General features: G+C 36.9%; 54 protein-coding genes (1 of these 54 running past the window's edge). All 54 read right to left on the reverse strand.

Annotated features, from left to right (window positions below):
• Positions 1-362 precede the first annotated feature (362 nt).
• A complete protein-coding gene (hflX, locus tag ABD814_RS01630) occupies positions 363-1,583 on the reverse strand; it encodes a GTPase HflX (protein WP_344909711.1) in 1,221 nt (406 codons plus the stop codon).
• Between the two features lie 38 nt (positions 1,584-1,621).
• Positions 1,622-2,521: an AAA family ATPase gene (locus ABD814_RS01635; RefSeq protein WP_425549040.1), complete on the reverse strand. Its 900-nt coding sequence runs from the start codon at positions 2,519-2,521 to the stop codon at positions 1,622-1,624.
• 154 nt (positions 2,522-2,675) lie between these two features.
• Complete coding sequence (hfq, locus tag ABD814_RS01640) at positions 2,676-2,900, reverse strand: RNA chaperone Hfq (protein WP_344909713.1); 225 nt, start codon at positions 2,898-2,900, stop codon at positions 2,676-2,678.
• Positions 2,901-2,931: 31 nt separating this feature from the next.
• Complete coding sequence (gene miaA, locus ABD814_RS01645; protein WP_344909715.1) at positions 2,932-3,888, reverse strand: tRNA (adenosine(37)-N6)-dimethylallyltransferase MiaA; 957 nt, start codon at positions 3,886-3,888, stop codon at positions 2,932-2,934.
• On the reverse strand, positions 3,889-5,721 hold the full coding sequence (gene mutL, locus ABD814_RS01650; protein WP_344909716.1) for a DNA mismatch repair endonuclease MutL: 1,833 nt from the start codon (positions 5,719-5,721) through the stop codon (positions 3,889-3,891).
• 3 nt (positions 5,722-5,724) lie between these two features.
• On the reverse strand, positions 5,725-8,295 hold the full coding sequence (gene mutS / locus ABD814_RS01655; RefSeq protein ID WP_344909717.1) for a DNA mismatch repair protein MutS: 2,571 nt from the start codon (positions 8,293-8,295) through the stop codon (positions 5,725-5,727).
• Between the two features lie 114 nt (positions 8,296-8,409).
• Positions 8,410-8,967, reverse strand: a complete 558-nt coding sequence (gene cotE, locus ABD814_RS01660) for an outer spore coat protein CotE (protein ID WP_344909719.1) — start codon at positions 8,965-8,967, stop codon at positions 8,410-8,412.
• Between the two features lie 263 nt (positions 8,968-9,230).
• Positions 9,231-9,593 (reverse strand): YlbF/YmcA family competence regulator, encoded by a 363-nt coding sequence (locus tag ABD814_RS01665; protein ID WP_344909720.1) that lies wholly within the window; start codon positions 9,591-9,593, stop codon positions 9,231-9,233.
• A 102-nt stretch (positions 9,594-9,695) separates the two neighbouring features.
• Complete coding sequence (locus ABD814_RS01670; protein ID WP_344909721.1) at positions 9,696-10,616, reverse strand: dipeptidase; 921 nt, start codon at positions 10,614-10,616, stop codon at positions 9,696-9,698.
• Positions 10,617-10,699: 83 nt separating this feature from the next.
• Positions 10,700-10,960, reverse strand: coding sequence for a stage V sporulation protein S (locus ABD814_RS01675; protein WP_344909723.1), 261 nt, complete (start codon positions 10,958-10,960; stop codon positions 10,700-10,702).
• Between the two features lie 142 nt (positions 10,961-11,102).
• Entirely contained in the window at positions 11,103-11,900 is a 798-nt protein-coding gene (locus tag ABD814_RS01680; protein ID WP_344909724.1) for a TIGR00282 family metallophosphoesterase, read from the reverse strand.
• 151 nt (positions 11,901-12,051) lie between these two features.
• Complete coding sequence (gene rny, locus ABD814_RS01685; protein WP_344909725.1) at positions 12,052-13,623, reverse strand: ribonuclease Y; 1,572 nt, start codon at positions 13,621-13,623, stop codon at positions 12,052-12,054.
• Positions 13,624-13,869: 246 nt separating this feature from the next.
• On the reverse strand, positions 13,870-14,907 hold the full coding sequence (gene recA, locus ABD814_RS01690; protein WP_344909727.1) for a recombinase RecA: 1,038 nt from the start codon (positions 14,905-14,907) through the stop codon (positions 13,870-13,872).
• A 157-nt stretch (positions 14,908-15,064) separates the two neighbouring features.
• On the reverse strand, positions 15,065-16,306 hold the full coding sequence (locus ABD814_RS01695; RefSeq protein ID WP_344909728.1) for a competence/damage-inducible protein A: 1,242 nt from the start codon (positions 16,304-16,306) through the stop codon (positions 15,065-15,067).
• Positions 16,306-16,884: a CDP-diacylglycerol--glycerol-3-phosphate 3-phosphatidyltransferase gene (gene pgsA, locus ABD814_RS01700; protein WP_344909729.1), complete on the reverse strand. Its 579-nt coding sequence runs from the start codon at positions 16,882-16,884 to the stop codon at positions 16,306-16,308. Before pgsA ends, ABD814_RS01695 begins: the two co-directional genes overlap by 1 nt.
• Positions 16,885-16,966: 82 nt before the next feature.
• Positions 16,967-17,839 carry a helix-turn-helix domain-containing protein gene (locus tag ABD814_RS01705; protein WP_344909731.1) on the reverse strand — a complete coding sequence of 291 codons (873 nt, stop codon included), beginning with the start codon at positions 17,837-17,839 and terminating at the stop codon, positions 16,967-16,969.
• A gap of 198 nt (positions 17,840-18,037) precedes the next feature.
• A complete protein-coding gene (gene yfmH, locus ABD814_RS01710; protein ID WP_344909733.1) occupies positions 18,038-19,321 on the reverse strand; it encodes an EF-P 5-aminopentanol modification-associated protein YfmH in 1,284 nt (427 codons plus the stop codon).
• Positions 19,314-20,600, reverse strand: a complete 1,287-nt coding sequence (yfmF, locus tag ABD814_RS01715; protein WP_344909734.1) for an EF-P 5-aminopentanol modification-associated protein YfmF — start codon at positions 20,598-20,600, stop codon at positions 19,314-19,316. Before yfmF ends, yfmH begins: the two co-directional genes overlap by 8 nt.
• 193 nt (positions 20,601-20,793) lie before the next feature.
• Entirely contained in the window at positions 20,794-21,513 is a 720-nt protein-coding gene (locus tag ABD814_RS01720) for a GntR family transcriptional regulator (protein ID WP_344909736.1), read from the reverse strand.
• Between the two features lie 117 nt (positions 21,514-21,630).
• Positions 21,631-23,886, reverse strand: a complete 2,256-nt coding sequence (locus tag ABD814_RS01725) for an FtsK/SpoIIIE family DNA translocase (RefSeq protein ID WP_344909737.1) — start codon at positions 23,884-23,886, stop codon at positions 21,631-21,633.
• A 154-nt stretch (positions 23,887-24,040) separates the two neighbouring features.
• Complete coding sequence (gene dapA, locus ABD814_RS01730) at positions 24,041-24,904, reverse strand: 4-hydroxy-tetrahydrodipicolinate synthase (RefSeq protein ID WP_344909739.1); 864 nt, start codon at positions 24,902-24,904, stop codon at positions 24,041-24,043.
• A 30-nt stretch (positions 24,905-24,934) separates the two neighbouring features.
• Entirely contained in the window at positions 24,935-26,149 is a 1,215-nt protein-coding gene (dapG, locus tag ABD814_RS01735) for an aspartate kinase (protein WP_344909740.1), read from the reverse strand.
• Between the two features lie 15 nt (positions 26,150-26,164).
• Positions 26,165-27,208, reverse strand: a complete 1,044-nt coding sequence (locus ABD814_RS01740) for an aspartate-semialdehyde dehydrogenase (RefSeq protein ID WP_344909741.1) — start codon at positions 27,206-27,208, stop codon at positions 26,165-26,167.
• A 101-nt stretch (positions 27,209-27,309) separates the two neighbouring features.
• Entirely contained in the window at positions 27,310-27,891 is a 582-nt protein-coding gene (locus ABD814_RS01745) for a dipicolinate synthase subunit B (RefSeq protein WP_344909743.1), read from the reverse strand.
• 21 nt (positions 27,892-27,912) lie between these two features.
• Positions 27,913-28,794, reverse strand: a complete 882-nt coding sequence (dpsA, locus tag ABD814_RS01750; protein WP_344909744.1) for a dipicolinate synthase subunit DpsA — start codon at positions 28,792-28,794, stop codon at positions 27,913-27,915.
• A gap of 197 nt (positions 28,795-28,991) precedes the next feature.
• Positions 28,992-29,234: a YlmC/YmxH family sporulation protein gene (locus tag ABD814_RS01755; protein WP_344909745.1), complete on the reverse strand. Its 243-nt coding sequence runs from the start codon at positions 29,232-29,234 to the stop codon at positions 28,992-28,994.
• An 81-nt stretch (positions 29,235-29,315) separates the two neighbouring features.
• Positions 29,316-31,433, reverse strand: coding sequence for a polyribonucleotide nucleotidyltransferase (pnp, locus tag ABD814_RS01760; protein ID WP_344909747.1), 2,118 nt, complete (start codon positions 31,431-31,433; stop codon positions 29,316-29,318).
• A gap of 280 nt (positions 31,434-31,713) precedes the next feature.
• Positions 31,714-31,983 (reverse strand): 30S ribosomal protein S15, encoded by a 270-nt coding sequence (gene rpsO / locus ABD814_RS01765; protein WP_344909748.1) that lies wholly within the window; start codon positions 31,981-31,983, stop codon positions 31,714-31,716.
• Positions 31,984-32,120: 137 nt separating this feature from the next.
• On the reverse strand, positions 32,121-33,053 hold the full coding sequence (gene ribF / locus ABD814_RS01770) for a riboflavin biosynthesis protein RibF (RefSeq protein WP_344909749.1): 933 nt from the start codon (positions 33,051-33,053) through the stop codon (positions 32,121-32,123).
• 569 nt (positions 33,054-33,622) lie between these two features.
• The gene (gene truB, locus ABD814_RS01775; protein ID WP_344909751.1) at positions 33,623-34,531 is read right to left on the reverse strand and encodes a tRNA pseudouridine(55) synthase TruB; all 909 of its coding nucleotides are present in this window, start codon (positions 34,529-34,531) and stop codon (positions 33,623-33,625) included.
• 89 nt (positions 34,532-34,620) lie between these two features.
• Positions 34,621-34,971 (reverse strand): 30S ribosome-binding factor RbfA, encoded by a 351-nt coding sequence (gene rbfA, locus ABD814_RS01780; RefSeq protein WP_344909752.1) that lies wholly within the window; start codon positions 34,969-34,971, stop codon positions 34,621-34,623.
• Positions 34,972-35,010: 39 nt separating this feature from the next.
• Complete coding sequence (locus ABD814_RS01785; protein ID WP_344909754.1) at positions 35,011-35,292, reverse strand: DUF503 domain-containing protein; 282 nt, start codon at positions 35,290-35,292, stop codon at positions 35,011-35,013.
• Entirely contained in the window at positions 35,289-37,358 is a 2,070-nt protein-coding gene (gene infB, locus ABD814_RS01790) for a translation initiation factor IF-2 (RefSeq protein ID WP_344909755.1), read from the reverse strand. Before infB ends, ABD814_RS01785 begins: the two co-directional genes overlap by 4 nt.
• Positions 37,359-37,378: 20 nt before the next feature.
• On the reverse strand, positions 37,379-37,684 hold the full coding sequence (locus tag ABD814_RS01795) for a YlxQ family RNA-binding protein (protein WP_344909757.1): 306 nt from the start codon (positions 37,682-37,684) through the stop codon (positions 37,379-37,381).
• A complete protein-coding gene (gene rnpM / locus ABD814_RS01800; protein WP_344909758.1) occupies positions 37,677-37,958 on the reverse strand; it encodes an RNase P modulator RnpM in 282 nt (93 codons plus the stop codon). The genes ABD814_RS01795 and rnpM overlap by 8 nt, the downstream gene beginning before the upstream one ends.
• Positions 37,959-37,972: 14 nt before the next feature.
• Complete coding sequence (gene nusA / locus ABD814_RS01805; protein WP_344909759.1) at positions 37,973-39,088, reverse strand: transcription termination factor NusA; 1,116 nt, start codon at positions 39,086-39,088, stop codon at positions 37,973-37,975.
• Between the two features lie 14 nt (positions 39,089-39,102).
• Positions 39,103-39,579, reverse strand: a complete 477-nt coding sequence (gene rimP / locus ABD814_RS01810; protein WP_344909761.1) for a ribosome maturation factor RimP — start codon at positions 39,577-39,579, stop codon at positions 39,103-39,105.
• A 325-nt stretch (positions 39,580-39,904) separates the two neighbouring features.
• Entirely contained in the window at positions 39,905-44,197 is a 4,293-nt protein-coding gene (locus tag ABD814_RS01815; RefSeq protein ID WP_344909762.1) for a PolC-type DNA polymerase III, read from the reverse strand.
• A 337-nt stretch (positions 44,198-44,534) separates the two neighbouring features.
• Positions 44,535-46,232: a proline--tRNA ligase gene (locus ABD814_RS01820; RefSeq protein WP_344909763.1), complete on the reverse strand. Its 1,698-nt coding sequence runs from the start codon at positions 46,230-46,232 to the stop codon at positions 44,535-44,537.
• A 29-nt stretch (positions 46,233-46,261) separates the two neighbouring features.
• Positions 46,262-47,518: an RIP metalloprotease RseP gene (gene rseP / locus ABD814_RS01825; protein ID WP_344909765.1), complete on the reverse strand. Its 1,257-nt coding sequence runs from the start codon at positions 47,516-47,518 to the stop codon at positions 46,262-46,264.
• A gap of 19 nt (positions 47,519-47,537) precedes the next feature.
• Positions 47,538-48,329, reverse strand: a complete 792-nt coding sequence (locus tag ABD814_RS01830) for a phosphatidate cytidylyltransferase (RefSeq protein WP_344909766.1) — start codon at positions 48,327-48,329, stop codon at positions 47,538-47,540.
• Between the two features lie 20 nt (positions 48,330-48,349).
• Entirely contained in the window at positions 48,350-49,117 is a 768-nt protein-coding gene (gene uppS / locus ABD814_RS01835) for an undecaprenyl pyrophosphate synthase (RefSeq protein ID WP_344909767.1), read from the reverse strand.
• Positions 49,118-49,369: 252 nt separating this feature from the next.
• Positions 49,370-49,927 carry a ribosome recycling factor gene (frr, locus tag ABD814_RS01840; RefSeq protein WP_344909769.1) on the reverse strand — a complete coding sequence of 186 codons (558 nt, stop codon included), beginning with the start codon at positions 49,925-49,927 and terminating at the stop codon, positions 49,370-49,372.
• A gap of 2 nt (positions 49,928-49,929) precedes the next feature.
• The gene (pyrH, locus tag ABD814_RS01845) at positions 49,930-50,652 is read right to left on the reverse strand and encodes a UMP kinase (RefSeq protein ID WP_344909770.1); all 723 of its coding nucleotides are present in this window, start codon (positions 50,650-50,652) and stop codon (positions 49,930-49,932) included.
• Between the two features lie 139 nt (positions 50,653-50,791).
• Positions 50,792-51,676, reverse strand: coding sequence for a translation elongation factor Ts (gene tsf / locus ABD814_RS01850; RefSeq protein WP_344909772.1), 885 nt, complete (start codon positions 51,674-51,676; stop codon positions 50,792-50,794).
• Between the two features lie 84 nt (positions 51,677-51,760).
• On the reverse strand, positions 51,761-52,540 hold the full coding sequence (gene rpsB, locus ABD814_RS01855) for a 30S ribosomal protein S2 (RefSeq protein ID WP_344909773.1): 780 nt from the start codon (positions 52,538-52,540) through the stop codon (positions 51,761-51,763).
• Between the two features lie 162 nt (positions 52,541-52,702).
• Positions 52,703-53,173 (reverse strand): DUF6115 domain-containing protein, encoded by a 471-nt coding sequence (locus tag ABD814_RS01860; RefSeq protein ID WP_344909775.1) that lies wholly within the window; start codon positions 53,171-53,173, stop codon positions 52,703-52,705.
• Positions 53,174-53,185: 12 nt separating this feature from the next.
• Positions 53,186-53,497 (reverse strand): hypothetical protein, encoded by a 312-nt coding sequence (locus ABD814_RS01865; protein WP_344909776.1) that lies wholly within the window; start codon positions 53,495-53,497, stop codon positions 53,186-53,188.
• 20 nt (positions 53,498-53,517) lie between these two features.
• Entirely contained in the window at positions 53,518-54,888 is a 1,371-nt protein-coding gene (locus ABD814_RS01870) for a flagellar assembly protein A (protein WP_344909778.1), read from the reverse strand.
• Positions 54,889-54,958: 70 nt separating this feature from the next.
• Positions 54,959-55,717: a FliA/WhiG family RNA polymerase sigma factor gene (locus tag ABD814_RS01875; protein WP_344909779.1), complete on the reverse strand. Its 759-nt coding sequence runs from the start codon at positions 55,715-55,717 to the stop codon at positions 54,959-54,961.
• 71 nt (positions 55,718-55,788) lie between these two features.
• Positions 55,789-56,289, reverse strand: a complete 501-nt coding sequence (locus ABD814_RS01880; protein WP_344909781.1) for a chemotaxis protein CheD — start codon at positions 56,287-56,289, stop codon at positions 55,789-55,791.
• Positions 56,286-56,921, reverse strand: coding sequence for a chemotaxis protein CheC (locus ABD814_RS01885; RefSeq protein WP_344909783.1), 636 nt, complete (start codon positions 56,919-56,921; stop codon positions 56,286-56,288). The genes ABD814_RS01880 and ABD814_RS01885 overlap by 4 nt, the downstream gene beginning before the upstream one ends.
• Entirely contained in the window at positions 56,921-57,406 is a 486-nt protein-coding gene (locus ABD814_RS01890; RefSeq protein ID WP_344909784.1) for a chemotaxis protein CheW, read from the reverse strand. Before ABD814_RS01890 ends, ABD814_RS01885 begins: the two co-directional genes overlap by 1 nt.
• Positions 57,407-57,422: 16 nt before the next feature.
• A protein-coding gene (locus tag ABD814_RS01895; RefSeq protein ID WP_344909786.1) for a chemotaxis protein CheW crosses the window boundary here: on the reverse strand, positions 57,423-57,671 show its end. 1,758 nt of this gene lie beyond the right edge of the window; the window shows 249 of its 2,007 coding nt (coding positions 1,759-2,007); the start codon falls outside the window, past its right edge; it ends in the stop codon at positions 57,423-57,425.

Raw genomic sequence — 57,671 nt, forward strand, 5'->3', positions numbered from 1 at the left:
GGCATTCACTTTTGGCAATTTAATGGGCAAATCACCTATAAAAAATCAAGTTATGAATAATGCAGGATTTATTATTTTTGTTTGGAGTCTTTCACTCTAATTTTTGATAAGAAAGGTCGTCATCTGAAGACACTTCGCGTTCCGCGGGGATGGCCTCAGCTAACTTTTGTAGCAAAAATCGCTACAAAAGTGGATCTTCGGCTCATCCTCTTCCCGCTGGAGTCTTCGTGTCTTCAGATGACTATACGCTATTTCCGTTTAACTTTTAAGTGAGTGCGTACATATAAATGAAAGTCATTTAGTTAAGCATTACTACTTACTTTGCGGTAAACCATAAATAGAATAGTTCAGGTTTTATATTGTTAACGCATTAAAGGGTGGTCCTCAGGTAAATAACCTTCTACCTGGTAGGCTTGCTCATCTTCTAGAAAAACCTCTTTAACAATAATTGAAGATTGTTTATATTGTTGCAGTAATTTACCTTGATCTGCTGGAATCGTCACTTTGTATCGTGACCAGATTTTTTTGATCAATTTTTCAGTTTCATCAAGGATCTTTTTACGATCCGCTTCTATAAAAGCACTAATAACAATTGATGGTTTTAACATCGGAAGAAAATCATCTGTCAATTGATCATTTTTATTGTAGATTGTCAGCATTGGAATATGATCAGCATCTAGTTCTTTCAGTAGATCAAGTACCGTTTCTTGTTGTTGATCGTGGTCTGGATGTGATGCATCAACAACATGGTAAATTAAATCTGCTTCTGCCACTTCCTCCAGTGTCGATCTAAAAGCAGCAATTAATTCAGTCGGTAAATCTTGCATAAAGCCAACTGTGTCTGTAATGATTGGCATCAAGCCTGATGGTAATTTTAATTTTCGTGACATTGGATCAAGTGTGGCAAATAACTGATCCTCTTCAAAACTATCGCTATCTGTCAGGCGATTAAATAATGTTGATTTGCCTGCGTTTGTGTAACCAACTATTGCAATATTAAAGCTATGATTTAAGCGCCGTCTTTTACGGTACTGCTCACGTTGATTAACAACTGTTTTTAAGCGGCGTTTCACTTCATCAATTCGACGATTAATATGCCGACGATCTGATTCTAGCTTTGTTTCACCAGGTCCACGTGTCCCAATACCACCTGCTAATCGAGATAAAGCAAGTCCCTGACCGTGTAATCTTGGTAATAAATATTGATATTGAGCAAGCTCAACTTGTAACTTCCCTTCATTTGAAGTTGCTCTACTTGCAAAAATATCTAAAATCAATTGACTACGATCAATGACTGAGACGCCTGTTTCGTTTTGGAGATTCCGCATTTGTGATGCAGATAATTCATCATTTGCAATAATTAAATCGATCTCCTCACTTTCAACAAGCGCTAAAATTTCTTCAAGCTTTCCTTTTCCTAAGTAGGTTGCAGGGTGTGGCTGATTGCGTTTCTGAGTAATCACTTCAATCACATCACCACGAGCTGTTTTAGTCAGTGATTTAATTTCTTCAGTGGAATAATAAAACTGAGTATCGTCAACCGTCTGTCTTTGAACGGCTATGATTAAAATGTTTTCTGTCATGTTGCTCCCTCGTTTCTTATCGGTCGAACCATTTCTTGTTAGGTTAGAATATCATCTGCTGTTAATAATACAAGAATATCACCATCATAAACTTGTTGTTTGACTAGTCGAATGGATTGATTTCTGATGATTTTTTCCACTAAATTTCTCACAAATCGACCATTGCTAAAATTCACGTTTGATTCTAGGTCAATTTTCTTTTTAATTAAATGAAACAACTTAAATTCAGCTTCTTTTGTCAAAATATAATCACGTTTCGCCACCATCTGCTTAGCGATCGCTAATAATTGATCAGCATCATAGTCTTTAAATTCAATGATAAACGGAAATCGTGAGCGAAGACCTGGATTTGTCTTGAGAAAGTAATCCATTTGTTTCGGATAGCCGGCAAGAATTAGCACAAATGATTGTTGATGATTATCCATATGTGTCACCAACATGTCGATTGCTTCTTTACCAAAGTCCTTTGTACCACCACGAGCGAGAGAATAGGCTTCATCAATGAATAGCACACCACCTTGAGCGCGTTTGATTAAGTCTCTTGTTTTATGGGCTGTTTGACCAATATATTCACCAACTAAGTCGGCCCGATCAACTTCAATCACTTTTTGTTCTGCTAAAACACCTAACTCGACAAACCATTTCGCTAATAGGCGGGCGACAGTTGTTTTGCCAGTTCCGGGATTTCCTTTAAAAAGCATGTGTAACGTTTGTGGTTCAACTTTTAAATTTGCTGATTGGCGACGTTTATTTATTTCAATCAAAGCATAAATCTCAACCATTTGATCATAAATAAAATCTAAGCCAACTAACCCTGTCAATTTTTTCTCGATCTGTTCAAATGGATTAGGTATAACGACTTTGTCTAGTTGTACCCGTTTCTGATCATGTTTCTGATCATGTAAAATGATATTGATCTGATTGACTCTTGGTGTCATTTTATCGATCACTCTCCTTCACGTTATAAGTATACGCAAGTTGGAGAGAATTTTGCCCATCAATTTTGCATCACTAAAGACAAAACAGGTGTAGAATTTTATATCTTCCTACACCTGTCTTGCTATCAAACTATTAACCCCCAATTAAAACCAATCATTCTGTTTCAAGTGTAATATTTTTTGCCGGGGAGAATGTTGAGATTGCATGTTTGAAAATAAGTTGTTGCTTTCCATCACTTTCAACTAATACGGTGAAGTTGTCAAAACCTTTAATGACACCTCTTAATTGGAAGCCATTTGTTAAAATGACAGTCACCTGAATATAGTCTTTTCTTAATGCGTTTAAGTACTGATCTTGAATATTAACTGATTGAGCCATTGTATTTCCTCCTCTTTTCTATCTCTATATATTAATAGTTCTCTATATCTTCAAAAATTCCTGCTAAATTTGCAGAAATTTTTTGAAAAACATGATTTTTCTTTTCAGGAGTGATTGCATACCATTTTACATTCAATTGATTTCTAAACCAAGTATACTGTCTTTTCGCATAGCGACGAGAATTGCGCTTCAACAATTCAACTGCACGCGCTAAATCATATTCACCTTCAAAGTATGGAACGAATTCTTTGTAGCCAATCGCTTGCATCGATTGGGCATCTTTTAATCCATTATCATAAAAATATTTCACTTCGTCAATTAAACCTTTTTTAATCATTAAATCCACTCGTTGATCAATTCGTTGATAAAGGAGCGATCGCTCCATTTCTAATCCGATGATGACTGCATCATAGATTGGCGTTTTTGATTGAGATTTTTGTAATTCTTTCATTGTTTGTCCAGTTCGATCATAAACCTCTAATGCCCGAATGACACGACGAACATTGTTGGGATGAATTGTTTCTGCTTGAGCTGGATCAACTGTTTGTAGCCGTTGATAAACCGCTTCAATCCCCTTTACCTCAATTTCTTTTTCAATTTTCTCTTGATAAGTTAGATCACGCTTTTGGTCAGAAAATTGATAATCATATAAGATCGCATTAATATAAAGCCCTGTTCCACCGACAATAATTGGTAGTTTGCCACGTTGTTGGATCGCATCAATGTGTTCCTGAACTTGAGCTTGAAAGTTAGCGACTGAAAATGATTCGCTCGGTTCGACAATATCGATCATATGGTGGGGAATATTTTCTTTTTCGTCATCCGCTACTTTTGCTGTGCCAATGTCCATCCCCTGATAAATTTGCATTGAATCCCCACTGATCACTTCTCCATTATACTGTTTAGCTAGCGTGATACCAAGTGCTGTTTTCCCCACAGCTGTTGGACCAACAATGACGAGTATTTGATTATTTTTCTTTGCGCTCATTTACATCACCCGCTTAAACAGTTTCTCCATTTCATAAGTTGAAAAGTGAATAATAATTGGTCGACCGTGTGGACATGTGAACGGATCTGTTGTCGTTCGCAATTCCGCTAATAATTCAAACATCTCGTCATAATTAAGATGATGATTTGCTTTAATTGATCGTTTACAGGCCATCAAAATCGCCGCTTCTTCACGAAGTTTACTTAAATTTATTTTACCATCTCGAATAATTTGCTCGACCATATCTCGAATCGTCTCTTCTTCTAATCCTGTTGGAAACCAAGTTGGATGTGAACGAACTAAATAAGTCGATTGACCGAAATGTTCAAAAAACAAGCCTACATCCTCTAAATCTGCTTGATACTGTTCAAGCATTAATGCCTCTTGCTTAGAAAAATCAAATTGTAGTGGGATCAATAATTGCTGCCGGTCACGCTCAACTTGACCGATTTTATCTCGGAAAAATTCATACTTAATTCTTTCTTGTGCTGCATGTTGATCGATCATGTAAAGTCCCTGTTCATTCTCAGCAACAATATATGTGCCGTGGTGCTGACCAATTGGATACATCACAGGAATCCGCTCTGTCTGCTCAACTTGAGCCAGTTCGACTGCTTGATTGTTATCAACCGAATCTAATTGATCAAGTTCATATGTTTGTTTTTCTTCATATGCTTCAATTGCTGTTTTAGGTTGAGTTTGTTTTTGTTCAAACCCACTTGGCTGTTGATTCTCGATTGTCATATTTGTTGGATCAACGAGCGGTGTCTTTTTTGTGTGTTCAAACTGAAAGCTTTCTTGTTCAGTCTCTGCTTGTTTTGCTTTTTTTACAAGTGCATCGGGTATCAGTGTTTCTCGGCGAAATCGCTCTTGAATCATTGTTTCAATGGCTTGATAAAGTTCTTTTTCTTTACTAAAACGAACTTCTAACTTAGCTGGATGGACGTTAACATCAACTAAAATTGGATCCATTGCAATTTGTAGGACAACAATTGGACTTCTACCAATCGGCAATAGTGTATGGTAACCTTTTAAAATCGCATGATTAAGTGGAATGTTGCGAATAAAGCGCCCATTAATAATCGTTGAGATAAATGATCGATTCGATCTTGTCACTTCAGGTTTCGAGATATAACCTGTGATGTGATAATCTAACGTTTTATGATCAATTTTTAGCATTTTTTTTGCAACAGAGACACCATAAATCTGGGCAATAATTTGAATTAAATCGCCACGCCCATTTGATTGAAACAAGCGTTTTTCATTATGATAAAGCTCAAATTTGATCTTAGGGTGAGAAAGACTTAACCGGTTAATCACGTCTGTTATATGTCCTAATTCAGTATGGATCGTTTTCATATGCTTCAAACGTGCTGGCGTATTATAAAATAAATGCTCGACCGTAATTTCCGTTCCCTGTCTCGCGTCTGAGCGATCACGGGTAACGATTTGACCACCGTCTAAGCTTAGTAATGTACCCGCTTCAGCTCCAGTTGATGTTTTTATCGTTAATTGACTAACTGCTGCAATCGATGCAAGTGCTTCCCCTCTAAACCCTAACGTCCGCACGTGAAAGAGATCATTTTCCGAACGAATTTTACTCGTTGCATGACGTAAAAAAGCTCGTTCAACATCAGCCGAGTCCATTCCAAAGCCATTGTCGGTAATCTTAATTTTGCGGAGACCAGCTTCTTCTACTTCAACTTTAATCACCGTACTGCCGGCATCAATACTATTTTCAACCAGTTCTTTAATAACCGATGCAGGTCGTTCGACAACTTCACCTGCTGCTATTTTATTAGCTAAAACATCAGGCATCGTTTGGATTTTCACGGTCTAGTCCTCCTCTTTTAGCAGTTGCTGAAGCTGATAAAGTTGATTCATCGCTTCAATTGGTGTTAATTCCATAATATTAATCGCTTTAAGCTGTTGCTCAAGTTGACTCGGCTCTTTATCTTTTGCCTGTTCAGCTGGTTCATTGATGAAAAAACTTAACTGATCGGATTGATCACTCACTTGTTCAGGAGTTTTTGTTTGTTCTAATTGCTCTAAAATGACATTTGCCCGCTCAATGAGTGAGGCTGGAAGCTCAGCCAATTTAGCTACATGAATCCCATAACTCTTATCAGCAGGTCCACTTCTAATTTGATGTAAAAAGACGACTCGCCCATCAAATTCCTCAGCTCGAACATGGATATTCTTTAGTCTCGTTAAATGATCAGCTAAACTCGTCAGTTCATGATAGTGAGTCGAAAAGAGTGTTTTTGCCCCTAAGTAATCATGAACGTACTCCATAATGGCTTGAGCAAGCGCCATCCCATCATACGTGCTTGTCCCACGTCCAATCTCATCAAGTAAAATTAAACTATTTTCCGTTGCATACGTTAACGCATGCTTCGCTTCTAGCATTTCAACCATAAATGTACTTTGGCCACCGACTAAATCATCTGATGCACCAATTCGGGTGAAAATTTGATCAAAGATCGGTAATTTTGCTTGTTCCGCTGGGACAAAGCAACCAATTTGAGCCATGATCACAGTTAATGCCACTTGCCTCATATACGTACTCTTACCTGACATATTCGGTCCGGTAATCAATAAAATTTGGGTGTCTTGATCTAAATACACATCGTTTGGCACATATGTTGCGTCACTCATTACCTTTTCAACGACTGGATGACGACCTTTGACAATCTCTAACTCACCTGTCGTCGTTAAGTCTGGGCGACTGTAGCCTTGTTGCTCACTAATCGTAGCAAAACTTTGGAAGACATCCAGTTGGCCAATTTCAGTTGCCAATTGTTGTAAGCGTGGAATATAGTCGAGTACTTGTTCACGTATTTTTAGGAATAACTGGTACTCAAGTTCAACACTTTTTTCTTCAGCTGATAAAATCAAGTTTTCTTTTTCTTTTAATTCTGGTGTAATGTAGCGTTCTGCATTCGATAATGTTTGTTTTCGTTCGTATTTTCCTTCTGGTAGCAAATGCAGGTTCGCTTTTGTCACTTCAATATAATAGCCAAAAATTCGATTATAACCAATTTTTAATGATTTAATCCCTGTTGCTTGTCTTTCCTGGCTTTCTAACTCGGCAATCCATTGTTTCCCGTTCCTTGATGCATCACGGTACTGGTCAAGTTCATCATTAAATCCATCACGAATCATGTTACCTTCTTTAATCGTCATCGGTGGTTCATCGGTTAAGCTTTTTCCAAGGAACTCTTTTAAATCGGTTAATGGATCTAAAGCTTCGCCGAGCTTAATGATTTCTGCTTCAGTGAATGTTGCTAAAATCTCTTTTACATGTGGTACTTTATCCAATGAAAGTTTTAACTGAATTAAATCACGTGCATTGACATTACCAAATGCAACGCGACCACATAAACGCTCAAGATCATAGATAGACTTTAACTGGTCACGTAGTTCTTCGCGCTTAATATAGTCTGCCATTAGTCCTTCAACAAACTGATAACGTTTCTCTAACACTGAACGATTTAACAATGGACGCTCTAAAAACTTTTTCAGTTGACGTGCACCCATCGCAGTAACCGTTTGATCAAGCACCCATAATAAGCTACCTTGTTTCGACTTTTTAATAATCGTTTCTGTAAGTTCGAGATTTCGTTTTGAATACATATCTAGACCGAGGTATTGATTTAATTCAATCAATTGTAATGGTTTGATATGATCTAGTGCTCGTTTTTGCGTCGTTTCTAAATAGCTAATTAGCTGACTAAAACCAGTGATCAAATGCTCGTTATCAATTTCAGCAACTAAATGGCGATACGTTTCTGTTAATGATGATTTTTCACTATATGAAATGGTTACATTTAATCGCTCAATTAAACTTTGCTTTTCTGCTTCTAGTAAACCCGTCGTTATAATCACTTCTTTGACTGGTCGGTTGTACAACTCATTTAACACTTGTTCCCAGCCTGTCGTGACGAGTGCTCCACTCGTTTCACCTGTCGATAAATCAATATAAATCAGCGAGTATGTATCATCATCAAAATCTGCTAAACTTGCTAAATAATTATTTTCTTTTTCATCTAACATGACACCGTCCATAACTGTTCCTGGTGTGATCAGTTGGACAACTTCACGTTTGACAACTCCGACAGCATCTTTCGGATCTTCAACCTGTTCACAAATTGCAACCTTATAGCCTTTGTCAACTAAATTTTTGATATAGTTTGTCGCTGAATGGTGCGGGACCCCACACATTGGAATCCGGTCATCCCCACTACCGTTCCGGCTCGTTAATGTAATCTCTAATTCTTGTGCTGCTTTGATCGCATCATCAAAAAAGAGCTCATAAAAATCTCCTAATCTAAAAAATAAAAAACTATCCTGGTGCTGGGCTTTTATTTTTAAATATTGCTCAATCATTGGTGTGTATTTACTCATCGGCGCTAGCTCCTTAAATCAACTCTAATATTCCCATTATAACATATCGATCGGATCAGATTAAAATCATACCTAAAAAAATAAAGCGCACAGATGATCTGTACGCTTGCTTATTTATTCTTCTACTGATGGGTCTAGATTAATCAGTTCTTCATCTGTTAATTCTGCAATCCAATCATCTTCATCATTGTCGTTACCAGTTGTTGCTGTTGGATCGACACGAACGGAAACTTTTGTATCACCGATTACTTCAACTAAAAATTCACGCTCAACTTCTGTCTTAATTTTTTGTGTTGATTTGTCAATCGTGCACGATGTTGACTTCGGTTGTTGGAGTACTTTTGCGTAAACATCAACTTTATTACCCACTGTTTGCTTATCTTTAGCTGATAAGTCAATCAGATCAGTATAGTTCACGCGTTCAGTGACAACCTCTGTTTTAGTATGATCATTAAACGAATACCAAACGTTAATATCATAGCTGCCGTTTACTTCGACTTTATCATCACCTTTTCGTTTCGCGTTATATAAATGATTAATGACCCAGCAACCTAATATACTCGATGGTTGATGTGATGGATTGACAACATGAGAATCCTCGTTAAACTTACGACCTTTACCAATTACCGCTTTCGTGATAATTTCACGGTAGTCTTGATCCAAAAATGACATATTTACTAACCTCCATTCTTAATACTGTAGCTTATGCAAATTCACTAGGCGAAGTGACACGCACCACCTAATCCATCCTATGCACTAGCCTAAGATGTGCTACTGAAAAGAGGTTAACAAATTAAATAACCAGGATTAATCATACATCAGGATAGTCACCTGAAAAGACTTGTTGCTGAAAGCGTCGACCTATAGTCGAGATCACGTGAGTTCCTCCATTGCTATTGTTCGTATTTTATCCTTATTTAAGTCATTGTTTGTATTCATTCGATTGAATTAAATTTTTCGTTCACTTTGTCATTAATGTTTGCTGTAATCCTTTGTAATAAATCATTGACAACAACTTGAGCAGACTTAAATTCGTCAACAATCGGGAGTGCATCAATTTCCGCTTGGATTGCATCAATTTGATCATCAATTTGCTTAACAGCATTGACTTTTCCATAAGCCTGTAAGTTAACCGCTTGTTTTTGAAGCTTTTTAATCTGTTCAATTAAATCTTTCACTTTTTGATTATCATTCAGACGGGCTTCCAACGCTTTAAAACGCTCAACTTCTTCTAATTCGTCTAACCGTGTTGTGATTTCTTCTACTTTATTTAAAACTTCCTCTTTTGAATAAGCCATGATTGATTACACCCCTACAATCTATGTAATGTGAATACTGTTTAAATGTTTCTTGATCCTGTTTAACATGATAACAAGCATTTTTGTTTAAAAAATATGAGTTTAATTGATTCTTGGAAATTTTCTTATGAAATTCTCACTAGAGATTTTATTGACAATCCTTCTACTATAATGGTCAAACAACTCTTTTTTAAAGCGATGATAGCCAGTGACATTTTCTAATCCAGAAATCGTATTTGTAATTCCATCAAAATCAGAGCCAAAGCAGAGCTGATCTTCTGCCCCTAGTTCAATAAAATGATCAATGTGCTCGAATAAATCATCAATCGAAACGAAATCTGAACTTTTTGTGAATTCAGGAACAAAAGTGACACCGATCAAACCATCACGCTTAATAATCGCTTTAATTTGCTGATCAGTTAAATTACGTCGGTGCTGGCAAATACGATACGCATTGCTGTGTGAAGCAATCACATGATCAGCTTGATCAATCACATCATCAAAACCTCGGACGGATAAGTGGGAGACATCTGTCCAAATCTGTTCCGCATTTAATAACTGAATAACCTCTTCGCCAAATCGTGAAACACCTTTTCCTTCAATACTCATCACGCTATCACTGACAGCATTATTATTATTCCACGTCAAACCAACAATACGAACACCCTCATCAATTAAGCGAACCAAGTTATTTAAATCTGTTCCAATTGGATGACAGCCTTCTAATGTTAGAATTGCTCCTAATTGATGAGGTTGTAAGTTTTCTAGCTCCAGCTTTGATTGAATCTGAATGATATCCGGATTAGGCAAAACAATTTTTTCATAAAAAAGATCAATCATTTTTAGTGCAACATCGAATTGTTGATTTAATGGGGTCGTATCGGGGACAAAAATCGCAAAGGCTTGCACTTTTATTGGGCTTGCACGCCATTTTTCCAAATCAAACTGTAGTGCATCACTTTGATTCACATTATAGTCATGCCGCCACAATTGATAAAGCAAGTCACAGTGGGCATCGATCACAGCGTTTCCCTCCATTTTGCTTGACTTTTCGATCATTAACGTAAATCAGTGTGGGGAAATTTCCACCACACTGACAAATGTTTTCATCTCGGTTCAACAATCAGTTTAATTGCTGTTCGTTCTTCGTTATCAATCTTAATATCTGTAAAAGCAGGAATACAAACTAAATCGACACCACTTGGCGCTACAAATCCTCGGGCAATCGCAACAGCTTTGACTGACTGATTCAACGCACCTGCTCCAATCGCTTGTATTTCTGCTTTCCCTCGTTCTCGTAATACATTTGCTAAAGCACCTGCTACTGAATTCGGGTTTGATTTTGATGATACTTTTAATATATCCACCTTTGCTACCTCCCCTAAGTTTCTTAAGTTCCTACCACTTTTACTATATTCTTATGATTTTTTGATATGCTAACTACAATTCATTTCATCATAAAAAATCATGATCAGGGAGGCTTGCAAAGAAATCTTTCACGAAAAAGTCTTATTCAAAAAATGGTTGGTCATCGGTAATTAAAATGCGTTCAATTTTTGTTGCTTGTCCAGATCTCTGATCAATGTCAATCACAACACCACTCAACTGCGCTTTACCTTTTTTAGTTGCTTCAAAGCGAACAGGTAATTGTGTTAAAAAGCGTTTAATCACGGCATCTCTTTCCGTTCCAATAATCCCATCATACGGTCCTGTCATACCAACATCGGTAATATAGGCGGTTCCATTATCGAGAATTCGATTATCTGCTGTTTGCACGTGTGTATGTGTTCCAACAAGCGCACTGATTTTTCCGTCTAAATACCAAGCAAGTGCTAGTTTTTCACTCGTTGCTTCTGCATGAAAATCGATGAAAATGATTGGGGTGCGTTTACGTACTTCAGCAATTAATTGATCAGCGTAACGAAATGGGTCATCAATTGCCGGTAAAAACGTTCGGCCTTGTAAGTTGATAATTGCAACTTCAGTGCCATTAACATTAACAAATCCGTAACCTTTACCTGGTGTACCTTCAGGGTAATTGGCAGGTCGAATCATTTTGTCAGCATCATCAATAAAATCGAAAATTTCTTTTTTATCAAAAGTATGGTTACCCATTGTTAAAAAATCTGCTCCGTAACTTAAAAGTTGTTTATAAATTTTCTCGGTAATTCCTTTCCCTGCAGCGGCATTTTCACCGTTGACAATCGTTAGCTGAGGCTGATACTTTTGTTTTAATTTTGGTAAGTATGTTTCGATCTGCTCTCTGCCTAAAGAACCGACCACATCACCAATAAATAAAATACGCATAATTTTACTCCTTCAATTGGTTAATTTAATATGTATAGCTATCCGATAAGTTTAACTAAGATTAAGTTTTGCATATCGAATCAAACTTGTCAAAAGTAAACAGGGTGCCGTTAACATGCAACGGACACCCTGTTTTCATTTGAAGTTTTAGTTATTTTGCATACTCTACTGCGCGAGTCTCTCGAATAACAGTTACTTTAATATGACCAGGGAAATTTAATTCATCTTCTATTCGTTTACGAATCTCTCGTGAAATACGAACAGCTTCTAAATCATCAATCTCATCTGGTTTAACCATGATTCGGACTTCACGACCAGCTTGAATCGCAAATGATTTTTCTACACCGTCATAGGATTCAGAAATTTCTTCTAACTTTTCAAGTCGTTTAATGTAATTCTCTAACGTTTCACTTCTTGCACCTGGTCTTGCAGCGGATAAAGCATCAGCAGCAGCCACTAGTACAGCAATAATAGAAGTTGGTTCCTCATCACCGTGGTGTGAGGCGATTGCGTTAATGACAACATCTTTCTCTTTGTATTTAATCGCAAGCTCTTTACCAATTTCAACGTGACTTCCTTCGACTTCATGATCGATTGCTTTACCGATGTCATGAAGCAGTCCGGCGCGTTTTGCTAATGTCACATCTTCTCCTAATTCTGCAGCTAATATGCCCGACAAATGAGCCACTTCAATTGAGTGATTCAATACGTTTTGGCCATAGCTTGTACGATATTTCAGACGACCTAATATCTTAATTAGATCAGGATGTAAGCCGTGTACACCTACTTCAAAGGTTGTTTCTTCTCCGACTTCTCGAATAAAGTCATCAACCTCACGTCTTGATTTTTCAACCATTTCTTCAATTCGTGCTGGGTGAATTCGACCATCTTGAACTAATTTTTCTAAAGCGATTCTTGCAATTTCGCGTCTGACAGGGTCAAAACCTGATAATATAACAGCTTCAGGTGTATCATCAATAATTAAATCTATTCCTGTTAATGTTTCTAAAGTACGAATATTTCGGCCTTCTCGACCAATAATTCGACCTTTCATTTCATCATTAGGTAGATTAACAACAGATACAGTCGTTTCAGCAACATGATCTGCTGCACAACGTTGCATTGCATATGATAGAATATCCTTTGCTCTCTTATCAGCTTCTTCTTTCGTGCGATTCTCGGCCTCTTTAATAATTAGTGCTGATTCATGATTCACTTCTTTTTGAACACGTTCTAGAATGATTTGCTTTGCTTGATCCGATGTATAACCAGAAATGCGCTCCAGTTCAGCTTGTTGTTCAACCAACAAAGCTTCTACTTTGCCTTCCATTTCTTCAATTTGTTGTTGTTTTTCTGCTATAGCTAGTTCCTTCTTTTCTTGCATTCGCTCACGTTTGTCCAACGTTTCGTCTTTTCGATCAAGGTTTTCTTCTTTCTGCAGAAGTCTATTTTCTTGTTTCTGTTGCTCTGCACGACGTTCACGGAGTTCTTCTTCAGCTTGTTGACGAAGTTTATGATTTTCATCTTTCGCTTCTAATAAAGCTTCTTTCTTTGCTACTTCAGCATTTCGATGCCCCTCTTGAACAATCTGTTTTGCTAACTCTTCTGCGCTAGAAATCTTTTTCTCTGCAATTGATTTACGAATCAGATAGCCAACAACAATACCGACGATAAGGATAGCTAAACTGGAGATGATGATAATGATTAAATCCACATAATCCATGGTTTCACCTCCTCTTGCTATTCATTTTTTAACTTTTTAAGTCGGCATGTACTTTGTATTACTTATTTGAAATGCGTCATTAAGTTTTTAGTATAATTAAAAAATTATACAATGTTAATTTTACTGGTGCAATTAGGCAATGTCAAGAAAACAAAAGAAAGTAATTTATTTCGACAAAATTCGCGTAATGAAAATAAAAAAAACGGTCAAAATTATCTAGATAACTTTGACCAATTTATTAGCAACTTATTCTTCTGGAACTAATTCATCCATTACTTTTGGTTCTTCACTATTTTCACCATCTAAGTTATAGTGTGCTCGAACAGCATGATTAATTTCTTCAATCATTTCAGGATGCTCTCGTAAAAATTCTTTCGAGTTTTCACGGCCTTGGCCAAGACGTTCTTCTTTATATGAATACCATGCACCACTTTTTTGAACAATATCTAAGTCAGAAGCAATATCTAGTAACTCACCTTCTTGTGAAATTCCTTCACCGTACATAATATCAACTTCAGCTTGCTTAAATGGCGGAGCGACCTTATTTTTAACAACCTTAATTCGCGTTCGGTTCCCGACCATTTCATTCCCCTGCTTAATCGTTTCTGCACGGCGCACTTCTAAACGAACAGAAGCATAAAATTTCAATGCACGTCCACCTGGTGTTGTTTCAGGGTTACCAAACATGACCCCAATTTTTTCACGAACTTGATTAATAAAAATGGCAGTTGTTTTTGATTTATTAATCGCACCTGAAAGCTTTCGTAGCGCTTGAGACATCAGTCTTGCTTGGAGTCCCATATGAGAGTCGCCCATTTCTCCTTCAATCTCTGCTTTTGGTACTAACGCTGCAACAGAGTCAACAACAACAATGTCAACCGCACCACTTCGGACTAATGCTTCAGCAATTTCTAACGCCTGTTCACCAGTATCCGGCTGAGATAATAATAGTTCGTCTGTATTCACGCCTAAATTTTTAGCGTAAATTGGATCTAAAGCATGCTCAGCATCAATAAAGGCCGCTGTACCCCCTGTTTTTTGAACTTCCGCAATTGCATGTAAAGAAACGGTTGTTTTACCTGATGATTCAGGTCCGTAAATTTCAATCACACGGCCTCTTGGATAACCCCCAATTCCTAATGCAATATCGAGTGCTAATGACCCACTGGATACAGTAGCTAGCTTCTGCTCAGCCCGATCACCAAGCTTCATAATTGAACCCTTTCCGAACTGTCTTTCTATTGATTTCAAAGCCTGATCAAGGGCTTGTTTACGCTCACTCATCCGAATTCCTCCTCAAATTTAAACTACTCTTATCATAACCTCTTTTGTAAAAATACACAAGCAAAAAGCGAATAAACGTTCTTATTTTTTCAACTAAAAACAGCTGTGTTTTTGATGAAAATGATAGATATTTTACAAAACAGTCGTAATAATAAGCTTATTTTAAATATTTATAAATCATTTCTAGTCCTTTTTTTACAGAAAGTGCACGAATGCTATTTCTCGGTTTAGAAAAATGAAACTTTTCGATCAGATAATCTTTGTCTGAGTGATACAAACAAACAAAAACGGTTCCAACAGGTTGTCCTTCTAACGGATCAGGACCAGCTACCCCAGTAAAGCTAATCCCATAGGTCGAATTAAAAACCCCTTGAGCGCGTTTAGCCATCTCGTATGCCGTTTGTTTGCTAACCATACCATATTGGTCGATTGTCGATCGATTAACGCCTAAAGCGCTTATCTTCGCATCCTCTGTGTAACTAATCAAACTGCCATTAAAAATACGACTAGATCCTGGAATCGACACAATCTGATCAGCGAATTTACCACCTGTTAAACTTTCAGCGCCTGCGATCGTTTGATTTTTCTCTTTCAATCGATCAATGACAACTTCAGTTAACGTCTGTTCATCTGAGCCATAGATATAAGAACCGATCAGTGCGTGTAATTCTTTTTCTTTTGCTTCAATTAATCGGTTTGCTTCAGCTTTTGAATTCGCCAGTGCTGTAAGTCGTAAGGCGACTTCGCCATCAGCAGCTAATGGAGCGATCGTTGGATTGCTTTGTTGCTCAATTAAATTTTTCACCTTTGTTTCGAGTTGCGCTTCTCCAATGCCAATACAGCGAAGCATTTTTGAGACAATCACTTCTTTGAGTTGATAGTTTTTCTCTAAAAAAGGAAGTACGGATTCAGTCATCATATACTTCATCTCACTAGGCACACCAGGCATTAAAATAAGTAATGATGATTGATATTCTACCATCATACCAGGCGCTGTCCCGATTGGATTCGGGATGATCTTGGCACCAGCAATCACTTGTGCTTGTTTATAATTATTTTTAGACATGACTCGATTTGATTGCTTAAAATATTGTTTTAATTGAGTTAGCATCTCATCATTTTCGATCAGTTCCCGTTCGACGAGTTCTGCAACGATCTCGCGGGTAAGATCATCATCAGTCGGTCCAAGACCACCTGTAATAAAAATTAAGTCTGAGCGATCAAGCGCTTGAGATAAAGTTGATTTTATTCTCGCTTTATTGTCACCAACAACTTGGTGAAAATAAACGCCAATCCCCTTAGTCGCAAGTTTTTCTGAAATCCATTGGCCATTCGTATTTGTAATTTGTCCAAGTAACAACTCAGTACCAACTGCAATAATTTCAGCTTTAATTGCCATTAATTAGACTCCTTCATAACATGCCAGTTTTTAATAAAATAGTCGACACCAGAAATAACCGTTAAAATAAGTGCGATGTACAACGTGATCAGCCCAATTGGCCAGCCCAAATATGAGAAAGGGAAATTATGCAATAAGATAAAACTGATTGATAACAGTTGAAAGGTTGTTTTCCATTTTCCCATTGAGCTTGCCGCTAATACGATACCTTCTCCAGCTGCAACTAATCGAAGCCCAGTAACTGCAAATTCTCGAGATAAAATAACGATCACTAACCATGCTGGGGCTAATCCTAATTCAATTAATAAAACATAAGCTGCCGTAACTAATAGTTTATCAGCCATTGGGTCTAAAAATTTGCCGAGGTTCGTGATTAAATTATGCTTACGGGCATAATAGCCATCTAGCCAATCCGTTCCTGAAGCAATGATAAAAATTAAAGCAGCCACAAAATGAACAATTGGTAGTGTCGTTGTGCCAATTGACCAACTTCCCCAATCAAGTGGGAGTGATAATAATAAAATAAAGATTGGAATTAATAAAATCCGTGATAAAGTGATTCGATTTGGAATGTTCATTGTAAAAAGCGTCCTTTCGTTAATTAACAAAATAATGATTAAACCCCACCCATCACAAGATGAGCGGGGTCATTGTAACAACTTATTCAAGCTCTTCGTTAATATATAACCATAAAACTTGTACCGCAGTGGGTGATATTTCTGTCGATAACTCGACTTCTTTATCATTAATTGTAATCGTAATATCACCGGGATTACCAAACCTCAAATAAACAAAATCTTCATCGCTCACATCGAATGAAACAGGTGAGCCACTTGACTGTAATGTCTCATAATATAAACGATTTCCCTGGTCATCTTCAATTTCCAACCAATTACTACCAGATGACTCGATCACTAGCTCAATCGATTCATCAGTTGTACTGAATTGATAATAGGAAACTGCATTTTCGTATGAAACAAGTGACAGCTCCGGCTCTTCGGTAACATCTTCCTCAGTCTCATCTGGTTCATCAGCCTCATCTTGACCTGGATCATCTTGATCAATATCATTTGATGGGATTGAAACTTCGTCTCCAATTGATTGGTCAGTTTGAACTTCATCGCCGACATCCGGCGATGGACCGTCTGGATTCTGTAATGTTCGCCAAATAAAGAAGACAACACCAAATAGTAAAATAAAGACGATAATGGTTGGGAGTACTCTTGTAAATGGTGATGATTTTGATGATGTTGATTTTCTTCTAGAGCGTGATAGCTGTGTATAATCAACATCTTCGTCAACAGTTGGTATTTCATGGTGATGTTCATCTAAAAGCGCTTTAAAATCTAATCCAACTACATTTGCATATTCTTTAATAAACACCCGTGCATAAAAATTCCCTGGAATCATCGAAAAATTGTTGTCTTCGATTGCATTCAAGTGCCTGATTTGGATTTTCGTCAGTCTGGATACTTCTTCTATGCTATATCCTTTTTCCAGGCGAGCATCTTTTAATTTTTCACCAATTTGCATCTATAACACCATCCGTTTAACTTAATTACTTTTGACCTGCACGTTAACTACACTATTTCTATAATAAATGATTTTCGCAATTTATAAAAGAGTTAATCTCAATTTTAGCGAATTATTATTACTTTTACTTAAAATTACCTTCACTCAACATTAAATAAGACGGATTCAAACAATAAAAAGTTACAAAGTGTCTAGATATTATGATTTTGGTTTTACTTGAAAGACAGCGACATTATCAGCTTTGATCCATTGATTTAAAAATTGATTAACCTCTTCTAGCGTAAGTGCTTCTAATGTTGGGATTAACTCATAAAAATCAAAATCAAGCATTTGATAATGCGTCACTTGACTCGCAATATCCGAGACTCTGTTCATACTTCTCAATAATTGACCAATTGTTTTTCTTTTCATTCGTTCAAAATCGGCTTCTGCCAATTGATAATCTTTAAATGTCGCAAGTTGCTCCTTGATTTTTTCCGCTAGTTGATCAGGTTGACGTGTATTACCACCAATAATTGAGTAGCAAAATTCTTTTTGTCGTTCAGTTTCGAAACCTAAACCACCATCAATCAAATCAAGATCATAAAGTTCTTGGTAATACGTTCCCGATCTCGAGTAAAAATAATCTAACAACATGTCGGCGATCAATTCATCTTTAATAAATTGTAATCGATCCGTTGCGGGTTGTTCTTTGATCCCAACCATACACTTTGGAACAGCAACCGGCATCTCAATCGCATCATAGTCTTTGTATACTTGCTCAGGCTCTGTCGGGAAGTGACGCTCGATTGTTGACTGTTGGTCAAAGTTTTTCTCTGCTTGATTTGCTTCAATCATGGCAAACATTTCATTTGGATCAAAATTCCCCACAAGTGTTAACACCATATTTGATGGGTGATAAAACGTATGATAACACGTATATAAATCTTCTTTTGTAATCTGCTGGATTGACTCAACTGTTCCTGCGATGTCAATTCGAACAGGATGATGCTCATACATCGCAGCAAGAACCCCAAAAAAAGCACGCCAATCTGGTTGATCATCATACATTTGAATTTCTTGAGCGATGATTCCTTTTTCCTTTTCAACCGTTTGATCTGAGAAGTATGGTTCCTGAACAAAATCTAATAATATTTTTGTATTATCAATAATATCAGTAGTTGACGAGAATAAATAAGCCGTTTTTGTAAATGATGTATATGCATTTGATGATGCACCGTTTTTGGTGAAATACTGAAAAACATCATAGTCTTCTTTTTCAAATAGTTTATGCTCAAGGAAATGGGCGATTCCATCAGGAACTGTGATCGACTCTGTATTATTAATCGGTACAAACGACTGATCAATCGAACCGTATTGTGTCGTAAAAATTCCATACGTTTGAGCCATTTCTACTTTAGGAATCAGAATGACCTGTAATCCATTAGGCAAAACTTCTCGGTATACCGTTTCGTTTAATTGACTATATTCCGTTTTATTCATTACTTTGACCTCCAGTTGCAGTTAAGAAGTAAATCGTATCGAGTTCTAATTTATTAGCAACTTGAACAATTGATTCTTTAGTTACTTGGTCAATTGCCTCAATGAACTCCGCGACAGATCGGTTTGATTGACCGACTCTTTGATTGTAAATCACTTCGATCATCCCAAATGGATCATCGAGGGTCTCTTTATATTGGTTGATAATCTGCCGTTTTGCTTCATCAATCTGTTCATCTGAAAAATCCCCCACCTGCATTGCTTTCACTTGATCAAGAATGATTGTTTTTGCTTTTTCAAAGTCTGCTGGCGCAATTCCACTATAAATAAATAGCAGTCCTTTATGACTCTCAAATTGTGATGAAGCATAATAAGCTAAACTGTTTTTTTCACGGACATTAACAAAGAGTTTGGAGCTTGGGAAACCACCAAATATTCCATTAAAAACTTGAAGTGCGGGGTAATCTGGGTCTTGATAACGGATATGCGTCCGGTAGCCTAGATGTAGTTTTCCTTGTTGGATCGACTGTTCTTCAATGATTTGTTTAGCTTCCTGTACATCGCGATCTTCAGTAATGATCTGTTCTTTTTGATGATTATTTTCTTGACGATCAAACAAATTACCAACTAACTGCTCAACATCAACTGATTCAAAATCACCCATCACATAAAGATCAAGCGTGTCATCTGACAGTATTTCTTGATAATATTTCGCTAAGTTCTCTGCTGTAATTGACTCAATATCTTCTGGATAACCATGAATATGAATTTGATACGGCTCGTCTTTACACATTTCATCGACTAAGCGAATATTAGCGTAGTGAAGTTTATCATCTGCAATTGATGCAATTTTTTGTTTTAAGGTCTGCTTCTCTTTCGTAACAATCTTAGGATCAAACTGATTATCCACTTGTTTCGGTTTAAATAATGTATCACTAAAGAAACTGAGACCACGCTTTAAGATGTTCTCATCTGTTGATAAATACGTTTGATTAGCGAGGGTCATCCGCGCTGTTAAAATGTGTTGCTCACCTTTTTTTGTACCATCGATTGAAAAGGTTGCCCCATACAAGTTGTCTAAAGCGCGACGAAATTCATTTGCTGTTGGATACTGTGCTGTTCCTTGTTGCAAGACAAACGGTAATAGTGCGCGTTTAGTGATTGTATCGCGTGACAATACCGACCTAAATTTCGCAGTAAAGTGAATCGTTTTAAATTTTTTATGATCAACTATATGTAACGTATAGCCTTGTTTTTCAACTGTTCTAACGTTTAAATCCATCTAATAAAACCTCCTAATAAAGTATCGAGAATCAAATTTTGAATGATACGAATTATCCTTTATTGTATCCAGAATCTATCCCTTCATTATAGTTTACCTCATTATCAGCAAGGTAACAATTACCACAATTCATTTCAATCAAATATAATCTTTTCAAAGTAAAAAACCGCCTGTTTAGGCGGTTTTTAAGAGTTTACATTCTTTTTCTAACGACGTGAAATTGAAATGCATCACTTCTGAAATAATTCTCAGAATATAAAATTGGCTCATCATCTTTTGTATAATGCATTTGTCTAAGCAATAATAACGATTGATCAGGGCCACAATTTAAAATAGCTGATATTGTATCATGATAACCAATCGGCTCAACATAAGCATGCGCATATTCAATCGTTTTACCTGTATAAGAATGAATTAAATTAAAGATAGAGTCCTGTTGATGAATATGACCAATTGGAACAATTTCATTATCAACTTTATCAATACAATAAACAACCGGTTCTCCGTCAGCTGTTCTAACTCGCTCAACACGAGCAATTAATCTTAGATCTGCATAGTTAAAATTGTTAAAATCACTTTTTGTCGGCTCAACAATCTCCGCTGCAACAAATTGTGTACCAGGAACTTTACCAGCTTTTTTAATCATTTCTGAAACACTACCCAATTCTTCAATACCAGAAGAATAGATTGGCTTTGGATTAACAAATACGCCAACACCTAATCGTCTTGTCACAAGACGTTCTTCAACAAGCTGATCGACAATTGATCGCATCATTTCTTGTGAAACCTGATATATCTTAGCAAATTCATAAAGAGGCTGTATTTTTTCATTCGCTAAATAGACACCACGTTCGATGTCATGTCGAACTTGATTCAAAGCTTCCTTAAATTCACTATTATCATCTATCCCCATTGACAATCCCCCAGTAAGTATTCGTAAATCTGATTACTAAACAATATAACATTTAATCATTAATAAATAAACAACATTTACGACAAAGTTCTGATTCCTTCGATAAATTATCCAAATCTATTGTTCTGGATACTCTGTAATAAGTACTTTTCTCGGTTTAGAGCCTTCATAAGGGCCTACAATGCCACGGTCTTCCATCATGTCAATTAATCTTGCTGCTCGTGTATAACCAATTCGAAAACGACGTTGAAGCATTGATACACTCGCTCGTTGCATTTCAATAATCATTTCTACCGCTTCATCAAATAACTCATCATCAGGCTCTTCTTGTGTTTCAGGAATCTCATCAGGGATCATTTCCTCTTGATACTTTGCTTTTTGCTGGGTAATACAATGGTCAACAATTTTTTCAACCTCATGATCTGATAAAAATGCCCCCTGAATTCGAACAGGTTTTGACAAGCCGACAGGTAAAAACAACATATCTCCTCGTCCTAAAAGCTTGTCGGCCCCTCCCATATCAAGGATTGTGCGCGAATCGGTCTGTGAAGAGACACTAAATGCGATTCGTGAAGGAATATTCGCTTTAATCACACCAGTAATGACATCAACAGATGGTCGCTGTGTAGCAATGATTAAATGAATCCCAGCTGCACGTGCCATTTGGGCTAATCTCGTAATCGAATCTTCAACTTCTTTTGATGCAACCATCATTAAATCTGCTAATTCATCAATTAAAACAACAATATAAGGTAACAACGGTTGTTGATCCTCTGTAGTTGCTGTCTCATTGTACTCCTTGACAAAATTATTATAGCCCTCAATATTTCGATTACCTGTATCTGAAAATAAATCATAACGGCGTTCCATTTCAGCAACAACCTTTTGTAATGCTTGGGCTGCTTTTTTAGGATCTGTAACAACTGGTGCTAATAAATGGGGAATTCCATTATAAATATTGAGTTCAACTTTTTTGGGATCAATCATCATCATTTTTACTTCATGTGGTTTAGCACGCATTAAAATACTTGTAATAATCCCATTAATACAGACACTTTTTCCACTCCCTGTCGCACCTGCGATCAGCAAATGGGGCATTTTATTTAATTCAGCAATAATTGCATCTCCTGAAATATCACGACCTAAAACAAATGATAATTTAGAACCATCTTGATCCTTCAATGTTTCAAAAACTTCATACATTGTGACCATTGATATCTCTTGGTTCGGAACTTCAATCCCTACAGCAGATTTTCCAGGGATCGGTGCTTCAATCCGAATATCCTTGGCAGCTAAAGCTAAAGCAATATCATCATGCAAACTGACAATTTTGCTCACCTTCACCCCTGCCGCAGGATAAACTTCATACTTGGTCACTGCAGGACCAATGTGCACTTTAGCGACTTTTGCTTTGACACCAAAGCTCTCAAAGGTTGATTCAAGCTTACGCACTGTTTGTTGAATCCCTTTACGATCTTGTTGATGCTTCTTATTTTTCGGTTGATCCAACAATTGAATCGCAGGCAGTTCATAAGACTGATTTTCCAGTTCTGTCATCGCTGTTACTTCCAACGTTTCCATTTCTGGTTCTATCTCTTGATTGCTCGCTTCTGGTTGACTTGGTTCGATCTCATTATCTGCTTGCTCAGAATAGGCAACTTCAGTGAATGCGGCAATAACTGGCCCCTCTTCCTCTTCAGCTTCTTGGCTCTGATCCTGAATGGCTAATGTCGGTTTAATTTTAGCTTGCTCTTTCTTTGGTTCTTTCTTGCGTTTTTTACGCGATTTATGCCATGTTTTGAACTGTTTTATTCGTTTGCTAAAAATTTTATCAAGTGATAAATCGAGTAGAAATACTGTTCCATTTAGCAACATAAATACCGCTAAGAAGATTGCACCTGTTGTTGAGAATAAGACATATGTAAAGGCATAGAGCAATGCACCAATCATTCCACCACCTAGTAAGCTCGCTGATGAAGTACCTTTAATAAAATCGAGATAGTTTCTCCAAGTTGTTCGGATAATTGAGCTACCTTCAACCGATAAGTAATGATTGTATTGATCAATGTGGCTAATCAATAAAATTCCAATAAAAACAATGAATAAACCGAGTGTCCTGCGGGTAACGATTTTTGGCATTTTTCGTTTAATCATTAGATAGATTCCTATGACTAGTAGGGCAAGTGAAGCACCCATATACCAAAAACCAAATAAAAACCGTAAGCTATTTTCCAACCATGATGTAATCAGACCATCACTAATTGAACCTGCACCACTGCCGAATATAGCGATCAGGACAAATAAAATTCCATATAATTCGTATTTAAATGATTGACTCAGTTTTAATTTTTTCTTCTTTCTTTTCCTTGCCATATAAAATCTCCTTACCTGTCCCAAATAATGATCTAATTATAACATACAATAACTGTGTGTATGTGATTAAATAGCGTTTCGATATTTGTTAGTAAAGCGAAAAAGTACAATACCAAGTTGATATTGTACTTTCTTCAATTTCCTATTATGTGGCTTATTTGAGTAAGTCCCTGATCAATTGTTCTTCTACCTCATTGACATTGACAAGGGGTAACCGCACACTTCCGACATCCATACCTTTCATCCGTAGTGCTGCTTTTACTGGTGCTGGCGATGGTGCCATAAATAAGCCTCGCATGATTGGTAATAATTTGCGATGAATAACTGCTGCACCTTTTACATCACCAAGCTCAAATTTCGCAAGCATTTCTTTCAGTTCATTGCCCACAATATGTGAAGAAACAGAAACAACTCCTGTTCCACCAATCGCTTTAATTGGTAATGTTAGACTATCATCCCCACTATAAACAGAAAAGTGATCAGCTGTTTCCTCAATAATTTTCGATAATGCATCTAGATTTCCACTCGAATCTTTTAGTGAAACAATATTGTCAATTTTTGATAAAGAAATAATCGTATCAACTTGTAAATCAACCATCGTTCGACCGGGAATATTGTATAACATAATCGGTAAATTTGTTGCTTCAGCGATTGCAGCGTAATGTTGATAGAGCCCATCTTGATTCGGTTTGTTGTAATAAGGCGACACAAGTAATAACCCATCAACCCCGATCGCTTCTGCTTCTTTTGATAATTGAATGGATTCTGCCGTATTATTAGATCCTGTTCCAGCAATAACCGGATATTTTCCACCAGCAACTTTCACCGCGTATTTAAATAAATCAATTTTTTCTTGATAAGTTAATGTAGGTGATTCACCAGTTGTTCCAGCAACGATAATCGCATCTGAGCCATTGCTGATTAAATCATTCATTAACTCCGTTACCATCGGATAATTAATTTGATTATTCTCATCAAAGGGCGTTACCATTGCTGTTATAATTTGACCAAAATTCATCTACATTGCCCTCCTTTAGTTATTCATATATTATTCATTGAGGTCAAAAGCTTGATGAAGGACATTTATTGCTGTAACAAGGTCTGTTTCATTAATTAGTACCCAGATAGTTGTATGACTATCTGCAGATTGTAAAATTTCAATACCTGCACTAACTAAGCTTTGAACCATTTTTGCCGTAACTCCTGGTACACCAGTCATTCCAGCACCAACAATCGAGACTTTTGCACAATTATGAATTAACGTTGGCTGATACCCCAACTCAAGTAGTAATTGTTCTGCTTTTTCACTTAACAATTCAGGTACAGTGTACATCACACCAGAAGGAAAAATATTAATAAAATCAACCGAAATACTGGCTGCTGCCATTGCCTCAAAAATTTGTGCATGAAGCAAGCCCGACGGCTCATCAGCAACGATTTTTATTTGAGTAATATTAGCCATATGTGCGATCCCTGTAATTAAACGATCAGGAATTTCAATTCCTTTTTCATCATCTAATGGACCCGTAACAATTGTACCAATTTGATTTGATTTATTCGATCGAACTCGAATCGGAACTTTCGCTTGCATGGCAATTTCAACTGCTCGTGGGTGAACAACTTTAGCACCTTGATAAGCTAAATTACAAATATCAGTATAGCTAGCCACCTCAAGTGTCCGAGCATCTTTAACCATTCTAGGGTCAGCAGTCATAATTCCATTCACATCGGTAAAAATATCAATGAACTTTGCATTAAGTGCAACTCCCAAAGCGGCTGCTGATGTGTCACTACCACCACGCCCCAATGTTGTTGTTTCCTGATTAAGCGTTTGTCCTTGAAAACCTGCTACAACGACGACATCATTAACAAGTAACTCAGCCTTTAATCGGTCTGTTTCCATCGATTTGATCTTCGCCGATGTAAAATCTTCTGTTGTCACAAATCCAGCTTGGGCGCCTGTTAAAGCCGTTGCAGTAACAGCATGTTGTTTAAGCTCATTAGATAAAACGATCGCTGAAATAATTTCTCCACATGACATGAGTAAATCCTGTTCACGCTTTGATTGTTTACCATTTGGATAATTAATCAGCGCTAAAAGAGCGTCCGTTGCATATGGATCTGGTGCGCGTCCAATCGCTGAGACAACGACGACGACTTTATAACCTTCTCGTAATGATGCTTGAATGTGCTTAATTGCATACTCACGAGATCCCACATCTTTTAACGATGTCCCTCCAAATTTTTGTACTAAAATATCCATCATTTCACCCCAAGATTAGAGCCAATTATTTTTAACGAGTGATTCAGCGATTTGGACTGAATTCCAAGCAGCTCCTTTTAACAAGTTATCTGAAACAACCCATAAATGTATGCCTAATGGATTATCTAAATCTTTTCTCACACGACCAACAAATACGTCTGTTTGACCTGCCGCATCTAATGGTGTCGGATATTCTTGTGTCTCAATATTATCTTTTAACACGATTCCTGGTGCACTGTTTAAGACATCGTGAATATCTTTTACTGAAACATCTTTTTCAACCTCGAGATAGACACTTTCAGCATGTGAAGTGAAAAATGGTAGACGTACACACGTTGCTGCTACTGATAGATCATCACGATTCATAATTTTTTTCGTCTCATTGATCATTTTCATTTCCTCAAATGTGTAGCCATTCTCCTGAAAGAGATCAATTTGTGGTAATGCATTAAAAGCAATTGGATAATGGTTTGGCTCGCTTTTTACAGGGAGCAACTTAGCATCGACATCTTCTCCATTTAAAAAAGCTTGGGCTTGATCTTTTAATTCTTCAACTGCTTGGGCACCTGCTCCTGAAACTGCCTGATACGTAGAGACAATGACTCGTTTTAGTCCGAATTTTTCTTCAATCGGCTTTAAAGTTGCAACCATTTGAATCGTTGAACAGTTAGGATTAGCGATAATGCCTTGATGTTTTTTGATATCCGCTTCATTCACTTCTGGAACAACAAGTGGTACATTTTCATCCATTCGATAAGCGCTTGTATTATCAACGACGACTGCGCCACGTTTAATCGCTTCTGGTGCTAATTGTTTAGAAATCGAACCACCTGCTGAAAAGAGTGCTATATCAACCCCTTCAAAACTTTCAGGTTTAGCTTCTTCAACGACGATTATTTCATCCTTAAACTTAATCTTTGTTCCTGCTGAACGTGGTGACGACAGTAATTTTAATTGATCAATTGGAAAGTTTTTTGCTTCTAAAGTTTCTAATATTTTTTGTCCCACAGCCCCTGTTGCACCTAATAGTGCGACATTATATCTTTTTGTCTTTGACATAAAAAAACCCCTCTCCACAAGCATAATTAATATATTTATCTATTTTAACATATTCTAATAGTAAAGAGGGGTATGTTTAGTGGATTTTAATAAAAAACTGCTTAATAAGTTGTGATCATCGGTTGAAGTTGTTTTCCTGCTAACGCTTCTTCAACTGTTTCTGGTATCAGTTCCATTTTAGAAATCAACGAATTTGGTTTAGCTGTAGGATTGTCTTGACCAAATGGAACGAGGTAAATTCCTTTCGCGGCAATTAGCTTCATCAAGTTCACACCATTTAACCCCAATGCATCATTTGTCGAGATCGCTAAAACGATTGGTGATTGATTTCGCATCGTCGCTTTAGTTGCCATCAGACTAGGAGTATCTGTGATGGCATTGGCAAGTTTGCTTAATGAATTTCCTGTCAGTGGTGCAACGACCATACAGTCAACTGGGTTATTTGGTCCAAATGTTTCTGCTTCAACAATTGTCGTGACAGGCTTGTTTCCAGTTAATTGTTCAAGTTTCTTTAAATGATCCTCTGCTCGACCAAAACGTGTGTCTGTGTTTTGGACATTATATGAAACAACAGGCCGGACATTAGCACCCGCTGAAACCAATTGTTCGATGATTGGAAAAACGTCTGCATAGGTACAGTGTGAGGCAGTCAAGCTGAAGCCGATTGTCTTCCCTTTTAACATATTCAATTCCCTCCCTGCTTATTAGTGATGCTCGGCAATTAATTGATTAATGACATTCGCCAAAATTTCCCCTGCTGTTTTTGGAGCAACTTTTGCTGGTAAGCCTAGTGCATGAATCGCATTTAGTCCCCGCTTTTTAGCATAATCGAAATTTATTCCACCTGGTTTTGAGGCAAGATCAATAATTAATGCGTCTGCTGAAAAAGCGTTTAATTCCTCTTGGTCAACAATCAATGCAGGTACGGTATTAATCAATAAATTACACTTTTTAATATATGCAGGTAGTTCACTTAGGTGAAATCCATCAAATCCTAATGTCTTCGCTTTTGCAATATCCTTCGTTTTCCTAACACCTGTTGCAACTTTTGCACCAAGCTTTGCAAATTTATCAGCAACAGTTAAACCAACTCGCCCTAGCCCTAAAATCACAACATTTGAATCTTGTAAGGTCGTCTGCATTTGTTGAAGTGCTAATAAAATCGTTCCTTCTGCTGTTGGGACGGAATTATATATTGCGACATCATCACGCTCCATCATTGGGATAAACGTGTTTAACTTATCTGCTAAAGCTTGTTTTAAATAAGGCGTACTAATCCCAGAAAAAACAAGTGAAGTCGGTTTAAGCTTTTCAAAGAAGTTTTCTGGCAAATAAATTGCTTGGTTTGAAAAAGTTGATTTGACGTATCCTTCATTTTCAACTCCTGTAATTGGTAGAATAACGACATCTAAAATCTCAGGATTTAATTCATCTAAATCTGTGTATTGTACACCTAAAAATCCTTGGTCTAATTGATCATAGCCAATTAGTTTTATTGTGTAATTTGATTTACTAATCAGTTTTTTGATTAATTCTAAATAGCGAGCATCTCCCCCAATAATCGCTATTTGTTTTTTTAATATCATTCCATTCACCTCGACTGTTTAAATATAAGAAGCACAACGTTGTTTATAGTAAAATGTTTAGCTAACATTTGGTTAACAACTTCGCTTTATTTTATGCTTATCATCCAAGTCAGTGCAGGACATTCACACAAATAGGTTAAACACTAGTTAAAATAAAAAAGACTACCGTAATTTGATAGTCAGATTAAATATTATAATTACTGGTCTTCTGTTTTTCTTATGATGATGGTGTCTTTGCCGACCTTTTCGATTTGATCCCAATTGATTCTGACTTGAGTTTGATCACGTTTAAAACCGAACAAACCATAATTCGGGATAATAAAAGATTTTATTTGACCCGTTTTCGGATCAAGCTCAAGATCAGTCTGACCTAACAATCCTAAACGTTTACCATCTGTTAAATTAACAATTTCTTTCCCACTCAACTCTTGATAGCGCATCACAATCCCTCCTACCTTAACATATGAACAAAGAGACAAAAAAAGAAAGCCATTTCGGAAAATGACTTTCTTGACTAATAATTATTTTTTAGCTTCTGCTTGCTTTTTTTCTTCATCAAGTAGAACAGCTTTTCTTGATAAGTTGATTCGACCTTGGCGATCAATCTCTTTAACCTTAACCATAATCTTATCGCCTTCTTTAACTACATCTTCAACTTTGTTTGTCCGCTTCGTGTCTAATTCAGAAATATGAATTAAACCTTCTTTTCCTTTAAACAATTCTGCAAAGGCACCAAACTTCTCAACTCGCTTAACAGTAGCTAAGTACAACTCTCCTGCTTGAACCTCACGAACGATGTCTTCGATAATTTGCTTCGCTTTCTCGTTCATTTCTTGATCAGTTGAAGCGATGTAGACACTACCGTCTTGCTCGATATCAATCTTAACGCCTGTCTCATCGATAATCTTATTAATTTGTTTTCCACTTGGTCCAATTACATCACGGATCTTATCCGGATTAATTGTCATTGTAATGATTTTCGGTGCATATGGTGAAAGTTGCTGATTTGGTTCTGAAATAACACTTACCATATGGTCTAAAATATGGAGACGCCCAATACGTGCTTGTTGTAAAGCTTCTTCTAAAATTTCTCGAGCAAGTCCATCAATTTTAATATCCATTTGTAGTGCTGTAATTCCTTTTTCAGTTCCAGCAACTTTAAAGTCCATATCTCCTAAAAAGTCTTCCATTCCTTGAATATCACTTAAAACAGTATAATCATCACCTTGCTTAACCAAGCCCATTGCAATACCCGCAACAGGTGCTTTAATTGGAACTCCAGCATCCATAAGCGCAAGAGTTGAAGCACAAATACTTGCTTGTGATGATGATCCATTTGACTCCAATACTTCTGAAACTAAACGAATCGTATATGGGAAATCATTTTCATTAGGAATCACTTTTTCAAGTGCGCGCTCACCTAAAGCACCGTGACCGATTTCACGACGACCTGGCCCGCGAATTGGACCTGTTTCACCTACACTAAAGTGTGGGAAATTATAGTGGTGCATAAACCGTTTTTCTTCTTCTAAGTCTAGACCATCTAAAATTTGAACATCGCCTAGAGCACCTAGAGTACAAATCGATAATGCTTGAGTTTGTCCACGTGTGAATAAACCTGAGCCATGTGTTCTCGGTAACAAATCAACGCGTGATGCTAGCGGACGGATTTCGTCTGGCGTTCGGCCATCTGGACGAGTCTTCTCAACTGAAATTAAGCGACGTACTTCATCTTTAACCATTTGATCTAAAATATCTTTGACTTTTTTGATCGTATCTTCATCAGCTTCGTTTGCTTCATAAGTTGCAACAATATCTTTTTTAACTGCATCAATCGATTCTTCTCTTTGCAATTTTTCATGCGTTTGAATCGCAGCAACTAAACGATCTTTAGCCGTCTCATTTAACTCTGCTGATAATTCTTCATCTAAGTTAAATAATGAGACTTCCATTTTTTCTTTTCCTACAGCTTGAACAATTTCCTCTTGAAAAGCAACTAAGCGCTTAATTTCTTCGTGAGCAAACAAAATTGCTTCAAGCATGATGTCCTCTGGGATTTCGTTAGCAGATGCTTCAACCATGTTGATCGCATCTTTTGTTCCTGCTACCGTTAGATCTAGATCACTTTTTTCACGATCTTCGATTGTTGGATTAATGACAAAATCACCATCAATTCGACCAATATTAACACCTGCAATTGGTCCATCAAATGGAATATCTGAAATTGATAGCGCGATTGATGAGCCGATCATTGCTGCAATTTCTGATGAAGCATTTTGATCAACACTCATAACCATACTAATCACTTGAACATCATTTCTAAATCCTTCTGGGAATAACGGACGAATTGGACGATCAATTAATCGTGATGTAAGAACCGCTTTTTCACTTGGACGACCTTCACGTTTAATAAATCCACCAGGGATTTTCCCAACTGCGTAAAGTCGCTCTTCATAGTTAACTGTCAGTGGGAAAAAAGGTAAATCCTTCGGTTCTTTAGAGCCAGTAGCTGTTGCTAAAACGGATGTATCTCCATAATGAACGATACATGCACCATTTGCTTGTTTAGCTAGCTCGCCAACTTCAACACTAAATGGCGTCCCTGCAATTTCAGTTTTAAAAATTTGTTTGTTTGACATATTATTCAATTACCCCTCTCTTCTACCTAGTCAATTGATGAGTTTGTTTAATTTTGCAATTAATTTACGTCGAAAGAAAGAGATTTATGCAAGTGACTCATGTTATAAAACTGTAATACCTTTGCACTAATGATTGATTCGTGCTCCATCCTGATCAAAATATAGTAGCAATTACTATACTTTGATCAGAATCGAGCGAAAGGTAGTAACAGCTTGTCATCTCTCTCAATCTTAAATTATACATACAGAAAAAGCGGGAATACTCCCGCTTTGACATTTGTTATCGACGTAAACCAAGTTTTTCGATCATTTGACGATAGCTTGCAATATCTTTTTTACGTAAATAGTTTAACAAGTTACGGCGTTTCCCAACCATTTTTAACAAACCACGACGTGAGTGGTGATCTTTTTTATGAGTACGTAAGTGCTCATTTAAGTTGTTAATTTCCTCAGTTAGGATAGCGATTTGTACTTCAGATGAACCTGTGTCATTCTCATGTACTTTGAACTCGTTAATTAGTTCATTTTTTCGTTCTTGTGAAATTGCCATCCATTTCACCTCCTATAATCATTTAAATCACACCAATCCCCTAGCAGTCGTTGGAGACTCGACTTGCCAAGCAGATGGCTTCCGATACTTAGATTAACGCTTTTTGAATAAAAAAGCAAGTATTCTTGTCAAATTCGCTAAAATAACTGGCGAATTTCTTGTTCATCAACTTCTAATTGGTCAATTAATTGATCAACATGATCAAACTTATATTCAGGTCTAATATATTTTTGCCAGCAAACCGTAATTGATTTATCATAGAGCATTTGATTGAAGTCAAAAATATGAACCTCACATTTTATTTCATTTTCTACATTTTCAAATGTCGGATTATAGCCTAAACTTGCCATCCCATGAAATGTTTGCTCATCAATTAAAACAGTTACGTAATAGACGCCGGTCTTCGGCATAATTTGTTCTGGATCAACCGCTATATTTGCAGTTGGATAGCCGATCTCTCGGCCTCTTTTGTAACCATGAATGACTGTTCCTTCTGTCATCAATGGTCGTGTTAATAGGGCTTTAACTTCTTCAACTTTACCATCAGCTAGTAATGCGCGAATTCTTGTCGAGCTAACTTTCTCACTGCCCTCATTCAGTTTTTCAACAACATGAATCCCAAATCGTTCTTTTGAATGATTGATCAATGTATTCACGTTACCTGCACCACGGTAACCATAAGTAAAATCAAATCCGCATACGAGTTTTGAAATATTTAGCTCAACAATATAGTGGTCAATAAATACTTGTGGATCTAGTTGAGCAACTGTAGGATTAAAATGAATTACATATAAAAGATCAACACCAAAATCAGTAAGAATTTGTTGTTTTTGATGAAATGTATTTAAATAAGTAAAATAAGTTGGCCCACCTTTGATCACAACTGATGGGTGTGGTGTAAAGGTCATGACTGCCAGTTTTTTGTTTAATCGATTTGCTAGATCTTTTGCTGTTTGGAGTACATATTGATGGCCTTTATGGATGCCATCAAAGAAGCCAATTGCACAAACTGCATGTTCATCTTCGCTTGGTCGATAATCAAAAGGATATTCCAAATCGATAGTCTTCATTATTTTTCTCCTTGATAAACATTGTCAAAAAAACTCATACTTGAAACAATTTCATGATTATTGTTATAAATATTCAGTAGCATTGCATAAACTTTTCTTTCCTAAGTCAAGTCTTATCATTGTGGTTTGAGATAACGGATATTGATCGATCAATACAACCGCTACGGGAAAAGCAAGAGCTTGAGATCCACTTTGACAAGCGGTCTATGCTTGGCAAAGTTAGCTCAAGCCTTGGGACTGGGACTGCGGTTACTCGTCCCACCGAAGACATTTGCGATTACTCGTCCCACCATAAACACCTGCCCGTAGGATAAGGAAAGCTTCCCCGAATAAGCATCGCACGAAGAAAATTGATCTTTATTTTCGAGGAAAGCGAAACATCTCTCAGCTGCGAATGTGATCCTCTCACTTAGAGCTAATCATATCACTTGATTTTATCTAATTTTTTTATGCAACACTACTGATAAATATTAGTGTTTTCATTAGCACTTTAGTATTATGAAATGCATGCATTTATCATAACATTTTATCTTTCTTTCGAAAACCAATTTAAACTATAAGTTAAGCAATTAGTCTAAATTAAAGACGCGTAGTGGTTTTATCTCTGTTGGTTTATCTGGATGTACTTGATAAATTGCTAACGTTTTTTGATTAAATTCAATTCGATTGGGCTGATCATCTACCCAATCGCTTGGTTTCGGAAGTTTTTGTCCATAGGAAACTTTTTGAGCTATCTCACTGTCAACGCGATGACCTGGTAAATGTGTTATACCCGCTTCTAATGGCAGTAATGCAGACATAAGTTGGCCGGCTGCTTTTAATTTTTCTAAATCTTCAAATTCGATTGAATTATTTTCGTTGAAATCAGCTGTCCCCGTACGAACTAACTTCGACATATGAGCTGGATAACCTAACGCTTTACCAATATCAACAGCTAGTGTACGAATATATGTCCCTTTTGAAACCGTCGTTTCAATTTCAAATTTAATTGTATCTTCAGCAGCAATTAATGACTCTGGTGCCAGTTCAATCGCATGAATAATCACTTGACGAATCGGGCGCTCTACAGTTTGATTGTCTCGCGCATATTGATAGAGCTTTTTCCCTTTTACCTTCACTGCAGAATATAACGGCGTAACTTGCTCAATTTTGCCAAGAAATTTTTCTAAAACAGCTGTGATTGCATCGATAGATATCGGTTCATCTATTGGTTGCTCTTCGATGATTTGTCCAGTCTGATCTTCAGTATCAGTTGCTTTACCAAGGGTAATTTCAGCTCGATAAGTCTTTTTTGTATCTGTTAAGTAAGGCACAATTTTAGTTGCTTCACCAATACAAATTGGTAATACTCCTGACACTTCAGGGTCAAGAGTGCCTGTATGACCAACCTTTTTCGTTTCAAATAGACGGCGTAATTTAATTACACAGTCATGTGACGTCATTCCAACTGGTTTCCACAATGGAATAATCCCGTTCATCAGTCTACCCCCTAAGTCAATCGTAAATGATGAAAAAATATCATTCAAAAACCCTTGTATCATAAGAAACAAGGGTTTTTGATCATACTTTATTCTTCTGATTGATTTAATTCATAAATTAGCCGTTCAATTCGATTACCTGTCTCAATCGCTCGGTCAATCTCAAAGATAATTTCAGGTGTTTTACGTAAACGAATATGTTTACCTACTTCTGAACGGATAAAGCCTTTTGCTTTCTCTAATCCCGCTAACGTCTCTTCTTCAGCTTTAGTATCACCTAAAACAGTTAAGAATACTTTTGCTTGTTGTAAGTCACCAGTCACTTCTACATCAGTAATCGTGACAAAACCAACTCGGGGATCTTTGAGTTTTTGAGAAATTATTTCACCAATTACTTTTTTAATTTCTTCAGCTACTCGATTCGCTCGAATTTGACTCATTAGCTATCACCTCAAATTTTGTCAGATATGATCCATTGATTAATCATACCATTGTCGTTCAATCATTCGATATTCTAGTTCAGTAAAGTGATCTATTTTTGTCAGACAAGCATCGATCACTTGTTCAGCTCGCTTTCGATCAGGAGCAATTGTCGCTATTCCTAATAAGGAGCGCTGCCAAAGGTCTTGATAATCAAGCTCACTGATCGTAATGTTATAGCTATTTTGTAAGCGATGGATCACCTTTTTTATCACTGCACGTTTATCTTTTAATGATTGCGCTTCGTAGATGTAACATTCTATTTCAACATAGAAAATCATGTACGAGCGATCTCCTCCATAATAAAGCACTCGAAAATATCGCCGACTTTGATGTCATGGAAGTTCTGTAAGGTAATTCCACATTCATAATTTTGCGCAACTTCTCTTACGTCGTCTTTAAAACGTTTGAGTGAGTCAATCTCACCTTCGAAAATAACGACGCCATCACGAATCACACGAACACCAGCATCACGAGTAATTTTACCATCTGTAACATAACTACCCGCAATTGTACCAATCCGAGTCACTTTAAATGTCTCACGAACTTCAGCTTGACCAATCACTTTTTCTTGATACTCAGGATCAAGCATTCCCTTCATCGCTGCTTCGATTTCTTCAATTGCTTTATAAATGACACGATGGAGGCGAATATCTACATTTTCTGCTGTTGCTGTATTTTTAGCGTTATTGTCTGGACGAACGTTAAAACCAATGACAACAGCGTTTGAAGCACTGGCAAGAATAACGTCTGATTCTGTTATCCCACCTACTCCAGTATGAATAATGTTTACTTTAACACCTTCTACTTCAATTTTTTGTAGTGAAGATGCTAATGCCTCTGCAGATCCTTGTACGTCTGCTTTAAGGATAATGTTAATATCCTTGATCTCACCTTGCTTAATTTGTTCAAATAGATCTTCTAAACTAACTTTCGTTTGTCCACCACGACGTTCTACAATTTGTCTTTGTGCACGAAGTTCACCAATTTGACGTGCTGATTTTTCATCTTCAAAAACAACAAATTGGTCTCCAGCTTGAGGGACGTCACTTAATCCGGTAATTTCAACCGGTGTAGATGGACCAACTTTTTTCACTCGTCTTCCAAGGTCATTAACCATTGCCCGAACACGACCATACGTATTTCCAACAACAATTGGATCACCCACTCTTAATGTACCACCTTGAACGAGTAATGATGCAACTGATCCACGGCCTTTATCTAACTCCGCTTCAATAACGGTACCGTATGCACGTTTATTAGGATTTGCCTTCAATTCCTCAACTTCAGCAACGAGTAAAACCATTTCTAATAAATCATCAATACCTTCGTTTTTAAGAGCTGAAATTGGTACAAAAATCGTATCTCCACCCCAGTCTTCAGCGACAAGTTGATACTCAGTTAATTCCTGCATCACTCGATCGGGATTTGCTGTCTCTTTATCAATTTTGTTTACTGCAACGATAATTGGTACTTCTGCTGCTTTAGCATGGTTGATCGCTTCAACTGTTTGTGGCATGACACCATCATCTGCTGCAACAACTAAAATTGCGATATCTGTTATTTGGGCACCACGTGATCGCATGCTTGTAAAAGCAGCGTGACCCGGGGTGTCAAGGAATGTAATTTTCTTATCATTCGCTCGAATCTGATAGGCACCAATGTGTTGAGTAATCCCACCAGCCTCACCAGCTGTTACTTTTGTTTGACGAATTGAGTCAAGTAACGTTGTCTTACCATGGTCAACGTGTCCCATAATCGTCACGACTGCTGGACGTTCAACTAATTGCTCTTCACTATCTTCTTCAATAAATTGATTTAAATTCGCTTCATCAACTTCGATTACTTTTTTAACTTCAACGTTATACTCTGCAGCGATTAATTCAATAGAATCATCATCAAGTGCTTGGTTTTTGGCAGCCATTACACCAAGTAACATAAGATTTTTAATAATATCGTTTGTTTTCTTGCCTAGCTTTTCAGCTAATTCATCAACCGTTAATGTGCCTGAATACTGAAGAACATTTGCTTCTTCTTTCACTTCATTCTTGTTCTTTGACTGTTCACCTTTTGGTTTTGAAGCTGATTTACGTTGCTCTGTCTGCTTCGACTTTGCTTGTTTCTTTGGCTGTTCAGCTGCTTTCTTCTGCTGATTAGCCCGTTTAGTTGGTGCTTCTTTAGTCGTTTCTGTTTTTTGATACGTCTGATTCAATTGATCGACTTCTTTCTGTGAAATTGTTGACATGTGGTTTGAAACTTCAATCCCCATCTCTTTTAATTTGTTAATAATTTCTTTACTTGATACGTTCTGCGTTTTGGCATATTCATATATTCTTACTTTTGCCATACAGTCACCCCCGAATTATATTAGTCGAGCAATGAGCTTAATTTGTTTGCGAACCCTTCGTCCGTAATAGCAACAGCAACTCTTCCTGACTTACCGATAGCATGAGACAACTGATCTCGATTCATTACTGTTCGATAAGGCACGTGATAAGACTGACATTTATCGGTCATCTTTTTATGTGTTTGATAGCCAATATCATTAGCTAGTAAAAGGAGTTTCGCACGCCCTTGTTTAATATCTTTAATAATTTGGTCTTCTCCGACCGATATTCTTTGAGCTCGAGTTGCCAAGCCAACCATATTTAAAATCTTTTGCTCATTACTCAAGGCTCTCACCATTAACAACTTTCTTTAAATCTTGATAAACTTGTTCAATTCCTTCAACATGAAAGTGGCGTTCAATCGCTTTGCTTTTCTCAGCCTGTTCGATAATTGCTAAATCAACCGACACATAAGCACCACGACCATTTTTCTTCCCTGTTGGATCAACGAAAACATCGCCATCTTTAGTTCTAACAATCCGAATCAATGATTGCTTCGGCTTCATCTCATTAGTAATAATGCATTTTCTAAGTGGGACTTTTCTAGTTTTCTTCGCCATGATCATCTAGCTCCTTAGTCAAATAAATCATCACTTTCGATAAATAGGTCTGGACTATCTTCTTTAATTAAATCATGATCATTTAATAGACCTGTTTCTTTTGCTTCAGTTTCATTTTTGATATCAATTTTCCAGCCTGTTAATTTAGCTGCCAGTCTAGCATTTTGACCGCGTTTACCAATTGCGAGTGATAGTTGATTATCTGGGACGACAACGGTTGTTGCTTTTTCTTCCTCATTCACAATGACATGACTAACTTTTGATGGGCTTAGTGCATTTGAAACGTAAACAACTGGATCATCTGAGTATTCAACAATATCAATTTTCTCGCCTTTAAGCTCATCAACAACCATTTGCACTCGTTGTCCTTTTGGTCCAACACATGAACCAACCGGATCAATTTCAGGGTTTTCAGCAAAAACTGAGATTTTTGATCGGTCACCAGCTTCTCTCGCAACTGAGCGAATTTCTACGATTCCATCATAAATTTCTGGAACTTCAGTTTCAAATAATCTTCTCAACAGACCTGGTTCGGTTCTTGAAACGAAAACTTGTGGGCCTTTATTCGTATTTTCAACTTTTGAAACAAAAACTTTAATTCGATCGTGTACTTCATACGTTTCATTCGGCATTTGATCATTTTTAGCTAATTTAGCTTCGATTCTGCCTAAGTTAACGTAAACAAACCGAGGATCTACTCGCTGAATAATCCCATTCATAATATCTTCTTCTCGATCGATATACTCGTTATAAATTACACCACGTTCTGCTTCTCTGACACGCTGTGTAACAACTTGCTTGGCAGCTTGGGCTGCAATTCGACCGAAATCTTTTGGTGTGACTTCAACTTCAATCACATCACCAAGTTGATAGTTAGGACTAATTTCTAATGCCTCATCTAAGGTAAGTTGTTGATTTTGGTCTTCAAGTTCCTCAACAACTTCTTTTCTTGAATAAACTTTCATACTGCCTGTTTCTTCGTTCAAATCGACTCTTACATTTGATGCAGACTTAAAATTTTTCTTATATGCAGAAATTAAAGCAGCTTCTAATGCCTCGATTAAAACATCTTTATCAATACCTTTTTCTTCACTCAGAAGATGAATAGCATTAAAAAGATCTTTACTCACTTCTTCTCCTCCTCCTAATTAAACGACACTGCCAGTCGTGCTTTAGCAATTTTTTCATATGGAATCTCTATTTGTTTTTTTCGACCGCGATCATTAAATTCAATCACAACCAAATCTGATTCATCAAAAGAAAGCAGCTTACCTTGATAACTTTTTTCATTATTAATGTGCTGGTAAAGTGAAACGTGAATCTGACGATCAATTTGATTACGTAAATCTTCACGTGTTTTTAATGGTCTTTCAGCACCAGGTGAAGAGACTTCAAGATAATAGGCAGATTTAATTGGATCGTATTCATCTAATTTCTCACTTAAACGCTCGGATAGTTGACCACATTCTTCAATGTCAACCCCTCCAGGTTTGTCAATGAATACTCTTAAAAACCAATCCTTACCTTCTTTAACATATTCAATATCAACTAATTCTAAGTTCATTTCTAATAATAATGGTGCTACAATTTCTGTTGTTTGTTCCTTAACATTTTTACTCATAAGAGAACCTCCTTTTTCTCTAATCGATACAGTTTCTGATTACTTAGTTTGCAATTTTTTAGTTTTTTTAAACGATATTCTAATAAATGTGACTCAACGTCAGTATCAAACATTTTGATCGGGTCAATTCTTATTGATCATCTAAGCGGCTTGTTGTTGCATTAGCAATGATAAATCCCTTGTCAGTGTTGACAAGGGATTCAAGCAGTTACCTCATAATAATTAGCTAAGAGCAGGCATGACCAACCCTTAAATTCCGTACCGTTCAAAACTAAGTGAATTATACCACGGTTTGCAAATATAATCAAGTTGTTTAACGACTATCCTAAAATAATGACAGTTGATTTTTCTCTTCCATTCCAGCCAAGCTTCCATGATTGTCAAGATAGTCTAAAACTGTTCTCGAAATTCGGCTTCTTTCTCTTAAATCTTCTTTTGATAAAAATTCGCCTTCTTCTCTTGCTTTAACGATATTTAGCGCGGCATTTGTACCTAATCCATCAATCGCATTGAATGGCGGGATGAGTTGATCGCCTTCAACTAAGAATTCAGTTGCACTTGATTCGTAGAGATCGACTTTACCGAATGAAAAACCTCGTTCGTTCATCTCTAAAGCGATTTCTAAAACCACGACTAGACTCTTTTCTTTCGGTGCTGCATCATTTCCTTTTGCATGGATTTCCTCAATCCGTTTCCGAATCGCAGTTGATCCTTTAATCATCGTATCCAGTTCAAAGTCGCTTGCCCGAACAGTAAAGTAAGCAGCGTAGAATAAAATCGGATGATGGACTTTGAAGTAAGCGATTCTTAATGCCATTAAAACATATGCAGAGGCATGCGCTTTCGGGAACATATATTTAATTTTTCGACAAGAATCAATATACCAGTCAGGGACGTCATGCTTTTTCATTTCAATGACCCACTCATCTTGCAAGCCTTTCCCTTTACGGACAGATTCCATGATAACAAATGCTAATGAAGCCTCTAAGCCTTTGTGCATTAAATAAACCATAATATCATCACGACAACCGATAACATCAGATAATTCACAGATTCCTTGATTAATTAGCTCCTGAGCATTACCTAACCAAACGTCGGTTCCGTGTGATAATCCAGAGATAATGACAAGTTCACCGAATGAAGATGGATTCGTATCTTCAAGCATTTGTCGAACAAATCGAGTACCAAATTCAGGGACACCTAATGTTCCTGTTTTACATAAAATTTGTTCAGCTGTGACACCTAACACTTCAGGTGAAGAGAAAATCTGCATGACCTTCTCGTCATCAACAGGAATTTTCTTAGGGTCAATGCCACTTAAATCTTCCAACATTCGAATCATCGTTGGATCATCATGACCAAGAATATCAAGTTTTAATAAGTTTTCATCGATTGAATGGAAATCAAAATGGGTCGTTAACCATTCAGAATTCTTATCATCTGCCGGATATTGAATTGGTGTGAAATCATAAATATCCATATTCTCTGGAACAACGATGATCCCACCCGGGTGTTGACCTGTTGTTCGTTTCACACCTGTACAACCTTGAACGAGACGATCAACTTCAGTATTTTTAATGTGTAGGTTATGATCATTCGCATATCCTTTAACATATCCATAAGCAGTTTTCTCAGCAATTGTACCAATCGTTCCTGCACGGAAGACTTTATCTTCACCGAATAATTCTTTTGTATAATTGTGTGCCGTCGGTTGATAGATTCCAGAAAAGTTTAAATCAATATCAGGAACTTTATCTCCCTTGAAACCTAAAAACGTTTCAAACGGAATGTCTTGACCATCTTTCATATATGGTGTCCCACATTTTGGACAATCTTTATCGTCTAGGTCATAACCACTTGCATATTGACCTCCGGCGAAGAACTCGTGGTGACAGCAACTTGGACAGCGATAGTGTGCAGGTAATGGGTTCACTTCAGTAATTTCTGTTAGCGTTGCAATTAATGATGAACCGACCGAACCCCTAGAACCGACTAAATAGCCATCATCTAGTGACTTTTTAACAAGTTTATGTGAAATTAAATAAATAACAGCAAATCCATGACCAATGATACTTTTTAGTTCTTTTTCCATTCGTTCAACAACAATTTCCGGTAATTCTTCACCATACATTGCGTGAGCTGAAGCATAACTCATTTCTCGAATTTCTTGATCAGCACCTTCAATATTTGGTGTATAAAGGTCTTTTTTAACTGGACTAATTTGTTCGATTTGATTAGCAAGCATTTGCGTATTTGTCACAACAATTTCTTTCGCCTGCTGATCATCGAGGAAATTAAAACATTCAAGCATTTCATCTGTTGTTCGGAAAGGAACATCCGGTAAAGTTTGACGGCTTAACGGATTACCTTTTTGCGATTTAATTAATATTTGACGATAAAACTTGTCCTCTGAATCCAAGTAATGGACATTACCTGTTGCAACACATGGCTTGTTCAATCGATCAGCTAACTCTACGATATTTCTAATAATATCATAGATTTGAGCTTCATTTTGAACGAGCTCCTGATCAATTAGTGGATAGTAATTCGCTGGTGGTTGAACCTCAATATAGTCATAAAATTCAGCGACCTTATCCGCTTCATCGGCTGATTTTTGCATCATTGTTGTGAAAACTTCACCCTGCTGACATGCTGAACCAATCAAAATTCCTTCCCGATGTGCCGTAATTTTTGACCTTGGGAGACGTGGCACTCGATAGAAATAATCAATATGAGCCATTGAAATAAGTTGATAAAGATTTTTTAAACCAACTTCATTTTTAGCAAGTAACGTCGCGTGGTAAGGTCTAGCACGTTGATAAGCGTTACCTTCACCCATATGCAAATTAAATTGATTGTGGTTCGTTATTTCTTTTTCTGCTGATTCTTTAATCAGCGTCCAAAGTAAATATGCAGTTGCTTCCGTATCATAAATTGCTCGGTGATGTTGCGTCAATTCAATCCCGTAATGCTTACAAAGAACATTTAGGCGATGACTTTTCAATTGTGGTAAGATAAACCGCCCCAATTCTAACGTATCGATCACTGGATTTTTTACTTTTTCAAGATCGATCCGCTCGAAGCCTTGGTTAATAAATCCAATATCAAAGCTTGCATTATGAGCAACAAGAATTTCATCACCAATCCAATCATGGAACTCTTGTAAAACTTGATCTGCATCTGGGGCATCCTTTAACATCTCATCAGTAATACCTGTTAGATCAATAATTGTTTGTGATAATGGTTTATGAGGATTAGCAAAACGCTCAAACTTCTCAATAATTTCACCATTTTTCATTTTGACTGCTGCAAGTTCAATAATGGTGTCATAAACAGCAGATAATCCCGTTGTCTCAACATCAAAGACAACATATGTCGCATCTTTTAATTCACGATCAACTTCGTTATAAGCAATCGGCACACCATCATCAACTAAATTAACCTCTACCCCATAGATAACTTTTATGCCATGCTTTAATCCCGCCATATGAGCCTCAGGAAAGGATTGGGCGACAGCGTGGTCTGTAATTGCAATCGCAGGATGACCCCACTCTGCAGCTCGTTTTACTAGATCACCAGCTGAAACAACTGCATCCATTTGACTCATCATCGTATGGCTATGTAACTCAACTCTTTTATCTGCTTCTTGTGCAAGATCTTTTTTCGCCTCGTGTTTCACTTGGTTCAAATCCGTTAACATCATTGTTAATTCATTAGAGAATGTATCTGTTTGGATATTACCTCGAACTTTGACCCAGATCCCTTTTTTAATTTGGGTAAATTTCTCTTTATCTTGATCGTTTCTTGAAAACATTTTAATCGTAAACGAATCGGTGTAATCCGTCATTTTAATCATTAACAACTCACGACCTGAACGTAATTCCCTGATCTCCACATTGAAGATATAACCTTGTAAAATAACACGTCTCTCTTCTTCAAAAATATCTCTCATTGGAACAGCAGGTTCTTTAATTGGATAGCCAATCATAATTGGTTCATTTCGATCAGATTCATTTTTTCGTTGTGCTTGTTTTGTTTCCATTGCTTTTTTGACAAGAAGCTTATCTTCAAGTGCTTTTTGTTCATTAAATTTTTCAATTTGTGCTGTTGCTTGTTCCGTTTCAACATAAATATTGAGCGGCCAAGTGGGTAAACCGTACTGTTGACAATATTGCTTGAACAATGGTGTCAAGCGATTTTTTATCACAGTTGCCTCAGCTTCATTCCTAGCTTGAATCAATAGTTGACCATCTTTCGTTTCAGGTTGACATTCTTTAATGTGATCGGCATAAGCAGGTGATAAGTCTTGCTCTTGATCAATGAAATCAGACCAATAATCACACATTTGTGTTGAGTCGACAGTTTGGTCATTATAGTTAAGCTGAAATGTGATCTTAGCAATTGTTGAAAACGTTTCTTGAAGTTTGATCCGAAAGAGTCGGAATAATTCGACTGGTAAAACTTGATTAAACTTAAAATGAAATCTCCAGCGTTTCTCTTGTTTAAATACTTCTAATTTTTGCAGTTGAGCTTGCTCAAAGTAATGCTGTTGATCCGTTTGATCAAGCTTGATTTGCTCAAGCAAAACAGTCATTTTTTCATGACTCGATAACCCCATTAAACTCCCCCCTAAACCATATTTTTTTGATCGATATTGTAATCAATTGAGTGGGAGGGAACACCCGTGATCTTCACTCTGGATGGACGCTTTCCGCGGGCACGGCCTCAGCTAACTTTTGTAGCAAAAACCGCTACAAAAGTGGATCTTCGGACTCGTGCTATTCCCGCTGGAGTCGTCATCCGACGTTCCGATCACTTGTTTCCCATGCTTCAATTTATATTGCTCTTTGATTCTAATACTTTTTTATTCCAAATCTTTTGTTTTATGAAGTAACTACATAAATCGATTTTCTATATTTATAAACCCTTGTCTTCAGTTGGACAAGGGTTTTTGTTTAGTTTAGTACTTCATTTAAATAATCGACAAGTTCACCTTGATGACACTCATCTTGTTCATTCGTTTGCCGAACTTTGAACTCAACAATGCCTTCGCTCGCCTTTTTACCGACCGTTATCCGATACGGAATTCCAATTAAGTCACTGTCAGCAAACTTTACCCCTGCTCGCTCATTGCGATCATCAAATAACACATCAAAGCCTGCATCAGTTAATTGCTGATAAATTTCCTCTGCTAACTCTCTTTGCTCAGGTTTATTATTAAGAACCAATAAATGGACTTGATATGGCGCAAGATGTACTGGCCAAGTAATCCCCCGATCATCATGATATTGCTCAACAATTGCTGCTAAGGTACGGGAAACCCCAATTCCATAACAACCCATCGTCAACGTTTCGGCTTTACCTTGTTGATTCAAATAATTTGCAGCTAATTTTTCGGCATAAAATCTACCCAGCTTAAATACTTGCCCAATTTCAATCCCCTTAGCAAACTTAATCACACCTTTGCCATCTGGGGATGGATCACCCTCACTAACAAAACGTAAGTCCGCATATTCAGTGTCATGTAAATCACGGGTTGGATTCACATTGATATAGTGAACACCTTCTTCGTTTGCACCACATGTTGCATTTGCCATCGATTTAACAGCATAATCACAAATGACTTTAATATCTTCTGCTACACCAATTGGTCCAATCGATCCAAACCCAACATTCATTAATTCAAATGTTTTATCTTCATCAACTAATTCAACATCATTCGCGTGCAAATGATGTTTTAATTTAATTTCATTAACTTCATGATCCCCTCGTGTTACAACGAGAACATATTGATCATCCGCTTTAAATAGCAATGATTTCATCCCTTGATCTAGATCATGCTCTAAGAAATCAGCAACTTCTTGCATTGTTTTTTGATTTGGTGTATCAACCTTTGCTAATTCTTTTTGCTCCTCAGTTGAGAATTGATACGTATCAAGTACCTCTGCCATTTCAATATTAGCTGCATAATCCGACTCACTTGAATAAGCAATCGTATCTTCACCGATCTCAGCCAAAGCCATAAACTCATGAGTGTCTTTACCGCCCATCGCTCCTGCGTCAGCAATAACAGAGCGGAAATTCAATCCAAGTCGGTTAAAAATCCGTGTGTACGCTTGATACATTTGCTGATAGCGCTCATCTAGACTCTCATCAGTAGCATGAAATGAGTAGGCATCTTTCATAATAAATTCTCGACCTCTTAATAATCCAAATCGAGGACGACGTTCATCACGATACTTTGTTTGAATTTGATAAATTGTTAATGGAAGTTGCTTGTAACTTTTTACTTCATCACGAATCAAGCTCGTAGCAATTTCTTCATGTGTTGGTCCAAGTACAAAATCACGATTATGACGATCTTTTAAGCGAATTAATTCATCGCCCATCGCATCCCAACGTTCTGTTTCTTTCCATAAATCAGCCGATTGCAATGCCGGCATCAGCATTTCGTTCGCTCCAATTGCATCCATTTCCTCACGAATAATCGCTTCGATTTTATCTAATACTTTTTTTCCTAGCGGTAAGAAGCTGTACACTCCGGAAAAGTTTTGTCTAATATATCCAGCTCTAAGAAGCCACTTGTGGCTAGTTGCATCTGCATCAGCTGGAGTTTCTTTTAATGTCGGTATTAATGTTTTACTCTGTCTCATCTTTCATCCACCTTTTATCTCATTTCAAATTACATAAATAAACGTTGAATATCATTCCAAGTTACAATGATCATTAATAACATTAATAATGCAAAACCAATAAAATGAACGAGCCCTTCCTTTTCGGCTGAAATTGGTTTTCCTCGAACCGCCTCAATCCCGATAAATAATAAACGACCTCCATCAAGTGCCGGTAATGGTAATAAATTAATCACACCTAAATTCACACTTAATGCCGCTGTCCAGTGAATAAACGTCCAAAAGCCACTCTGAACCATCTGATCCGTAGCACCGTAAATTGCGACAGGTCCACCTAACATATCTAGCGAGAATTGACCACTTACTAGCATTGCGACGTTAACAATGATTAACTTCGACCATTCATAGGTCTCTTTAAGGCTATATGGAATCGCTTTTAATGGTGATTTGTCAATGGATTGCATGACACCAATTTGACCATATACGGTATCTTGATTTTCTATCGCTTGTGGTGTAACAGCTATTTCAAGTTCTTGACCAGCACGCTCAACTTGCATAAAGAGTTCTTGGTCTGGATTATCCCTGACTGACGTCTGAAATTCAATCCATTTAGAAATAGGTTCACCATTAATCGCAAGAATTTCATCACCCGCTTCGAAACCTGCAGCTTCAGCAGGTCCGTCTGGCATAATTTCACCTAAACGCGCTTCTTCTGAGGGAATCCCTTGTAATGATCCCATCACAAAAAACAGTAACGCAGTTAAAACAAAGTTCATCAGTGGTCCGGCAAAAAGCTGCATTGCTCTTTGACGCTTCGTTTTCGATGCAAACTGACGATTATATGGAGCAATTTGAGTAGCAACTTCATCCATAATATAATCAGCATTATCAGCCACTGAATAAGTGACTAATTCATCTTCACCAACTAAACTACCAGTAATAATCAGTTCATGATCAAGGTCTGATCGCTCAACTTCAATCACCTGAGCTTCTGGATACTTTGCTTTGTGATTGATAATGATTTGACTGACTTTTTTCTCTTGATTAAAAGTTAAACCAATGTGTTGACCCGGTTTTAAATCAATGATTTCAGGATCTTCGCCCGCAACCCTTACGTAGCCACCCATAGGTAGAATTCGAATGGTATATAACGTTTCAGCCTTTTTAATCGAAAAAATCTTTGGACCAAAGCCAATCGCAAACTCTCTAACGAGCATGCCAGCTTTTTTAGCAAAAATAAAATGACCAAACTCATGAACAAAAACAAGCAATCCAAACATGAGGATAAATGCTATTATCGTATTCACTTAAATCTCACTCCTCTTATTATCCGATAAACTGAATAAAGTTTAAAAATGGGAAAACAAATAACCAACTATCAAAACGATCAAGAATACCACCATGACCAGGTAGTAGATGACCTGAATCTTTGACGTTATAATGGCGCTTCAGTCCAGATTCAACCAAATCACCAGTCTGTCCAATTAAACTAGCGAAAAATGAAACGACAATCACAACGATCATTGAATCATGAACCGGAAATATAAAATTGAAGATTGTTCCTGCAACTATTGCCATAATCGCACCACCAATTGCCCCTTCAATCGTCTTTTTCGGACTGATTTCTGGAAGCAATTTATGCTTTCCAAATAAATTACCTGAAAAGTAAGCACCACTATCAGTAATCAGAATAACAACAATAGCGTAAAATACGTACTCTAACCCAAATGCACGACTCGCAACAAAATAGTGGAAGCCTAAACCAATATAAATTGTTCCCAAAATTAAAAAGCCGGCATCATCAAAGGTAAATTTATTTTTCAATAAAACAGTATATGCTAAGATTGCTATAGAAATTATCAATAGCAAATTGATTTTGTTCATAGCACTCGGTAGCATATCACCAATAAATGCGTCGGGTAACAATAGTATCCACAAAAGTAACATCGCTAAACAGACTGGAATCTTATAATCCGTTAGGTTACGCATTCTTAATAGTTCAAATAGTCCAATGGAAGCTATTAATAACATGACAATCGAAAGCGGCCAGCCGCCATAAATAACAAACGGGAAAAATAGGGCAATGGCAATGACTGCGGTTATTGTTCTTTTTAACATCGGTATACACCTACTCTTTTCTATTCTAAACCACCATATCTTCTTTTTCGTTGCTGATAGGCTAGTAAAGCTTGTTTAAATTCATGCTCAGAAAATGCCGGCCAATAAGCATCGGTAAACCAAAATTCTGTATAGGCAAGTTGCCAGAGTAGAAAATTACTTAATCTAATCTCCCCGCTTGTACGAATTAATAAATCAGGTTCAGGTAAATGCGATGTATATAGGCGCTGATTAATTGTTTGTTCATCTATTTGATCGGGTGTTAATTTATTTGAGCGTACATCCTCAGCAATCGATTTTACGACATCAACCATCTCTAAACGACTGCCGTAATTCATCGCAATATTGAGGATGAGCCCAGTATTATGTTCTGTTTTTTCAATCGCATTGTTGATCGCTTTTTGAGTTGACTTAGGTAATCTTTCAATATCACCAATCATTTCAATTTTAACATTTTCTTTGATCAAGTCTGGTAAATAGACACTTAAAAATTCTTGAGGGAGTTTCATTAAAAAATTAACCTCTTGTTCGGGTCTTTTCCAGTTTTCAGTCGAAAAAGCATACAATGTTAAAACCTTTATGTCGTATGTATTCGCGACTTCAACAATGTGTTTAACATTGTCCATTCCTTGTTTATGACCTGCGATTCTAGGTAACCCACGTTGTTTTGCCCAACGTCCGTTACCATCCATAATGATTGCCACATGATCTGGAATAACAGTGATCTGATGATCTTTTTCAACTGTCGTTTTATTTTTATTTATAAAAGGCCAATAGTTAAATGCCATCTTTTTTCCTCCATTACTAAACAATGATCAACGATAATCACCATGCAGATATATCTAATCCTTATCATCATCAAGAAGATTAAATCCTTATTTACTTTATCGCAAGTTACCTTTTTTATCAAATTGATCGGTTCGTACCCTGTTTCAGTTTATCATGTAATGGCTTGAGAATCACTAGTAATCTTTATTAAAAAGAAAAAGGCGTAACAAAAGAACGCGCTTTTGCAACACCCATCACTCTTTTAAACCAGATTATACTTCCATAATTTCTGCTTCTTTATCTTCCACTAATGAATCAATCTGCTTAATAAATTTGTCAGTTTCAGCTTGAACATCATTTTGATACTGACGTAATTCATCTTCAGTGATTTCACTATCTTTTTCATTTTTCTTTAATTGGTCATTTGCATCTCTTCTAATGTTACGAATTTGAACTTTTGATTCTTCAGCAAATTTACCAACAACTTTAACGAGTTCCTTACGGCGCTCTTCAGTTAATGGTGGAATAACGATTCGCACAATGTTTCCATCGCTTGATGGTGCTAAGCCAAGGTCAGCTTTTTGAATGCCTTTTTCGATATCACCAATCGATGATTTATCAAATGGTGTGACAAGGATCATTCTTGCCTCAGGTGCCGTGATTGTTGCTAATTGATTTAATGGCGTCGCTGCACCATAATAATCGACCATGACACTATTTAAAATTGCTGGATTTGCACGACCTGCTCGAACAGTCGCTAAACTTTTTTGAAAAGACTGAATCGCTTGATCCATTTTTTGCTGAATATCTTTAATAATTGCTTCTGACATGTTTATTTCCCCTTTACAATAGTTCCGATTTTTTCACCGAGAACTGCTCTTTTAATATTGCCTTCTTTGCCAATTGAAAAGACTAATAGAGGTAATTCATTATCCATACATAATGATGATGCCGTTGAGTCCATCACACCTAGTTCTTCATTGAGCATCTGCATATAAGTGAGTTCTTCGTATTTCATTGCATTCGGATCGATTTTTGGATCTGCTGTATAGACACCATCGACATTGTTTTTAGCCATTAAAATCACTTCGGCATCAATTTCAGCAGCTCGTAATGCAGCAGTTGTATCTGTTGAAAAATAAGGATTTCCTGTACCTGCCGCAAAGATGACGACACGCTTTTTCTCAAGATGACGCATTGCTCGTCTTCTTATATAAGGTTCAGCAACCTGTCTCATTTCAATCGATGTTTGGACACGGGTTGCAACGCCAATATTTTCTAAGCTATCTTGAAGTGCTAATGAGTTCATAATCGTCGCAAGCATTCCCATATAATCTGCATTTGCTCGATCCATCCCCATTTCACTTCCTACTTTACCACGCCAAATGTTGCCACCACCTACAACGATTGCCGTCTCTACACCAAGTTCTACGACTTCTTTCACCTGTTGGGCAATTGAACGAATAATTTTTGGTTCGAGTCCGTAGCCGAGTTCACCACTCAATGCTTCGCCACTTAATTTTAGTACAATTCTTTTATAGTGTGCTTTCGTCATGTTAACCTCCATTATGTAGATTTTAATTATATTTTACACTAAGCGCTCCAAGGAAACAATTGATTCGCCAAAATCTAGATAGAGTAAAATATTCAAAGAAAAGGGAACACGAAGAAGTGCTCCCTTAATTAATCTTGAATTAATTCTTCATTTGACTACGTACTTCTTCTGCAAAGTTTTCTTCTCGTTTTTCAATACCTTCGCCAACTTGATAACGCGTAAATGCATGAATTGAAGCACCTTTGTCTGCAACTAACTTTTTCACTTTAACATCTGGATCTTTAACAAAACTTTGCTCTAATAAGCTAATGTCTTCAAAGAACTTTCCTAAACGACCTTCAACCATTTTTTCAACGATTTTTTCTGGTTTCCCTTCATTTAGTGCTTGTTGTGTTAATACTTCTCTTTCTCTTGCGATTAAGTCAGCATCAACATCATCACGTGAAACAAATTGTGGATTAACAGCAGCAATATGCATTGCAATGTCTTTTGCAAATGCTTCATCTGTTGTACCTTCTAAGACAACTAATGCACCAATTGAACCATTTAAGTGAATATATGCACCGAATGCATCTGCATCCGTTTTGTCAGCAATCACAAAACGACGTAAGGTGATTTTTTCACCAATTGTTGCAACTGCTTTATTAATGTATGTTTCAATCGTATCACCATCGCCGTGTAGTGGCTGTTGTAATGCTTCTTCTAAGTTTGCTGGTTTTTGTGACAGCAAGTGCTCAGCTAAATCATGTACAAGTGCTTTAAATTGATCATTTTTAGTTACGAAATCTGTTTCACAGTTAATTTCTAATAAAACAGCTGTATTACCATCAACTAAAGTATAAGCTGTTCCTTCTGCTGCAATACGATCCGCTTTTTTAGCTGCACTAGAGATTCCTTTTTCACGTAAGAAATCAATTGCTTTTTCCATATCACCATCTGTTTCCTGTAGAGCTTTCTTACAATCCATCATTCCTGCACCCGTTTTTTCGCGTAACTCTTTTACCATAGCTGCTGTAATTTTCATCTATATTTCCTCCTTATGATTGTTATACGTTCTTTTCTAAAAAAAGGTGATAAAAGGTTCCCCCCTTATCACCTTTTTAATTTGTTATTCTTGTTCAACAGGTGTGCTTTCTGCTACTTCTTCAGTTGCAACTTCAACTTCTGCCTCTTCAGCTTCTGGTTGAGCTACTTCTTCAGTTTCTTCACCTTGCTTAACTTCTAAGATTGCATCTGCCATTGTTGACGTTAATAATTTAACTGCACGAATTGCATCATCATTTGCTGGGATCACGTAATCAATTTCATCTGGATCACAGTTCGTATCAACGATTCCAACAATCGGAATGTTAAGTTTTTTCGCTTCTGCCACTGCAATGCGCTCTTTACGTGGGTCAACTACGAATAAAGCGTCAGGAAGCTTCTTCATATCTTTAATTCCACCTAAGAATTTAACAAGTCGATCTTTTTCTTTTAATAGATCAACTGTTTCTTTTTTAGGTAAAACGTCAAATGTACCGTCTTCTTCCATTTTCTCAATTGATTTTAGACGATTAATACTCTTACGAATCGTTTCAAAGTTTGTCAACGTTCCACCTAACCAGCGTTGGTTAATGTAATATTGACCTGAACGAATTGCCTCTTCTTTAATTGATTCTTGTGCTTGTTTCTTCGTACCTACAAATAATACAGAACCGCCATTTTCAGCAACTTCTTTGATGAAGTTATACGCTACATCAACCATCTTCACAGTTTTTTGTAAGTCGATAATGTAAATGCCGTTTCTTTCCGTGAAAATATATTTTTTCATCTTTGGATTCCAACGACGTGTTTGATGTCCAAAATGAACACCAGCTTCTAGTAGTTGTTTCATTGAAATAACTGCCATTTCTATTCCTCCTAATTTGGTTTTTTCCTCGGCTTACTTCATCACAATAGAAAAACTAATGACTGATTGATCATTAGCACCTTTTCCATCATCCATAAGCGTGTGTATTTAACACCACAGATAACTATATCATAATCATTATTTACAAGCAAGTAATTATTTCTACTGATTTTGATGAAATTTAATTAATAGTTCAACTTCTGTTTTACCACGATTTAATTTTTTAGCGATTGCTTCTGGTGTATCACCACGTTCGGCTAATGATAATACTTGAGCAGCAAAAGATTGTTCAACAACAGGTTCTTGATCGTCAGGAACAAACGGTTGATAATCTTGATACTTTGCTTCTGTTTCTAGCTTAGTTGGCATTGGTACTTCTTGACTTTTATCAACTGATTTTGGTTGCTTAACCACAGGTTCTTTTTTAGGTTGTTGATTGATTAATTGAATTAATTTATCGTTTTCTTCGCGTATTTCTAATAAATAAACTGCTAATAGTTCTTCAATTTCTTTTTGTTGTTGATCTAAAGTCTGTTTTGTCATCGACGGTTGATCAACTTTAGCTTTAAGTTGTCTAATTACCACTAAGGTAATCGCATGGATTATAAAGCTAATCAATAGTAAATAGGCCATTTTTAACCCCTCTTAACCGTTAATATCTATTCGCGTCCCTAAATAAGGATGTTGGATCTTAATTTTGTGTTCAGGTTTACTGTCTGCATGCTCATTTGACTGATCCAACTGGTTCTCTTGATCACTTTCCTTAGTATCATTTGATAATTTATGACCTTCTTCAAGATTAGTGACAGATCTGCGCTTCATTTCCTCAGCCTGTTGTTGTGCTTGAGCAATTACTTCTTGCATAAATTGGCCTCGTTGTTGGATTTGTTCTTGAATTCGACCGACGTCCTGAGTACGTGGTAAGGCAACTTGTAATTCAATTGATCTCCAACCCATATCGAACACACCTTTCCATTTTAAAGTGAGTTAATTTGAATTTCACCGTCTTCGATATAAACTTGAGTAAATTTGTGGGTTGAATCTGTTGTACGGCGATATTTTCCGAATTGTAGGTCAACATTCGGATAAAGCACTTTCTTAACTATTAAGCGCGCTTTTTCTTCATCACCTAGATTAACTTTTAATGAATCAATTTTTTCTTCAATTTTAGCGAGCTTATTTTTTGTCACTTGGAGCGTATTCTTCTGTTTCAAAAGGAAAATTCGCTCTTTTGATGAGAGACCTCCACCGGCTTTAGCTTTGTTTTCTAAGCCTTCACCAAGTTTCCGCAACTTTTCAATCTCACTTATCAATGTTTTTCTAGCAGCCGTAAACTGACTTTCAAGATCAAATTGTGATTTATCTACACCGATTGTAATCTCTGTTTTCGTATGCATTTTATTCCCAACTTCATTTGCTTCAATTGTCACACCAGCAGAACAACTTCCACCAATAATACTTCCTGAATGACAGTAAATATGTTGCTTAGCAACACATTCACTATGCATAATTGAGTTTTGAGCAATAACATTCTGTCCAGCCTCAACTTTAGCTTGATTAATGTAGCCAATTTTTATGTCACCATCAGCGTAAATTTCAGCTTTTTTTAATCCAGAAACTCCTTCTGTGATCGTTACATTTCCTCCGGCTTTAATATAACTGGCTTCAACAAGCCCATAGACATAAATGTCTCCCTCTGCTTCTACTCGATATCCTGTTGGCACATTGCCTCGAATCACAACAGAACCAACAAAGTTTATATTACCAGACTTCATCGATAAATCTTCATTAATTTCATACGTATTGTGGACATGAATTTTATTTCCTGTCACACTTAATTTTCCTTTTATCTCTGAATAAAACGATTGATCTTCAGTGCGATAAACAACATTCTTACCGGCACTCATTTTGACTGATTTTGCCTTTCTATATGGCAACTTCTTACCAAAAACAGTCATGCCTGGTTCTCCATCAATTGGGTCAATTAAAATAGCGATTTTTTCATTCTCATCTAAAGATGGAATCCTTTTAATATCGCGAAAATCCCTTTTATCATCAATATTGATTAAATCATTTTGTTCAGAGACAAATGTAATTTTCCCATCAATCCCATCAACAGCTTCTGTCCCTTTTGCAATTGAAATTGGGAAAATTGATTCATCACATTGACTTACAATACTTTTAATTGCATCATGGTTTATTCCATAAGTTATTTTATTAGCTTTTAACCAATCGCTGATTAATTCTTCACTAATATCTGCAGGATTATATTTTTCGATCAATTGGACAGTTGCAGCCATTTGATCCTCAGACACAAATAATACGAAGTGATCATTTAAATCTACCATATTCATTCACCCTTTTTGAATAATAAAAAAATAGCGAGAGATCCGATCTGATAACTTTTAAAAATCCATCTTACGTTAATGATTGTCTTAATTTAAAAATGGCTTGTTTATGAATTTGAGAGATTCTTGATGTCGTTAGCGATAAAACTTGTCCAATTTCAGTTAGTGTCAGTTCGTCATGATAGAATAAGCTAATAACAAGTTGTTCATTTTTATTTAATGCTTTGATTGATTGCGCTAGGTTGGCATAGCTCTCTTCTTGAAGCAAATGTTCCTCAGGTGAGAGTTGTTCATGATCAATAATTTTGTAGCCAATTCCCTCTTTGTGATCTTCTGAATCGTCTGAAGCTTTCTGCTCAATTGAAAGTAAATTAGCAAATAGCGTATCTTTATAGCTTGTTTCAACCTCATCACGTGTCATATCCAGAAAATCTGCAATTTCTGCAGCGGTTGGGTTTCTTTGAAGCTTTTGTGTCAGTTCATGTGAAGCTTGATCAATCTTTTTAGCTTTATCTCGTGTCGACCGTGGAAGCCAATCTTCTTTTCTTAATCCATCCATAATTGCTCCACGAATTCTAAATGAGGCATACGTATCAAACTTTAAATCTCGATCATAATCAAATTTTTGTAATGCATCATACAAGCCGAATAATCCTAAACTTCTAATCTCATCTCGCTGAACATTTTTCGGTAAATGACTCGAAATCCGTTGGGTGTGAAAATCAACAAGATACAAATAATGCTCAACGAGTTGGTTGGTAACGTTTTCATCTTTATTCTTGATCCATTTTTCCCAAAGTTGATCAACATACTTTTCTTGGCTAACCAATCCAATCGCCTCGCTTTCATCGTTAGTAGATGACTATTCTTGATGTAATAATATGAAAGTGTGGATGGTCATTAAATTTCTTTTGATCCCTGACTTATTGTTCGGATATGTAGCATTGAAGTCTCAGGTGAAAATTCGATTGTTCGACCACTATTGCCGTGTACGTCTTCTGCCATAATCGGGATCCGATAATCTTCAAGCATTTGTTTTACGGCCGTGACATTTCGCTCGCCAATTCGAAGCATATCATTTTTCACACTGAAGGCAAACATTTGAGCACCACCAGCAATTTTGGCTTTAAGGGCGAATTTTCGTGCACCATCTTTTAAGAGTGTCTCGACTAATATTGGAATGGCTGTGTCTGCATATTTATATGGATTAAAATCTTCTTTCTTTGAAGAATTTGAATCAGGTAACATAACATGAGCCATTCCTGCAATTTTGATCACCGGGTCAAATATAACAACGCCTACACAAGACCCTAATCCAGATGTTCGGATCACATCAGGAGCTTTCACAAAGTTTAAGTCAGCAATTCCTACTTTTACCGCTTTACTATCTACAAGTTTCACTGATCTGCCACACCTAATTTATTAAATATTTTTGGAAATGATTCAGGATCTGGTAATAAAAAGAAATGACCCTTAATTTGTTCTTTCTGCTCTGCATGATTATCAATTATTGTTTCGATAATAATTGCATAATCACTAACTTGAGATAATTCCATTAATCCTTCAGTTAATATCGCAGCTGCCATATCAATTGTTAATATTGGTACAGAAGGCTGTAATGATAATTTGAGAAAATCTGATAGTGCAGTTAAATATGACCCCGCTAAGATATTTCCAGCCTCTTGTAATGCAGACAACGCCATCTCATCATGTGGTGGATGTTCAATTGAAAAGTCCGTCTGTCCTGTCATTTGCTCAACAAAATTGCTTGCTTCTTGTGAAGATAGGACAAAAAACATGTTACCTGGCGTCTCACCCTCTATTCTCAAAAAAATTGCAGCGATTAATGTTTCCGGTCCATCGACTAAGTCCATCATTTCGTTATAATCCACTAAACGAACAGTTGGAATCCGCATATCAATCTTGCTACCGACTAACATTGATAGTGAGGTAGCCGCATTCCCTGATCCAATGTTACCAACTTCTTTTAGCACGTCCAACTGGTATTCAGTCAAGCTATCAAAAATCGACATTATTGCACCAGCTTTTCTTTTCGAGCAGTCGTTTCTTGTTCAAGTAATTCTTTTGAAAGAATTTTATCAATGTTTAACAAAATAAATAATCGCTCATCATATTTTGCTACACCATCGATATAATCAATATGAACAGATCCTACAGCTTCTGGAGTTGGTTCAATCGAAGCTTTAGGAATATCAATGACATCATGTGCTGCATCAACTATTAAGCCAACGTCCATATTATCGTGTTGGATAATAATTGTCCGGGTTTCATCACTATAATCTTTTGGCTCGAAACCGAAACGGATTCTTAAATCAAGCAGTGGTGTCACAACACCTCGCAAGTTTAAAACACCCTTAATAAAATCTGGCGTACCTGGAACTCGAGTGATTGGTAACATCCGTTCGATTGAGCCTACCAAATCGACCGGCATTGCATATTCTTCATTATTTAACTGAAAGATAATCGATTTTACAAATTCTGATTCTACTTTTGCCAACGAAAAAACCTCCTAACTATTTAATAAGTGCACTCGTGTCTACAATTAATGCAACTTGTCCATCACCAAGAATTGTCGCGCCAGATATGGCAAACACATTTGATAAATAATTACCTAGAGTTTTCAAAACGACTTCTTGTTGACCGATAAATGAATCAACAATCAAACCTGTCATTTTTTCACCTTGACGAATAATAACGACAGAATGATAGTTATCATCTTGGTCATCTCCTGGTACATCAAAAATCTCTGTTAATGAAACAAG

Source organism: Amphibacillus indicireducens (assembly GCF_039539605.1).
Lineage (GTDB): Bacteria > Bacillota > Bacilli > Bacillales > Amphibacillaceae > Amphibacillus > Amphibacillus indicireducens.

Coding starts and splice junctions, on each gene's coding strand:
- hflX (WP_344909711.1), bottom strand. CDS start 1,583: ATGACAGAAAACATTTTAATCATAGCCGTTCAAAGACAGACGGTTGAC.
- ABD814_RS01635 (WP_425549040.1), bottom strand. CDS start 2,521: ATGACACCAAGAGTCAATCAGATCAATATCATTTTACATGATCAGAAA.
- hfq (WP_344909713.1), bottom strand. CDS start 2,900: ATGGCTCAATCAGTTAATATTCAAGATCAGTACTTAAACGCATTAAGA.
- miaA (WP_344909715.1), bottom strand. CDS start 3,888: ATGAGCGCAAAGAAAAATAATCAAATACTCGTCATTGTTGGTCCAACA.
- mutS (WP_344909717.1), bottom strand. CDS start 8,295: ATGAGTAAATACACACCAATGATTGAGCAATATTTAAAAATAAAAGCC.
- cotE (WP_344909719.1), bottom strand. CDS start 8,967: ATGTCATTTTTGGATCAAGACTACCGTGAAATTATCACGAAAGCGGTA.
- ABD814_RS01665 (WP_344909720.1), bottom strand. CDS start 9,593: ATGGCTTATTCAAAAGAGGAAGTTTTAAATAAAGTAGAAGAAATCACA.
- ABD814_RS01680 (WP_344909724.1), bottom strand. CDS start 11,900: ATGCGTATTTTATTTATTGGTGATGTGGTCGGTTCTTTAGGCAGAGAG.
- rny (WP_344909725.1), bottom strand. CDS start 13,623: ATGGATTATGTGGATTTAATCATTATCATCATCTCCAGTTTAGCTATC.
- recA (WP_344909727.1), bottom strand. CDS start 14,907: ATGAGTGAGCGTAAACAAGCCCTTGATCAGGCTTTGAAATCAATAGAA.
- ABD814_RS01695 (WP_344909728.1), bottom strand. CDS start 16,306: ATGGCAATTAAAGCTGAAATTATTGCAGTTGGTACTGAGTTGTTACTT.
- pgsA (WP_344909729.1), bottom strand. CDS start 16,884: ATGAACATTCCAAATCGAATCACTTTATCACGGATTTTATTAATTCCA.
- ABD814_RS01705 (WP_344909731.1), bottom strand. CDS start 17,839: ATGCAAATTGGTGAAAAATTAAAAGATGCTCGCCTGGAAAAAGGATAT.
- yfmH (WP_344909733.1), bottom strand. CDS start 19,321: ATGAATAAAACGGAATATAGTCAATTAAACGAAACGGTATACCGAGAA.
- yfmF (WP_344909734.1), bottom strand. CDS start 20,600: ATGGATTTAAACGTTAGAACAGTTGAAAAACAAGGCTATACGTTACAT.
- ABD814_RS01720 (WP_344909736.1), bottom strand. CDS start 21,513: ATGGGGATAGATGATAATAGTGAATTTAAGGAAGCTTTGAATCAAGTT.
- ABD814_RS01725 (WP_344909737.1), bottom strand. CDS start 23,886: ATGGCAAGGAAAAGAAAGAAGAAAAAATTAAAACTGAGTCAATCATTT.
- dapA (WP_344909739.1), bottom strand. CDS start 24,904: ATGAATTTTGGTCAAATTATAACAGCAATGGTAACGCCCTTTGATGAG.
- dapG (WP_344909740.1), bottom strand. CDS start 26,149: ATGGATATTTTAGTACAAAAATTTGGAGGGACATCGTTAAAAGATGTG.
- ABD814_RS01740 (WP_344909741.1), bottom strand. CDS start 27,208: ATGTCAAAGACAAAAAGATATAATGTCGCACTATTAGGTGCAACAGGG.
- ABD814_RS01745 (WP_344909743.1), bottom strand. CDS start 27,891: ATGTTAAAAGGGAAGACAATCGGCTTCAGCTTGACTGCCTCACACTGT.
- dpsA (WP_344909744.1), bottom strand. CDS start 28,794: ATGATATTAAAAAAACAAATAGCGATTATTGGGGGAGATGCTCGCTAT.
- ABD814_RS01755 (WP_344909745.1), bottom strand. CDS start 29,234: ATGCGCTATCAAGAGTTGAGTGGGAAAGAAATTGTTAATTTAACAGAT.
- pnp (WP_344909747.1), bottom strand. CDS start 31,433: ATGTCAAACAAACAAATTTTTAAAACTGAAATTGCAGGGACGCCATTT.
- rpsO (WP_344909748.1), bottom strand. CDS start 31,983: ATGGCAATTTCACAAGAACGAAAAAATGAACTAATTAACGAGTTCAAA.
- ribF (WP_344909749.1), bottom strand. CDS start 33,053: ATGAAGACTATCGATTTGGAATATCCTTTTGATTATCGACCAAGCGAA.
- truB (WP_344909751.1), bottom strand. CDS start 34,531: ATGAACGGGATTATTCCATTGTGGAAACCAGTTGGAATGACGTCACAT.
- rbfA (WP_344909752.1), bottom strand. CDS start 34,971: ATGAGTCAAATTCGAGCGAATCGAGTAGCTGAAGAAATTAAAAAAGTA.
- ABD814_RS01785 (WP_344909754.1), bottom strand. CDS start 35,292: ATGATTTTCTATGTTGAAATAGAATGTTACATCTACGAAGCGCAATCA.
- infB (WP_344909755.1), bottom strand. CDS start 37,358: ATGGCAAAAGTAAGAATATATGAATATGCCAAAACGCAGAACGTATCA.
- rnpM (WP_344909758.1), bottom strand. CDS start 37,958: ATGGCGAAGAAAACTAGAAAAGTCCCACTTAGAAAATGCATTATTACT.
- rimP (WP_344909761.1), bottom strand. CDS start 39,579: ATGAGTAAAAATGTTAAGGAACAAACAACAGAAATTGTAGCACCATTA.
- ABD814_RS01815 (WP_344909762.1), bottom strand. CDS start 44,197: ATGGGGTTATCGAGTCATGAAAAAATGACTGTTTTGCTTGAGCAAATC.
- ABD814_RS01820 (WP_344909763.1), bottom strand. CDS start 46,232: ATGAGACAGAGTAAAACATTAATACCGACATTAAAAGAAACTCCAGCT.
- ABD814_RS01830 (WP_344909766.1), bottom strand. CDS start 48,329: ATGTTAAAAAGAACAATAACCGCAGTCATTGCCATTGCCCTATTTTTC.
- uppS (WP_344909767.1), bottom strand. CDS start 49,117: ATGGCATTTAACTATTGGCCTTTTATAAATAAAAATAAAACGACAGTT.
- frr (WP_344909769.1), bottom strand. CDS start 49,927: ATGTCAGAAGCAATTATTAAAGATATTCAGCAAAAAATGGATCAAGCG.
- pyrH (WP_344909770.1), bottom strand. CDS start 50,652: ATGACGAAAGCACACTATAAAAGAATTGTACTAAAATTAAGTGGCGAA.
- tsf (WP_344909772.1), bottom strand. CDS start 51,676: ATGAAAATTACAGCAGCTATGGTAAAAGAGTTACGCGAAAAAACGGGT.
- rpsB (WP_344909773.1), bottom strand. CDS start 52,540: ATGGCAGTTATTTCAATGAAACAACTACTAGAAGCTGGTGTTCATTTT.
- ABD814_RS01860 (WP_344909775.1), bottom strand. CDS start 53,173: ATGGCCTATTTACTATTGATTAGCTTTATAATCCATGCGATTACCTTA.
- ABD814_RS01865 (WP_344909776.1), bottom strand. CDS start 53,497: ATGGGTTGGAGATCAATTGAATTACAAGTTGCCTTACCACGTACTCAG.
- ABD814_RS01870 (WP_344909778.1), bottom strand. CDS start 54,888: ATGGTAGATTTAAATGATCACTTCGTATTATTTGTGTCTGAGGATCAA.
- ABD814_RS01885 (WP_344909783.1), bottom strand. CDS start 56,921: ATGTCGATTTTTGATAGCTTGACTGAATACCAGTTGGACGTGCTAAAA.